General features: G+C 61.3%; 44 protein-coding genes and 1 pseudogene. 22 read left to right on the forward strand and 23 right to left on the reverse strand.

Annotated elements, in window-relative coordinates; genetic code table 11:
* Positions 1-247 precede the first annotated feature (247 nt).
* The 3 genes from TU79_RS23650 to TU79_RS26385 all read left to right on the forward strand — a co-directional run bounded on the left by TU79_RS23650 (position 248) and on the right by TU79_RS26385 (position 1,267).
* The gene (locus tag TU79_RS23650) at positions 248-793 is read left to right on the forward strand and encodes a hypothetical protein (protein ID WP_057010254.1); all 546 of its coding nucleotides are present in this window, start codon (positions 248-250) and stop codon (positions 791-793) included.
* A gap of 85 nt (positions 794-878) precedes the next feature.
* On the forward strand, positions 879-1,091 hold the full coding sequence (locus TU79_RS23655) for a hypothetical protein (RefSeq protein ID WP_057010255.1): 213 nt from the start codon (positions 879-881) through the stop codon (positions 1,089-1,091).
* An 11-nt stretch (positions 1,092-1,102) separates the two neighbouring features.
* Positions 1,103-1,267: a hypothetical protein gene (locus TU79_RS26385; protein WP_169793817.1), complete on the forward strand. Its 165-nt coding sequence runs from the start codon at positions 1,103-1,105 to the stop codon at positions 1,265-1,267.
* Here TU79_RS26385 and TU79_RS23660 read toward each other — a convergent pair.
* The 5 genes from TU79_RS23660 to TU79_RS23680 form a co-directional block, all read right to left on the reverse strand.
* Positions 1,258-2,610 (reverse strand): cation:proton antiporter, encoded by a 1,353-nt coding sequence (locus TU79_RS23660; protein ID WP_057010256.1) that lies wholly within the window; start codon positions 2,608-2,610, stop codon positions 1,258-1,260. The two genes, TU79_RS26385 and TU79_RS23660, sit on opposite strands and share 10 nt — an antisense overlap.
* Before the next feature lie 94 nt (positions 2,611-2,704).
* Positions 2,705-6,442, reverse strand: coding sequence for a DUF8038 domain-containing protein (locus TU79_RS23665; protein WP_057010257.1), 3,738 nt, complete (start codon positions 6,440-6,442; stop codon positions 2,705-2,707).
* Between the two features lie 157 nt (positions 6,443-6,599).
* On the reverse strand, positions 6,600-7,847 hold the full coding sequence (locus TU79_RS23670) for a GGDEF/EAL domain-containing response regulator (RefSeq protein WP_057010258.1): 1,248 nt from the start codon (positions 7,845-7,847) through the stop codon (positions 6,600-6,602).
* Positions 7,848-7,856: 9 nt separating this feature from the next.
* Entirely contained in the window at positions 7,857-8,240 is a 384-nt protein-coding gene (locus TU79_RS23675; protein ID WP_057010259.1) for a response regulator, read from the reverse strand.
* A complete protein-coding gene (locus tag TU79_RS23680) occupies positions 8,225-9,565 on the reverse strand; it encodes a sensor histidine kinase (protein ID WP_057010260.1) in 1,341 nt (446 codons plus the stop codon). Before TU79_RS23680 ends, TU79_RS23675 begins: the two co-directional genes overlap by 16 nt.
* 521 nt (positions 9,566-10,086) lie before the next feature.
* On the opposite strand from TU79_RS23680, the gene TU79_RS23685 reads away from it, so the two are divergent.
* Positions 10,087-11,070: a GlxA family transcriptional regulator gene (locus TU79_RS23685; RefSeq protein ID WP_057010261.1), complete on the forward strand. Its 984-nt coding sequence runs from the start codon at positions 10,087-10,089 to the stop codon at positions 11,068-11,070.
* Positions 11,071-11,107: 37 nt separating this feature from the next.
* A complete protein-coding gene (locus tag TU79_RS23690) occupies positions 11,108-12,016 on the forward strand; it encodes an ADP-ribosylglycohydrolase family protein (protein WP_057010291.1) in 909 nt (302 codons plus the stop codon).
* Between the two features lie 207 nt (positions 12,017-12,223).
* On the opposite strand, the gene TU79_RS23695 is transcribed toward TU79_RS23690, so the two are convergent.
* From TU79_RS23695 to TU79_RS23705, 3 genes are read right to left on the reverse strand one after another with little or no spacing between them, the layout of a single operon-like run.
* Positions 12,224-13,471 carry an NAD(P)/FAD-dependent oxidoreductase gene (locus tag TU79_RS23695; RefSeq protein WP_057010262.1) on the reverse strand — a complete coding sequence of 416 codons (1,248 nt, stop codon included), beginning with the start codon at positions 13,469-13,471 and terminating at the stop codon, positions 12,224-12,226.
* Positions 13,472-13,484: 13 nt separating this feature from the next.
* Positions 13,485-14,429 carry a dihydrodipicolinate synthase family protein gene (locus tag TU79_RS23700; protein ID WP_057010263.1) on the reverse strand — a complete coding sequence of 315 codons (945 nt, stop codon included), beginning with the start codon at positions 14,427-14,429 and terminating at the stop codon, positions 13,485-13,487.
* Between the two features lie 17 nt (positions 14,430-14,446).
* Complete coding sequence (locus tag TU79_RS23705; RefSeq protein ID WP_057010264.1) at positions 14,447-15,394, reverse strand: 4-hydroxyproline epimerase; 948 nt, start codon at positions 15,392-15,394, stop codon at positions 14,447-14,449.
* Positions 15,395-15,598: 204 nt separating this feature from the next.
* On the opposite strand from TU79_RS23705, the gene TU79_RS23710 reads away from it, so the two are divergent.
* Entirely contained in the window at positions 15,599-16,363 is a 765-nt protein-coding gene (locus TU79_RS23710) for an AraC family transcriptional regulator (RefSeq protein WP_057010292.1), read from the forward strand.
* Between the two features lie 20 nt (positions 16,364-16,383).
* On the opposite strand, the gene bamA is transcribed toward TU79_RS23710, so the two are convergent.
* A complete protein-coding gene (gene bamA / locus TU79_RS23715; RefSeq protein ID WP_057010265.1) occupies positions 16,384-18,750 on the reverse strand; it encodes an outer membrane protein assembly factor BamA in 2,367 nt (788 codons plus the stop codon).
* 154 nt (positions 18,751-18,904) lie between these two features.
* Here bamA and TU79_RS23720 point away from each other — a divergent pair, with 154 nt between their 5' ends.
* The 3 genes from TU79_RS23720 to TU79_RS23730 all read left to right on the forward strand — a co-directional run bounded on the left by TU79_RS23720 (position 18,905) and on the right by TU79_RS23730 (position 21,406).
* Complete coding sequence (locus TU79_RS23720; RefSeq protein WP_057010293.1) at positions 18,905-19,588, forward strand: response regulator transcription factor; 684 nt, start codon at positions 18,905-18,907, stop codon at positions 19,586-19,588.
* On the forward strand, positions 19,585-20,868 hold the full coding sequence (locus TU79_RS23725; protein ID WP_057010266.1) for a HAMP domain-containing sensor histidine kinase: 1,284 nt from the start codon (positions 19,585-19,587) through the stop codon (positions 20,866-20,868). The genes TU79_RS23720 and TU79_RS23725 overlap by 4 nt, the downstream gene beginning before the upstream one ends.
* Before the next feature lie 67 nt (positions 20,869-20,935).
* Positions 20,936-21,406, forward strand: a complete 471-nt coding sequence (locus TU79_RS23730; RefSeq protein WP_057010267.1) for a hypothetical protein — start codon at positions 20,936-20,938, stop codon at positions 21,404-21,406.
* A 6-nt stretch (positions 21,407-21,412) separates the two neighbouring features.
* On the opposite strand, the gene TU79_RS23735 is transcribed toward TU79_RS23730, so the two are convergent.
* On the reverse strand, positions 21,413-22,321 hold the full coding sequence (locus TU79_RS23735; protein WP_057010268.1) for a LysR family transcriptional regulator: 909 nt from the start codon (positions 22,319-22,321) through the stop codon (positions 21,413-21,415).
* A 107-nt stretch (positions 22,322-22,428) separates the two neighbouring features.
* Between TU79_RS23735 and TU79_RS23740 the strand changes: the two genes are divergently transcribed.
* The 3 genes from TU79_RS23740 (at position 22,429) to treS (ending at position 27,322) form a co-directional block, all read left to right on the forward strand.
* Complete coding sequence (locus TU79_RS23740; RefSeq protein ID WP_057010269.1) at positions 22,429-23,820, forward strand: MFS transporter; 1,392 nt, start codon at positions 22,429-22,431, stop codon at positions 23,818-23,820.
* Positions 23,817-25,091, forward strand: coding sequence for a glucarate dehydratase family protein (locus TU79_RS23745; RefSeq protein WP_057010270.1), 1,275 nt, complete (start codon positions 23,817-23,819; stop codon positions 25,089-25,091). Before TU79_RS23740 ends, TU79_RS23745 begins: the two co-directional genes overlap by 4 nt.
* Before the next feature lie 164 nt (positions 25,092-25,255).
* Complete coding sequence (treS, locus tag TU79_RS23750) at positions 25,256-27,322, forward strand: maltose alpha-D-glucosyltransferase (protein ID WP_057010271.1); 2,067 nt, start codon at positions 25,256-25,258, stop codon at positions 27,320-27,322.
* A gap of 28 nt (positions 27,323-27,350) precedes the next feature.
* On the opposite strand, the gene TU79_RS23755 is transcribed toward treS, so the two are convergent.
* Both TU79_RS23755 and ligD read right to left on the reverse strand, forming a co-directional pair.
* Positions 27,351-27,665 carry a hypothetical protein gene (locus TU79_RS23755; protein WP_057010272.1) on the reverse strand — a complete coding sequence of 105 codons (315 nt, stop codon included), beginning with the start codon at positions 27,663-27,665 and terminating at the stop codon, positions 27,351-27,353.
* 8 nt (positions 27,666-27,673) lie between these two features.
* Positions 27,674-31,042, reverse strand: a complete 3,369-nt coding sequence (gene ligD / locus TU79_RS23760) for a DNA ligase D (RefSeq protein ID WP_082638709.1) — start codon at positions 31,040-31,042, stop codon at positions 27,674-27,676.
* A 154-nt stretch (positions 31,043-31,196) separates the two neighbouring features.
* On the opposite strand from ligD, the gene TU79_RS26765 reads away from it, so the two are divergent.
* Positions 31,197-31,319, forward strand: a complete 123-nt coding sequence (locus tag TU79_RS26765; RefSeq protein ID WP_003230191.1) for a hypothetical protein — start codon at positions 31,197-31,199, stop codon at positions 31,317-31,319.
* 23 nt (positions 31,320-31,342) lie between these two features.
* Here the strand turns inward: TU79_RS26765 and TU79_RS23765 are convergent, their stop codons facing one another.
* The gene (locus TU79_RS23765; RefSeq protein ID WP_069665399.1) at positions 31,343-32,002 is read right to left on the reverse strand and encodes a glutathione S-transferase family protein; all 660 of its coding nucleotides are present in this window, start codon (positions 32,000-32,002) and stop codon (positions 31,343-31,345) included.
* Positions 32,003-32,376: 374 nt separating this feature from the next.
* Here TU79_RS23765 and TU79_RS23770 point away from each other — a divergent pair, with 374 nt between their 5' ends.
* Positions 32,377-33,105, forward strand: a complete 729-nt coding sequence (locus TU79_RS23770; RefSeq protein WP_057010273.1) for a hypothetical protein — start codon at positions 32,377-32,379, stop codon at positions 33,103-33,105.
* An 83-nt stretch (positions 33,106-33,188) separates the two neighbouring features.
* Complete coding sequence (locus TU79_RS23775) at positions 33,189-35,042, forward strand: ABC transporter ATP-binding protein (RefSeq protein WP_057010274.1); 1,854 nt, start codon at positions 33,189-33,191, stop codon at positions 35,040-35,042.
* A gap of 69 nt (positions 35,043-35,111) precedes the next feature.
* Here the strand turns inward: TU79_RS23775 and ppk2 are convergent, their stop codons facing one another.
* Positions 35,112-36,029, reverse strand: coding sequence for a polyphosphate kinase 2 (gene ppk2 / locus TU79_RS23780; protein ID WP_057010275.1), 918 nt, complete (start codon positions 36,027-36,029; stop codon positions 35,112-35,114).
* A 188-nt stretch (positions 36,030-36,217) separates the two neighbouring features.
* Between ppk2 and pstS the strand changes: the two genes are divergently transcribed.
* The 6 genes from pstS (at position 36,218) to TU79_RS23810 (ending at position 41,356) form a co-directional block, all read left to right on the forward strand.
* Positions 36,218-37,246 (forward strand): phosphate ABC transporter substrate-binding protein PstS, encoded by a 1,029-nt coding sequence (pstS, locus tag TU79_RS23785; protein ID WP_057010276.1) that lies wholly within the window; start codon positions 36,218-36,220, stop codon positions 37,244-37,246.
* Positions 37,247-37,315: 69 nt separating this feature from the next.
* Positions 37,316-38,284: a phosphate ABC transporter permease subunit PstC gene (gene pstC / locus TU79_RS23790; protein ID WP_057010277.1), complete on the forward strand. Its 969-nt coding sequence runs from the start codon at positions 37,316-37,318 to the stop codon at positions 38,282-38,284.
* The gene (pstA, locus tag TU79_RS23795) at positions 38,281-39,174 is read left to right on the forward strand and encodes a phosphate ABC transporter permease PstA (RefSeq protein WP_057010278.1); all 894 of its coding nucleotides are present in this window, start codon (positions 38,281-38,283) and stop codon (positions 39,172-39,174) included. Before pstC ends, pstA begins: the two co-directional genes overlap by 4 nt.
* A 76-nt stretch (positions 39,175-39,250) precedes the next feature.
* The gene (pstB, locus tag TU79_RS23800; protein ID WP_057010279.1) at positions 39,251-40,012 is read left to right on the forward strand and encodes a phosphate ABC transporter ATP-binding protein PstB; all 762 of its coding nucleotides are present in this window, start codon (positions 39,251-39,253) and stop codon (positions 40,010-40,012) included.
* Between the two features lie 97 nt (positions 40,013-40,109).
* Entirely contained in the window at positions 40,110-40,808 is a 699-nt protein-coding gene (locus tag TU79_RS23805) for a hypothetical protein (protein WP_057010280.1), read from the forward strand.
* Positions 40,808-41,356 (forward strand): hypothetical protein, encoded by a 549-nt coding sequence (locus TU79_RS23810; RefSeq protein WP_057010281.1) that lies wholly within the window; start codon positions 40,808-40,810, stop codon positions 41,354-41,356. The genes TU79_RS23805 and TU79_RS23810 overlap by 1 nt, the downstream gene beginning before the upstream one ends.
* Here the strand turns inward: TU79_RS23810 and TU79_RS23815 are convergent.
* The 9 genes and pseudogenes from TU79_RS23815 to TU79_RS23855 all read right to left on the reverse strand — a co-directional run bounded on the left by TU79_RS23815 (position 41,345) and on the right by TU79_RS23855 (position 49,975).
* Complete coding sequence (locus TU79_RS23815) at positions 41,345-42,427, reverse strand: protein-glutamate methylesterase/protein-glutamine glutaminase (RefSeq protein ID WP_057010282.1); 1,083 nt, start codon at positions 42,425-42,427, stop codon at positions 41,345-41,347. The genes TU79_RS23810 and TU79_RS23815 overlap by 12 nt on opposite strands.
* Positions 42,390-42,922 (reverse strand): annotated as a pseudogene (cheD, locus tag TU79_RS23820) (chemoreceptor glutamine deamidase CheD). Before cheD ends, TU79_RS23815 begins: the two are co-directional and overlap by 38 nt.
* Positions 42,919-43,728 (reverse strand): CheR family methyltransferase, encoded by an 810-nt coding sequence (locus TU79_RS23825; protein WP_057010284.1) that lies wholly within the window; start codon positions 43,726-43,728, stop codon positions 42,919-42,921. The pseudogene cheD and the gene TU79_RS23825 overlap by 4 nt, the downstream one beginning before the upstream one ends.
* 9 nt (positions 43,729-43,737) lie before the next feature.
* On the reverse strand, positions 43,738-44,277 hold the full coding sequence (locus TU79_RS23830; RefSeq protein ID WP_057010285.1) for a chemotaxis protein CheW: 540 nt from the start codon (positions 44,275-44,277) through the stop codon (positions 43,738-43,740).
* Between the two features lie 36 nt (positions 44,278-44,313).
* On the reverse strand, positions 44,314-45,969 hold the full coding sequence (locus TU79_RS23835) for a methyl-accepting chemotaxis protein (protein ID WP_057010286.1): 1,656 nt from the start codon (positions 45,967-45,969) through the stop codon (positions 44,314-44,316).
* 31 nt (positions 45,970-46,000) lie between these two features.
* Positions 46,001-48,034, reverse strand: coding sequence for a chemotaxis protein CheA (locus TU79_RS23840; protein WP_057010287.1), 2,034 nt, complete (start codon positions 48,032-48,034; stop codon positions 46,001-46,003).
* Positions 48,035-48,074: 40 nt separating this feature from the next.
* Complete coding sequence (locus TU79_RS23845; RefSeq protein WP_057010288.1) at positions 48,075-48,362, reverse strand: STAS domain-containing protein; 288 nt, start codon at positions 48,360-48,362, stop codon at positions 48,075-48,077.
* A 25-nt stretch (positions 48,363-48,387) separates the two neighbouring features.
* On the reverse strand, positions 48,388-48,756 hold the full coding sequence (locus TU79_RS23850; RefSeq protein ID WP_024076566.1) for a response regulator: 369 nt from the start codon (positions 48,754-48,756) through the stop codon (positions 48,388-48,390).
* Between the two features lie 10 nt (positions 48,757-48,766).
* Positions 48,767-49,975, reverse strand: a complete 1,209-nt coding sequence (locus tag TU79_RS23855; RefSeq protein WP_057010289.1) for a methyl-accepting chemotaxis protein — start codon at positions 49,973-49,975, stop codon at positions 48,767-48,769.
* A gap of 430 nt (positions 49,976-50,405) precedes the next feature.
* Here TU79_RS23855 and TU79_RS23860 point away from each other — a divergent pair, with 430 nt between their 5' ends.
* On the forward strand, positions 50,406-50,771 hold the full coding sequence (locus tag TU79_RS23860; protein WP_057010290.1) for a histone-like nucleoid-structuring protein, MvaT/MvaU family: 366 nt from the start codon (positions 50,406-50,408) through the stop codon (positions 50,769-50,771).
* Positions 50,772-50,942: the final 171 nt, after the last annotated feature.

Genomic DNA, 50,942 nt, shown 5'->3' on the forward strand with positions numbered 1-50,942 from the left:
TTGGGGGGCGGATTACTTGTGCCGAGGGGGCTTGCCCGGCGTTGGGGTGCGCAGCGCTCCCGCTTTTTTGGGCCCGCCACGCAGCCCAACGCGGGGCAAGCCCGCTCGCCACAGAAGCCCGTTCGCCACGATAGGGCGTTCCACATTACATTGCACACGCAGTGCTCTTTAATGGTGCGTAACTAACTTGAACTTCGCGCACGCTTGATTCTTCTAATCGGCATTCGACAATCTGCGGAGTACCGTCGTGCCAACCATCATCTCGCCCGATACCCCGGAATCGGCCCTGACCGACCACAGCGAGCACAACGCCAAGATCTTCGGTTCGCCCAAGGACCGGCTGGACTTCTACCGCCGAGAAATCCAGTACGAAACCAGCATCCTCGCCAACCGCACCGATGCCTACCTCACCGCGCAGTCATTCCTGGTGATCGCCTTCGTGTCCGGCATGGGCAACCTCAATCCGGAGTGGGGCAAGCTGTTTACCCTGGTGGTGCCGGTGTTTTTGGTGGCGCTGGGTATTTTGAGTTCGCTGAACGCGTGGCCCGGTATTCGCGCGGCGTATGAAATCATCGACCACTGGCACTATAAGCAGAGCGAACTGCTGCGCAGCGAGCCGGTGATGGGCATGGCCTACGATGAGTCGCCGCTGTTTTCCGAAATGGAGTCGTCCCACAAGGGCTATCGCAAGTCGCTGCTGTTCTCCATGCGTGCGCCGTGGCTGTTCATGGTGTTCTGGCTGGTGCTGGGCATTTATGCGTTTTATATCCAGATCGACAATCCGATCAGCTGAGCAATTGGACGGAACTTCGTCCGCAGGCGCGGCGCCTTAGCTTTACGCAGTACAGATTTCTCCCAGACCTGCGAAGAGGTGCCCCATGAATACCAGCAACGACCCGCAAACCAGCAACCGTAACGACCCGGCCATCGACGGTGGCGAGCCGGCCCCAGGCAGCGCTGTCAATGCGCCCAAGGATCCAGCGGCTGCCAGCGACCCCAAGGCAAAGGAGAACGACTTCAGCCCGGATTTCGAGCCCGAGCCTGAGCACAAACCTGAAACCGATGCCGATATCGATACTCAGGGCGGCTAGAGGAGAACGGCATGTCAAAAGAACTCGACCTGGAAGACGACCCCAACGATCCGGGCAACGAAGACCCGGGCTCGTTGATGGACGATGCCACCGCGCCGCTCAAGGATGATGCCACTGTGCCTCTCAACGATCTGGATGACGCGGCAGACGTCGGCAATACTGAGCGTCAGGACTGACCCTTCGCCCTGGCTCGTCGTTCATACCATGCCAGCATCGGCTGGGTACTCAGGCCATGAACGACGATGCTCAGGGCAATCACCGACACGGTAAGGTTCACGGCCACGGCGCTGCTGGTGCCGATCAGCCCATGGTTGAGGGCGTAGAACAGGTAGTAGATGCTGCCGATGCCGCGAATCCCGAACCAACCCATCAGGCCGCGTTGCTGGCGGTCGACCAGGCTGCCCCAGGGCATGGCGAATACGCTGACCGGGCGAATCACGCAAAACAGCAAGGCCGCAATCAACAGCGCGCGCCAGTCCCAATGGCTGACCAGCACGATGCCCAATACGGTCACCAGAAACACTTCCATCGAACGTTCCACCAGGCTGCCGAAGGAGAGCATGTCGCCCATCATCACGCCTGCGGCAATCTGCGTGTCGGCCAGCTCGCTGACGTCGCCTTGCAGGGCGTGCGCTGGCTCCACCTCCAGATGACCGACCACGGGCAGTGCCAGGTGCTCGGCGGGTGTCCTGGCGTTGCCGGTGGATTTGAATTCGGCCTGGCGCAGCCCGAGGCCGGCGGCGAACACCGACAGGAAACCGTAGCCGCCGATCGCTTCGGCGGCCACGTAGGCCAGTGCGATCAGCGCCAGGGTCAGGTAGTCATTGGGCGACAGGGTGCTGTCGTCGTGGGTGATGCGCAGCCACAAGGTGACGCGGCCGATGCCCCGGCCCATCCAGTAACCCACCAGTAACCCGGCCGGCACTGCCCAGATCAGGTTCTTCAGGACCCAGCCGCCGAGCCAGTCGCCATCGAAACCGCCATGCTGCATGAACAGCAGGCTGAAGATCACGAAGGGGAAGGCCGTGCCGTCGTTCAAACCGGCCTCGCCCGAGAGGCCAAAGCGCAGCGCGTCATAGTCCTGGGCGTTGTTGACCTGCACCAGGCCGGCCAGAACCGGGTCGGTGGGTGCCAGGATCGCCCCCACCAGCAGCGACACACCCCACGACAATTGCAGCAGGTAATGCAGCGCCAGGCAGGTGCCGAGGATGGTCAGCAGCATTACCGGCCCGGCCATGCCGAATGCGATGCGCCACAGCCGATGGCTGAGCGGCAGGCGCAGCTTGAGGCCGCTGACAAACAGCGAAAACAACACGGCGACTTCGGTCAGGTGTTCCATCCAGCGCGCGGAACCCTTGATGTCCAGGTGCAACAGGTCCACCCCCAACGGGCCAATCGCGACGCCCAGCAACAGGCACACCGCCGAGGTGGTCACCGGCATCCAGCGCAGGTAGGAGGAGGTGAGGGCGAGGGTGAGCAATACGGCGCCGAGTACGGCCAACCATAGAATAAATGTCATCGAGCATGTTCCGGGCCGTGGTGTATGCAGGTTGGAGGCTGCGCCCGGGTGCGGGTTCAAAGTGATTCCATTCACTTTGAGGGGAAGGACAGATTCAGGCAGCGTGGCGTCTGATGCTGGATTCCAGGGTGCTGGATGGGGTGAACACCATGTCGTAGCCACCGCCGTCATCCATGAAGCGTTGAATGCCGGCCTGTTGCTCCCGACCCAGCGTATAGACGTTGGCCTTGCCTACAGTGGCGGGCTGCAGCCGGGTGCCGCCCAATGCGTGGTCCAGTGCCAGAGAGTTGGAGTGGTAGAGATGCAATTGGCCGTCCGGGGCTTTTTGAATATAAGCAGCGTGCACGATTTTGTCCTTGTTATAGCCGCGTCGGCTGACAAAGGTAGCGACGCCTGACTCGGAAATGTCGGCCGCGTTAAAGCTGCTCTTCAAGGTGTCTGGGCGAATTTTCATCATGCGGTTATAGGTTTGGGATCCGCCATTGAGCACCTCGGGAATGATTTTGTTGAACGCCGTGTCAGTGATCTTTTTGTCGGCCTGGGCGGCGCGTAACGCTGTCGCGTAACAAATGTCCAGTTGGGTGTTCTTGTCCAGTTTTTTATACAACGTCTTCATGTTTCCGCTGAGTTCGCCGCTGGAAAGCACCTTGGCCTGAAAGTTCGACAGCGGCTGCCCGAAGGATTTTCGGTTGACGGGGTTGATGGCGTGCCATTGACCGGTCGCTTCATCCAATTTGGCAAGTGCGCCCACATCACTGGCGCCGTTGACCCCCTTGAGCGTGCCTTGGGCGATATTTGGTTTTTTCGCCAGTGCGGCCACATCAACTTTTGCCAACGCTGCCAATAGCTTTTCCGCACGGGAAACGCCCCGGCGAGCGAGGTTGATCGCCCCCCGGGCCAGGTCATCAAGACCGCTCAGAGGGTTGAGCGCGCCTACCGCCGCACGGCCGAGGATCTTGCCCGCATGGGCGATTCTGGACAATGCCGAGGCTCCAGCTGAGAGGGCTTTTGCGCCTTTGAAGGCAGCACCAAGGCCGACCGCGAAGCCGAAGATATCGAACGCCAGGTCAACGAAGCCTTCAAGCGTTTTGCCGTCGATAAAATGCTTGATCGCTGAGCGGAACGGGATCAGGTTGAGCGCAATCTCTTCAATGATGCGGTAAGTGGGCACTTGCGTTTCAAAGGTTGTCGCGCCTTTGGCGTAGCGTTTTACCGCAGGCAGCTCCATGTCTGCGATGACCGCCTCGGCAAGGTAGCGGGTTCTGTCACTGGCGTAGCTGTAGGGAGTACCGTGCTCACCCTTTTTTTCATCCGTCAGTCTGGATGGATACTCCCCACCAGGCGTTATGACGTCGTATCGCTTTCCTTTGGAGGGATGCCAACCGTTGGTGGGTTGGCGCTCCTTGTAGGCCATCTCTGGTCGTTTGGTGATGGTGCCCTTCAGTCGGTTGATGGCATAGGTCACCGAGGTTCCATTACGCACCGTTTCGACAAGGAGAGTGCCTTTTTCAACCGGGAGTGGATGATCGTTTCGCCAGTAGTCGATTTCCGTACGGACGGTTATTTTTCCAAACTCAAGATTCTGCCGGTCTTCCAGCGGCAGGTTTGAAACCAGGGTTTTTATTTGTGCCGCAGTCGTTCTCTTCACCGCGTTGGCGTAATCGGTAAATGCCGTTTCGAAAGGCTGGCGCGGGGAGGGCAAATCCTTGATTTTTGCCAGTACCGCCTTGATGTCGATCTCCTTTGACGAAGCATTCCAGGTGCCGGGAGTAACGTCGTCGCCAAGCGTTAGTGCAATCGAAATGGGTATGAATTTCAGCCAATACAACCCATCAGTTAAATTTCCATCCGGCGCGCGCCGCAGGAAGCGGCCATCGATAAACAGATCCAGTATCGAGTAGGGGCCCGGGAAGTCCTTGTTGGAGGGTTCGAGCTCAATACACTTTGCTTCGAGGAGTTTCGGGTTCATGTCCGGCAGCGCTTTTTTCAATTGCTCCAATGCAATGGCGCTGGTTGTCGGCATGTGTGGGATCTGCGTTTCAGCAGCTTCGCGCAGTTCGCGGATCTGCGTGTTGAATGCGTTACAGGCTTGGGTTAACGCGCCTTCGGTCATCGGATAGCCCAAGCCATTTGCGACAGCCCAGTCCTTGATCGCGTTTTGCTGGGCCGCGTACTCGATCTGACGCTCGTGATCGTTAAGCGGCGCTGCGCTGGCGTGTAGCATGACCTGCGCATAGCTCATCCCCGCGGTTGCTCCAGGTGCTTTCGCTTCGAGGCGGGCAACAGCCGTGGTAAAGCTGACCCAGCTATGAGCACCCACTTTCACTTGTTTGGGGATGTCGTTGACCAGAAACTGTGGCGCTCGGTTGGCCAGTTGCAGATGAGCCCTGATGGTTGCCGTCTCGGCGGATTCGGCGTTGCCGTTGGCGAGCAGGTATTCAGCCAGCTCCTTGACGATGATTGAGGGTGTCTTGCCGGCGTTTTGCGCGGTGACCAGCGGGAAGCCCTCGATATGGGGCTGCGGGGAGTGAATCGTCACGCCTTCGATGTCGGTGCTGCTCTCCAGGTTCAGGGCTGCCAGCAGCCAGTCGCTGGGGCTGCCCTTGATGGCGAGCCGCTCAAAAAAGGCTTGAAGCGCTTCGGCCAATGCCTTGCCCTTGGGGGACCTGAGCAAGTCATCGATCAGCCGCCGCGGATCGCGCAGCGGTTGCGGGGAAACAGGCCGGTCGCGCAGCAAATGAGTGAGAACGGAGTCATCGTGAAATACCCGCACAGTGCTGAGTCGAGCTGAATGGATAACCTGCGTGAGTTGACGCTGTCTGTCCTGCGCAAGGGGTTCCGGCCAGGCCAGTGCGCCCCCCAGGTTGCCATGGATGGGTGAGGTGAGGACAGGCGTGGCCAATGCTGTCGCCAGGTTCTCCAACTGCTCGTGATTCGTTGGAATGTCCCAGCCGTGGTCCTTGAGCAATTTCAACAGACTGACCTGGTTCGTTTTGCCGGTTCTATCCGGATAGTAGGAGGCGTGTTCAGAGAGATGAATGGGCTTCTTTAATTCGTCCTCGATCTGCCCGTCATAATCAATACCCTTTTGTAGGGTGTTTGCCAGGTGTTGCAGGCTGGCGGCGGCAGCGTGGCGGGTATGAATATCGGCAAGCACGGTTTTCTGCTCGTCGAGTGCATCTTCGCTGCGCGCAGTGATCAACGCCTGTCTGGTGTTCGGGTCAAGTGGTTTGAAATTCTGATCGCGCTCGATCTCCAGCGCGCGTTGTTGCTTTTGGAGCGGTTCCAGCGCCTGGGGCTCTTGATAAAAGCGGCCGACTATCCACCACGGCACCGGCTCGTCTGCCAGGGTTGCAGGCGGCGCAAACGCGGTGCCTATACCGAGCAAGCGCGCGACTTCCAAGACCGGCCCGCTGACTGCGCGCCAATGAGCATCGTCTTGCCCTGCCTTGTGCTGTTTGCCCTTGACCATAAAGGCGATCTCGCCCGTCTGTGGGTCGAGTGTGATCGAGGTGCGGTTGATACCGCGATCTTGAATCCACTGGCGCATATCGGTGGACTGAAACGCGTCACGTAGTTGGCCCCACCACTGGCCGAAGGTGGAGTGGGGAGGCACGTGGTGGATCGTCGGCGTGCTGCTGGTCTGGGCGGCCTCAAGGAGCGCATTGCGGTATTGCAGGGCCAATAAGCGGTCGCCGTCGGTGCGCGAAGTGCCAGGTTTGACTGGCGCTTGGGCGTCACGCTGCTGTCTGGAAAATGGTTGCCCGCAGGCGGGGGGAAGGGCGGGCAACGATTGATTGAATGCTGGGTTATGGTTGGAGAGTCCTTGCATAAAGAGCGCCTTTAGATTGAGTGTTATCAATCTTCTGTCGCCTCTGTCGCGTCATTGATTCCCTCGCCCGTCCCTGCGTGTGGTGACCTTGTATTTCGATTCAAATCTGTGTGTATTTCAGGCGGTCTCATTCGTGCTGCATTCGGGCTCCGTGGACTTACTTGATCCGGTCCAGCAACAACCGCTCCAGCGTTTCCACCGGCAACGGTCGGCTGAACAGATACCCCTGAATCTGGTCGCAGCCGGCCTCTTTCAGGAACGTCAACTGCGCCTGGGTTTCGACGCCCTCGGCGACCACCCGCAGGCTCAGGCTGTGGGCCAGTTCGATGATGGTGCGCGTGATCGCCGCATCCTGCGGGTTGGTGGTGACCTCACGGATGAACGCGATATCGATCTTCAACGTATCGATGGGAAACCGTCGCAGGTACGCCAGGCTTGAGTAGCCCGTGCCGAAGTCGTCGATGGAGATTTTCACGCCCATGGCGCGCAGGCGCTGCAGGGCGGCGATGGTGTGCTCGGTGTTTTCCATCAGCGAGCTTTCGGTGAGTTCCACCTCCAACCAGTGTGCTTCCACCGCGGTGGTGGCCAGGATGCGCTCGATATCGGCGATCAGGTCACCTTCGATCAATTGATGGCCGGACACGTTGACCGACACTTCCACCGCGCCAATGCCGTTGAGCTGCCACGTGGCGATCTGTTGGCAGACGCGCTCGATCACCCAGCGGCCCACCGGCACGATCAGGCCGAGGTCTTCCAGTACAGGTACGAACACGGCCGGTGAGACCGGGCCGTAGCCAGGCCGATCCCAACGCAACAACGCCTCCAGGGCACAGACTTCGCCGTTGGCCAGCTCGACCTTGGGTTGGTAGTGCAGGGCAAACTCATTGCGTTCAACCGCTGCACGCAGTGCATATTCCAGGTCTTGACGGGCGAGGTCGTGCACGTTCATCTGCGCACTTGGGCTGGTGTGTTTCAGCAACTGCTGTTCGAGCATCAGGCTGTGCTGTTTGAGCTGATCGCCGTAGGCCTTGAGCCGCAGCAGATTGCGTACCCGCAGCCACAATTCCAGGCGTTCCACCGGTTTGGTGATGAACTCCTCGGCGCCGCTTTCCAGGCCGCTGACCTTTGCCTCGGACTCGCTGAGCGCCGAGAGCATGATGATGGGGATATTCGCGGTGGCGGGATTGCCCTTGAGCTGGCTGGCCACCTCGTAGCCGTCCATGCCGGGCATCATGACGTCCAGTAACACCAGGTCAGGCGGGTTGCTGGCCACCAGGTGCAAGGCGTCTTCACCGCTGGCGGCGCTCAGGGTCAGGTAGCCCTCGTGGTGCAGCAGGGTTTCCAGGAGTTTGCGTATGTGAGCGTCGTCATCAACGATCAACAGCGTTGCGGGTGAGCTGGCCATGGAGAGGACTCATGCTAGAGGTGCAATGGACGGATTCAGCAGGGTGTCGATCACCTGGTACAGCTCCTTGTAGCGCAGGGGTTTGATCACATAGGCGTCGCAACCGGCCAGGCGGGTTTTTTCCCGGTCCTCTTTCATGGCCATGGCGGTGAGGGCAATCACCGGGATATGCGCGGTATGTGGGTCTTGCTTGAGCAAGCGTGTTGCTGCCAGGCCGTCCATGCCAGGCAGTTGAATGTCCATCAGAATCAGCGCCGGCTGTAGCTCGCGTGCCATGGTCAGGCCGCTTTCGGCGTCGGCGGCCCACACCACGCTGTGGCCGGCATTCACCAGCAGCAGGCGAGCCAGGCGCATGTTGGCTTCGTTGTCTTCGACGATCAGGATTGCGGCCATGTGGCCTCCAGATTTCGGTGCAGCGGCAGCCACACCACAAAACGTGCGCCGAGGCCTTCGCGGCTGGCCACGGCGACGCTGCCGCCATGCAGGTCGGTCAACTGCTTGACCATTGCCAGGCCAAGACCTGTGCCTTCGAATTTACGCGCCAGGCTGCTGTCGATCTGGCTGAAGGCCTTGAACAGCTTGCCCATGTCGTCCTCGGCAATACCGATACCGGTATCGCTGACGCTCAGTTCGAGGAACTGCGTGTGCGAGCCGGGCGGCAACGCAAAGTTGTGCACTGGCCAGTCGCCGGGCACCAGGCCGACTTGATCGCGGCTGACTTCGCGCACGGCCAGGGTTACCGAGCTGCCGTGCTCGCTGAATTTGACCGCGTTGGCCAGCAGGTTGTAGACGATCTGTTTGGTCTTGCGCAGGTCCAGCTCAAGCCAGCCGAAATCGTCCGGGCTGTCGAGTTTCAACTGGATACGCTGCAGCGCGGCTTTTTCGCGCACGATCAATAGACTGTTGGCCAGCAAGCCCGAGAGTTCAACGGCTTCCAGCTCCAGGTCCATCATTCCGGCTTCGACCTTGGACAGATCGAGAATGTCGTTGATCAGCGACAGCAAGTGCTGGCCGCTGGTGAAAATGTCGCCAATGTACTCGCGCTGGGTGTCGCTCATGTCGCCCACCAGCCCATCCTTGAGCGCTTCGGAAAAACCGATCACCGCGTTCAACGGCGTACGCAGTTCATGGGACATGGTGGCGAGGAATTCGGACTTCATGTGGCTGGCGTGTTCCAGCTCCAGGTTCTTTTCTTCGAGGGCGCGTTCGAAGCCCTTGCGCTCGGCTTCCTCCTGCTTGCGCGCGGTGTTGTCGGTGCCGATCAGCAGGTAGCCGATGATCATGTCACTGCGATTGCGCAACGCCGTGACCGAGACCATGGCCGACAGGCGACTGCCATCCTTGCGGATATACGTCAGCTCGTAGATGTCTTCGATCCCGCGCGAGGCTTTGAACACCAGCGCCTCGAAGCCCGGCGTGATGGGCGTGTCGAGCTCCAGGCTGAGCGCGGCGGCGCGGGTGATCAGCTCGACGGGGTCGGAAATATCGGCAGGTGTGATGCGGTTGACCACATCGGCGGCGGCATAGCCGAGCATGCGTTCGGCGCCGACGTTGAAGATCTGGATCACACCCTTTTCATCGGTGGCGATGCTGGAAAAATACGCGCTGTTGAAGATGGCATCCTGCAGCGCGCCGGTCTTGAGCAGGGTTTTCTGGCGTTTGAACTCGACGATCTTTTCGGCGCGCGATTGCGGCGGTGTGGGTGGCGGTGTGTCCATCGCTTGTGCGTTCCGTGCTATTGAGGCCCGACATCGAAAAGGCCGATGTCGCAGAGCATGCTCACAGAAGATCGCGTGGGGCGATGATGAGGAGATGAGGTCTTTGGACAATAGCAGAGATTATGGCTCTTTGATGGCAGAAAGCGCTCTGCCGGAATTTTGACCTCACACCGGCGATATCGTCGCCAGCAGGCCAATGCCAATCGTCAGTACCAAAAAGCCGAACAGGAAAAGTGCCATCTTGGTCATGGAGCCTCCGAGAAGTTGGATGACAGAAATGTCAGGTTGGCGCCATTGTCTGTCTGCAGTGGCTTTCAGTACAGAGGCAGGTGGCGAATAAAAAACCATATCAGATTGTCTGTTGTCGAGTGAGGCAGACGTAAGATGCGGGGCGCATGCTGACCCATCATCCGCGCGCGCCGGTTGAGACAGCCAGCCCATTTGCCCCTAAGATGACGCCCATGGGATCAACAATAAAAGTGGGCCACCCCTCGATGGAAAGACGTCAATTCAGCGGCGGCATGAAAGGCAAGAACCTGCGTTACCTCAACGAAAACCCCGGGCAGTTGGCGTCGGTCACTCGCGTCGGCTTTTTGTTGCTTGAACACTTCTCCCTGCCGGCGTTCACCCAGACGCTCGATACCCTGGTCACCGCCAACCTGCTGCGCCCTGAGCTGTTCGCCTCGCGCACCTTCGGCAGGGGTGAGGGCGAAGTCATCAGTGACCTGGGTCTGGTGATTCGCCCCGACGCCGTGCTTGAGGCGGCGGCGTTGCATGACATGGACCTGCTGGTGATATGCGGCGGCTTTCGCACCGAACTCAAGGCCAGCGAAGACTTTATCCATCTGCTGCGCAGCGCTGCGGAACAAGGCATCAGTCTCGCCGGGTTGTGGAACGGCTCCTGGTTCCTGGGGCGCGCCGGGTTGTTGCAGGGTTATCGCTGCGCCATCCATCCGGAGCACCGGCCGGCACTTGCGGAAGTGTCCAAGGCAGCCCAGGTCACCAGTGAGCCCTTCGTGATCGACCGCGATCGGCTCACCGCCTCCAGCCCGTCGGGCGCTTTTCATATGGCGCTGGACTGGATCAAGAGCCGGCATGGCAAGGCGCTGGTTGAAGGCATCGAAGACATTCTGGCCTTCGAGGAATCACGCTATCGGCGCATCAAACCGACCGAGAACGTCTGCGTCAGCGCGCCGTTGCGCGAAGTGGTCAAGTTGATGGACGCCAACCTTGAAGAGCCCCTCGAACTTGACCAGTTGGCCGTCTACGCCGGGCGCTCCCGGCGCCAGCTCGAACGGCTGTTCAAGGAACAACTGGGCACCACGCCGCAGCGCTATTACATGGAACTGCGCGTCACCGAGGCGCGACGGTTGTTGCAACACACCGAGTTGTCACAGGTGGACGTGCTGGTGGCGTGCGGGTTCGTGTCGCCGAGTCATTTCAGCAAGTGTTACAGCGCGTATTTCGGATATCGCCCCTCCAAGGAGAAGCGGTTGGTGAAGTAGCGTGTGTGTCGTTGAGGAATTAGCTCAGGGAGTAAGCATGGCTATAACGCTTTTGGATCGCTATCGTGGCAGTTTGCTCGGCTTGGCCTGTGGCGACGCAGTCGGGACGACGGTCGAATTCATGCCCCGAGGCTCATTCGCGCCCGTGGTTGATATGGTCGGCGGAGGGCCTTTCAAGCTCAAACCTGGCCAATGGACGGACGATACATCGATGGCGCTCTGCCTGGCGCAGAGCTTGTTGCAGAGTGGAGGGTTTGACGCGGCGGATCAGATGGCGCGTTACCTCAAATGGTGGGCGCATGGGGATTTGAGCTCCACAGGCGAGTGTTTTGATATTGGGATGACGGTTCGTCAAGCGTTGGCTGACTTCCAGAAAAATGGCAATCCATTTGCAGGCTCTACGGACCCCTATTCCGCAGGCAACGGCTCAATGATGCGCTTGGCGCCTGTGGTCCTGTTTTACTTTCCTGACCGTCAGCAGGTCCGCGCATTCACGGCAGACAGCTCTCGCACCACCCATGCGGCGCAGGAGGCGATTGAGTGTTGTCTGTTACTGGCCGAAGCGATCAGTAATGCATTGAGTGGGGCTGCTAAAGCTGATGTGCTTCGGTTTCCCAATCTCTCCCTGTCGGCACCGAAAGTGTCGGCTATCGCAGGCAGTGAATATCAAGCGAAGTCGAGTAACGACATTGTGGGTTCCGGTTATGCGGTGGCTTCCCTGGAGGCTGCGTTCTGGTGCTTCCATCACACCCATTGTTTCGCCGACGCGGTACTCGAAGCGGCAAATCTGGGCGATGACGCCGATACAACTGCTGCCATCGTTGGGCAATTGGCCGGCGCGCACTACGGAGTTCAAGGCATTCCTTCCGGATGGCTGGAGAAACTGTGGATGCGCGATGAGATTCAACACATTGCCGAGGCATTGTTCAGGGCTGCCGCCGCCTAGACTCAAAGCCCCTTAAGCAGGCCGAGACCTCTGTGGCGAGCGGGCTTGCCCCGCGTTGGGGTGCGAAGCGCCCCCAATCAAGCAAAACGCGGTGTACCTGATACTGCACGGGGCATGGTTTTGGGGCTGCTGCGCAGCCCAACGCGGGGCAAGCCCGCTCGCCACAGTTAGGCCCGCTTCCAGGATTTGATTCTGATTTTTAATCCCTCAGAACCGTGAAAGACGATACGACGCCCATTGCGGGACGTTCTGGTGTGACACCATTTGCCCAATCATCTGCGCTGTCACCGCAGCCTGGGTCAGCCCCAGATGCTGGTGACCGAACGCGAGCAGTACCTTGCCCCCACAGACTTGGTCAATGATCGGCAGCGAGTCTGGCAGGGAAGGCCGAAATCCCCTCCAGGGGCTGGCGTCGTGGCGGTTCAAGTCTTCGCGGAACAGGCCCTGGCTCAGGCGGTGCAGCTGCCAGGCGCGTTCCATGTTGGCAGGGCGGTCCAGTCCGGCGAATTCCACCGTGCCGGCCAGGCGCAGGCCGCCGCGCATGGGGGTCATGATGAACTTGCGTTCCAGCGAGGTGACCGCAAATGGCAGACGGCCTTGCTCGTGGGGCAGCATCAGGTGGTAGCCGCGCTCCGTGTCCAGTGGCACTTTTTTGCCGGTCAGGGCCGCCGTCAGTTTGGCGGAGTGGGCGCCGCAGGCAATCAGGACCTGCGGTGCGGTGAGAGTTCCCTGGTCGGTCGTCAGCGTGACGCCATCGCCTTCGACGCGTCCATTGAGCACCTTGCGCTGGATAAATCGCACGCCGCCGGCCTTGGCGGCATCAACCAGCGCGCGCACCACTGTGTAGGGATCGATAAAGTGCCCGGTGCCCGGAAAAAACAAACCGCCCTGGATGCGCTCACTCAACTGCGGCGCACCGGCGCGGACCGCATCGCCTGACCAGAAGGCCACTGGTACGTCCTGTTGTTGCATGCGCTGCTGCAAGGCATCGATGGCGTTTCGCGAATCGGCTCGCTCGAATACCAACAATGAGCCGTCGTTGCGTAGCAGTTGTGGCTGTCCGATGGACTCGAGCAGGCGGCGCCAGGCATCCAGGCTGCCTTCATTCAGGGCCCTAAGACCGGTCACCGTGCGTTGATAGCGCTCCGTCCGCAGGTTGAGCAGCAGCCGGGCGAACCAGGGCAGGGCGCGGGGCAGGTATTTCCAGTCCAAGCGCAGCGGGCCCGTGGGGTCCAGCAGCATGGCGGGCAGGCGTTTGAGGATCGCCAGATCGGCGATGGGAAAGACCTGCTCGGTCGCCAGGTGACCGGCGTTGCCGTAGGAAGCGCCCATGCCCGGCGCCTGCGCGTCGATCACCAGCACCTGGCGTCCTTGCCGCGAGAGTCGCAGAGCGCAGGCTACGCCGATGATGCCGGCACCGACGATGACGATGTCTGGCGGGGTCTGGTCGCACATGCCCTGTTCGCTCCTACATCGACGCCTCGGCCGACCAATTGGCGTACCAGTTGCGAAACAGTGTGTATTGCTGCTCGGCATAGCGCCGCTGGGCATCGCTGAGCGCATCGCTCTCGTTGAAGTGCAACGCGTAACCCGGGTCCCCATTGAGCACCATCAGGTGCTTGTAATACAGCACCAGGTCGCAGCCTTCATCGAAGGACGACAGCACCGCCAGTGCCGTTTCCAGCTCGCGGGCCAGGCGAGCGGCCTTGGCATCGCCCAGGGCGGCCTTCTGGCTCAGCGCCACCAGTTGCAGCACCTCTCGCGGCAAGGCATTGCCGACACCAGTGATGGCACCGACAGCGTTGCAATTGACGAAGCCATGCACCACCTGGGTGTCGACGCCGACCATCAGGGTCACGTTGTCGTCCTGGGACGTGATGTTTTCTGCGGCGTAGCGCAGGTCGGCAGCGCCGCCGAACTCCTTGAAACCAATCAGGTTCGGGTGCTGGCGGCGCAGCTCGAAGAACAGCTCGGCACGCGTTGCGAAGCCGTAGTAAGGGCTGTTGTAGATCACCGCCGGCAGGTTCGGCGCCGCATTGAGGATCGCGGCGAAGTGGGCCTTTTGCGCGGTAGCCGATGCCCCTCGGGAAAGTACGCGGGGAATCACCATCAGACCATGGGCGCCGACCTTGGCGGCATGCGCCGCGTGGGCCACGGCTTCACGGCTGTTCACCGCGCCAGTGCCGACGATGGTTGGCACACCCGCAGCCACCAGGCGCGCCACGCCCTCCTGGCGCTGGGCTTCGGTGAGCAGCGGCCAATCCCCCATCGAGCCGCAATACACCACGGCGCTCATGCCGATATCGATCAGCTCGCGGCCCTTGGCGACCAGCGCGTCGAAGTCGGGCGTGCGCGCCGGGGTGCAGGGCGTCATGAGGGCAGGAATGCAGCCGCTGAAGATGTTGTGGGTCATTGTCGCAACTCCTTGTGTCATACGGATTGGACAGGGGCGCAGATGCCCCAGGCAAAAGGGTCCTGCTCGTCGATCAGCAGCACGCTGTCGGCGGTCACGTAGGCGCGGCCGGTGATGAAGGGCCGCACCTGTTCGCCCTGCCATTCATAACGGCCTTCGAATTGGCTGCCGGTAATACCGGCCTGTAACCAGATGTCGCCTTCAGCGAGTTTGCCGTCTGCCGCCAGGCAGGCGAGCTTGGCGCTGGTGCCGGTGCCGCAGGGCGAGCGGTCGTAGGCCTTGCCCGGGCACATGACGAAGTTGCGGCTGTCGGCCTGGGCGTCATCGGCGAACAATTCGACATGGTCGATCAGCGCACCTTCCGCCCCGTGAATGCCCTGATCCTCGAGGGCCTTGAGCAGCGTCCAGGTGTAATCGCTGAGCGCGGCAACATGGCTCATGTGCAACGCCTGGCCGTGGTCAGACACCAGGAAAAACCAGTTGCCGCCCCAGGCGATATCGCCATGTACCAGGCCATGGCTAGGTACCTGCACCGCAACCTGTTTGCGGTAGCGCCAGGCGGGCACATTGCGCAGGGTAACGGTGCCGTCGGCGTGCAGCGTGGCGGTGACGCTCCCGACCGGCGTGTCGATGAGATGGTCGCCGGGGCTGATATGGCCGAGAAAATGCAATGAAGCCACCAGGCCGATGGTGCCGTGGCCGCACATGCCCAGGTAACCGGCGTTGTTGAAGAAGATCACCCCGCAGGTGGCACCTGGCGTCACCGGCTGGCAATACAACGCGCCCACCAGCACATCGTTGCCGCGCGGCTCCAGCAGGCAGGCGCGACGCCATTGATCATGGTGCGTGCGCAGGCTGTCGAGCTGCGCGGCGAGGGTGCTGCCGGCCAGTGCAGGAAAGCCGTTTAGAACCAGGCGGGTGGGTTCGCCGCCGGTGTGGGAGTCGATGACATGCAATCGTTTCATGGAGCGCTCCGTCAGTGCACGTTGCCGGGAGAAGGCATGGCAACGTCTTCTTGTGACTGGCCTAGCCTGAACGCGTTGGCCAGGCACCGATTGATGCTTTGCCCAGTGGTGGATGACGATTTCGGCACAATGACCACACTCGACAGCGCCGCAGGCATGGCGCAATCTGCTGGACGTCGACGTATGAGTGGGGCGGTCAAAGTCATGTTGCACAGCGCGTTTGCGGCCTTTCTCCAGGGCAGTCGCCCCCGCAGCATCGAACACGTGCTGTCCGGCGTGGCGCAACTGCTACCGCTGCTGGACGTGATCCCCAATGCGACGATCTTCATCAAGGACAGCGACGCCCGCTACGTGCTCGCCAACCGCACGCTGGTGCAGCGTTGTGGCCTCAGGCAGATGCAGTCGCTGTTGGGCAAGACCAGCGCCGAAGTGTTTCCCGCGCAACTGGGGCCCGGCTATACCGAGCAGGATCGGCGCGTGCTGCAGGCGGGCGTTGTGCTTGAAGACCAGTTGGAGTTGCACCTCTACGGCAGTCACGAGCCCGGCTGGTGCCTCACTCACAAATGGCCGCTGTACAACGATGTTGGCCAGATCATTGGCCTGGCGGGTATTTCGGTCGATCTGCAGTCGGCGAGTGATACCCACCCGGCCTACCAACGGCTGGCGGTGGTCGACGAATACATTCGCGTACATTTTCACCGCCGTATACGCCTTGTGGAACTGACGCGCATCGCCGGAATTTCCGTGGCGCAATTGGAGCGCTACTGCAAACGCGTGTTCCAGCTCACGCCCCGGCAGATGATCCAGAAGGTGCGGCTGGAGCATGCTCATCGACTGCTGCTGCATTCCGAACTGCCGATTACCGAGGTGGCGTTGCAGTGCGGGTACACCGATCACAGTGCATTTACCCGCCAGTTCAAATCTTCCACCGGGTTCACTCCGAGGCAGTATCGACAAACCTCGGCGTGAGATTTCAGCTGTGCGTGCACTCAGAAACTCTGGCCCAGAGAGAACTGGAAGATCTGCGTATCTGCATTTTCAGGGGTGCGAATCGGATAGGCCAGGTTGAAGCTCAATGGTCCCAAAGCGCTGTACCAGGTCACGCCGACTCCCACCGAGCTGGCCATCTGACCGAGTCCGATGGTGCCGCACCCCTGTGTAGTATTCACGAAGCACTTGTCCGCGTAGACGCTGCCCACGTCCCAGAACACTGAGGTGCGCAGGGATTTGGTGTCTTTGACGAAGGGGATGGGGAACAGGTATTCCATACCGCCCGTGATCAGGACGTTGCCGCCCAGCGTATCGCGGTCACGGTCGGTGTAGTACGCCTGACCCTGACGGGCGTAGGCTCCGGTCGCCGGAGTGCTGCGGGGCCCGAGGGTACCGCTTTTGAAGCCGCGCACTGAGCCTTCGCCGCCGGCGGTGTAGTTTTCATAAAAGGGCAGGCCATCGGTGGAACCGTAGCCGTTGGCATAACCGAGCTTGGTATGCAGGCGTAAGGCGGTGGTAGCGCTCAGCGGCACGAAAGTCTGTCCGGCATAGTCCAGCTTGTAGAAGCTCAAGTCGCTGCCGGGCACTGTCACCGTCATGTTCAGACTTTGCGAATGGCCGCGTGTGGCCAGGATGCCCTTGTTCAGGGTCGACTCCGACCAGCCAAGTTCAGCCTTGTAGTTGGTGAACGCCTGGCCCTCGCGGGCAATAAATTCATGGATTTCATCGGCGCTGTAGGTGCCCGGCTCGAGACTGTCGCGTTGTGCCGCAAGGCCAACACTCAAACGTGAAGTTTCGCTGATCGGGTAGCCGATTTTTGCCCCCACGCCAAAGCTGTTGAGCGCGTAATAGGAACGTCCATTGTCGTAGTAGTTGTTGTAATCGGTCTTGCTGTAAAACCCGTTGTAACCCAGGCTGACGCCGTCCCTGGTGAAGTAGGGGTCGGTAAAGCCAATGTTGTATTTGCTCTGATAAGTGGAGCGGGTCAATCCCAGGCTGGCGTAATTGCCGGTGCCCAGAAAGTTGCGCTGGCTGATCGATCCGCTCAGGATCAACCCGGCGCTCTGGGCGAACCCGACACTGGCGGTGATGGAGCCGGACGATTGCTCCTCCACGCTGTAGTTCACGTCCAACTGGTCGTCTGTGCCCGGCACTGGCGGCGTTTCGACATTGACCTCCTTGAAAAAACCCAGGCGTTCAAGGCGTACCTTGGACTGGTCGATGAGAAACGTGGATGCCCATCCTCCCTCCATCTGGCGCATTTCGCGGCGCAGCACCTGATCCTGGGTCTTGGTATTGCCGCGAAAATTGATGCGATTCACGTAGGCGCGCTTGCCGGGGTCGATGGCAAATACCAGGCTCACCGTGTGATCGTCTTCGTGCACCTGGGGTACGCCATTGACGTTGGCGAACGTGTAGCCTTCATTACCGAGGCGACGGGTGATCAGCTCCGCCGAGGTGGTCATCAGTTGTCGTGAAAACACCTGGCCCTTGCGCACCAGCAGCAGTGACTGCACCTGGTCTTCGGGGATTTTCAAATCACCGCTGAGTGTGACGTCGCGCACCCTGTAGCGACTGCCCTCGTGGATGTTGACCGTGATGTAAACGTGTTTTTTGTCTGGTGTGAGGGAGACCTGGGTCGAGCTGATATCCATGTTGATATAGCCACGATCCAGATAGTAGGAGCGAAGCCGCTCAAGGTCGCCGGAAAGCTTTTCGCGGGCGTATTTGTCGTCGTTCCTGAAAAACGACAGCCAGTTGCTGGTCTTCAGGGTGAATTGATCGGCCAGTTCTTCGTCGCTGAATACCGTGTTGCCGACCACGTTGATATGGCTGATGGCGGCCACGGCGCCTTCATCGACCGTGACCTTCAGCTCGACCCGGTTGCGTGGCAGGGTGACCACCTGCGCCTCGACCGCTGCCGAGTACCGGCCCTGGGCAACGTACTGGCGGGCCAGCTCGTTGCGCAGTCCCTCAAGGGTGGCGCGCTGAAACACTTCGCCTTCGCCCAGGCCAGCCTGTTTCATGCCTTTCAACAGATCGTCGGTTGCGATGGCTTTGTTGCCTTCAATCGTGATGCTGGAAACCGTCGGGCGCTCCACCACGTTGATGATCAGCACGTCGTTTTGCCGCGCCAGCTGAATGTCCTGAAACAATCCGGTCTTGAACAGTGCGCGCGTGGCTTGCGCCAACTGGCGGGCGTCCGCCTCGTCACCTATGTTTAGTGGCAGTGCCCCGAACACGCTGCCCGCCGAGACCCGTTGCAGCCCGTTGATACGGATATCCGAAATCGTCAGGGTTTGGGCCTGTAGCAATGAAATATCAAGCAATAGCGCAACCGTGCAAAGCAAGCGCGAAGAAATCATCAAAATCTTTCCAGAACACATCGACGGGGCAGCATAAAAGCGCGGTGGGTATGATGCGGTTAACCCAGTGTCAAGTTAGGTAAAGGTTGGATTGAGGTCATGACGATGGTCAGCGAAACCCGATAATGTGCGCACCCTGACCCGGGAGCTGGCGATGATTTCAGTACTGTTGGTTGATGACGATGAAGACCTCACCGAAATGCTCAGGCAGTACCTGGCGCGTGAAGGGTTTGACGCGACCGCCGTGCACACCGGCGAGGAGGGGGAGCAGCAGGCGCTGTCGGGGCGCTACAGCATCGTGGTGCTGGATGTGATGTTGCCGCAGTTGTCCGGGATAGAAGTGCTGCGGCGCATCCGCGCCGTCAGCCAGGTGCCGATCGTGCTGCTTACCGCCCGTGGCGACAATATTGACCGCATTGCCGGCCTGGAGCTGGGCGCGGACGACTATGTGCCCAAGCCCAGTTCCCCCGGAGAGCTGGTGGCGCGTCTGCGTGCCATCATGCGGCGGGTGCAGCCGGCGGATCGTCCGGCGGCGGACGTCATCCGCACTGGTGAGCTGGTGCTGTGGCCGGCCAGGCGCGAAGCCCGGTGGCAAGGCCGTGAGCTGGGTGTGACCAGCACCGAGTTCAGCCTGCTGGAGGAACTGGCCAGATGCGCGGGTCAGGTGGTGAACAAGACCGACCTGTCGCTCAATGCCCTGGGGTGCCCGCTCAAACGCTATGACCGGCGTATCGACGTGCATATCAGCAGCATTCGCCAGAAGCTGGGGCCGCGCAGCGATGGCAAGGCCTGGATCCAGAGCGTGCGCGGTCTCGGCTACCAGTTGATCGCCGAATGATGAAGCCCAGCCGGCTGTTCTGGAAGCTGTTCCTGGCGTTCTGGCTGGCGACGAGCCTGACCTTTTTTGCCGGGGTCGGGGTGCATGAGGTGGAAACGCTGGAGCCGAACGATCCCCACTTAAAAGTCATCCTGGCCAGTGAGGTCGCGCTGCTGCGGCAGTTCGGTGTCGAGTCCGGGGCCGAACTGCTGGCGACCTGGCGACGCCCGCCCGATCAGGCAATCGGCGTGTATGACACTGCCGGGCAACTGCTGGCCGGCTCCGCTGTGCGGTCGCCAGCCTATGAGCAGACCGTGATCAGCAAGGAAGGTCTCATCCTGTCGCTGCGCTCCACCCATCCGATCAGCTATGAGCACGGCGGCTTCGGCCTGCAGGTGCCGCTGATCATCGGCACCTTGATGAGCGCACTGTTCAGCGGGTTTCTGGCCTACTATCTGGCGTGGCCCCTGGCCAGCTTGCGCCGCGCGATGGGCGAGGTGGCCCAGGGGCGTTTCGATGTTCGCGTCAAACCGATGATGGGCAAGCGTCGCGACGAAATTGTCGACCTGGCCGGCGAATGCGACCGCATGGCCAACCAGCTCAAGCTGCTGGTACAAGCCCAGCAACGATTGCTTCACGATATTTCCCATGAGCTGCGTTCACCGCTGACGCGCATGCGCGCGGCCATCGGGCTGCTGCGCCAGGACAGCGAGCGTGTGGGCATGCTTGAGCGCATCGAGCGCGAGTCCGAGCGTATGGATGCCCTGATCGAAGCGCTGCTGACGCTGGCGCGCCTGCAAGGGCGGCCCGAGAGCATTCAGCGCGAACCGTTCGACATCAGCGAATTACTGGCGATGATCGTCGAAGATGCGCAATTCGAGGCGGCCATCAAAGGTTGTCGAGTGGAGCTGCAAGGCGGCCCGCCGTTTATTGCCTGCGTCAATGGCGAGCTGATGTACCGCTGCTTCGAGAACGTGATACGCAACGCCGTGCGCTACACCCGGCCGCAGACGTCGGTGCGGGTATCCACCCGGCTCAGTGCCGATGCGGAGCAACTGTGCGTGCGCATCACCGATCAGGGGCCGGGCGTGGACGAGGCCCGACTGCAGAGCATCTTTGAACCGTTCGAACGCGGTAGCGGCGACGCCTGCGTCGGCTTTGGCCTGGGTTTGGCGATTGCCTGCAGTGCCCTGGACATGCACCAGGGCAGTATCGTGGCGCGCAATGAGCAGGAGGGTGGGTTGACCGTGGAAATCAGCCTGCCCAGGGCAAGGTCTTTACGCGAAATTACACTCGCTTGACGGCTCTGTACTTGCCAGCTCATTAGACTCTGCGCTCGGCAAAGCCATTGGTTGAGTAGAGGCAGCGATGTTTCAGGTGCATAAAAAGGGGTTCGTTTCAGGGCGGAAAATGATCGACGGGCTGGTGCCCTATGACTTCTTTTGCGAAGACAATCCGACGATCAATCTATTTGTATTTACCGGCGCGGCCGGAGAAGGCGAAGCCATCGAAGCGCCGACACTGTGGGGATTTACCCGCCTGGAGCGGTTTGAGGCGATGGCCAGTGCATTGTTGGCGAACAAACGCGACGACGGCTGGTTTCAAAGTGTCAATGTGCTCACCGGCCCCGTCCAGAACGGCACCCTGGGGGTGAAGTTCCAGCGCGTGCGTAAAATTATCAAGCACGCCGGCCCGGCAGTGCCTTCGGCGCGCAAAGTGGATTATGAAATTCACACCGACGACGGCGACATCTACTTCACCCGACAACCGCTGTCGGCCGGCCTTGCGCAAACCGTCATTTACGCGGTGGACAATGCCGGGGAGCTGCCACCCGCCTGATCACGATCAGTGGCCACTTTCCCAGCCGCCATGCACCGCCTTGCGAATAGCCTCAAGCAGCATGGCGAACGCCGGATTGTCATTGTGTTCGCGCCAGATCAGGTGCAGTTCGCTTTGCACGCCTTCGCCAAGATCGATTTCGCGAAAGACCACGTTCCTGAACACCACACTGCTGGCGCAACGGGGCACCAGGGCCAGGCCCATGCCGGCGTTGACCAGCGCCAGAATGGTCAGGGAAGAACCCAGCCATTGCACGTATTCGGGCGCCACGCGGGCTGAGCGCAGCATGCCCGTAAGCAGCTCGTTAAATGGCGGATAGGCCGAGTGGGCATACATCAGGAAGGGCTGGGCATCCAGGTCCTGCACCGAGACGTGCTCGGCCTGGGCCAGTGGATGCCGACAATGCACAGCCAGTACGAAGGGTTCGCGCACCAGGCATTCGGTGGCGTAGCCGGGCTCCAGCAGGGGCGCGCGCACGATACCCAGGTCGATGCGGCGCGCGCGCAGGGCTTCATGCTGCTGGTAGGTGTTCATCTCCGCCAGATCAATGCGCACATGGGGCTGCTTGAGCCGTGCTTCGGCGATGACCTTGGGCAAAAACTCATACACCGCGCTGCCCACGAAGCTGATGTTTACCGTGCCGATATCCCCTTCGGCAAAGCGCCGCGCGGTCACGGCGGCCTGCTGGGCGCGCTCGAGCAGGTTCTGCGCTTCGACGAAAAAAGCCCGGCCTGCGGCGGTGAGCGTGACGCTGCGGGTGGTGCGGGTGAACAACTCCACTCCGAGGTGATGCTCCAGCAACTGGATCTGCCGGCTCAGCGGCGGCTGGGTCATGTTCAACCGCTCCGCAGCACGCCGAAAGTTGAGTTCGGTAGCCACCGTGGTGAAGCAGCGCAATTGAGTCAGCTCAAACATTGATCTAATCCAGGTATCAATCGAATGCCAAGTTAGATTAGACGGGATCAATATTCGGCGTCCATCATCCCTGCGTCCCTAAAAAAATAAATCAACGGGAGTCGCCCTTGAATACCGTCCAGAGTTCGCCCGACCCAACCGTGCTCGCCCGTGCGGCGGCCAAGGTCAAGCGCCATGTCCTCCCGCTGTTTGTGGTGATGTTTATCGTCAACTACATCGACCGGGTCAATATTGGCTTTGTACGCAGCCATCTGGAAACCGACCTGGGCATTGGCGCTGCGGCCTATGGCCTGGGCGCGGGTTTGTTCTTCATCGGCTACGCGCTGTTCGAAGTGCCGTCCAATCTGCTGTTACAACGTTACGGCGCCCGCGCCTGGTTGACCCGCATCATGTTCACCTGGGGCGCGGCGGCCATGGCCATGGCCTTTGTGCAGGGCGAGACGAGTTTCTATGTGCTGCGCTTTATTCTCGGCGCCGCCGAAGCCGGGTTTTTTCCGGGCATTATCTACTACTTCACCCAGTGGCTACCGGCCAGCGAGCGCGGCAAGGCCATGGCGATTTTCCTCAGCGGTTCGGCCATTGCCTCGGTGATTTCCGGCCCGGTGTCAGGCGCGCTGCTGAGTGTCAGCGGCCTGAGCCTGCATGGCTGGCAGTGGATGTTCCTGATTGAAGGTTTCGCCTCGATCGTGCTCTGCGGGTTTGTGTGGTTCTGGCTGCAGTCCCATCCCCGTCAGGCCAGCTGGCTCAGCGAGGAAGAAAAGCAGGCGCTGGTGAGTGCCATTGCGCTTGAGCAACTGGCGCGTGAGGCGGCGCAGGTCAGCCGGCCGTCGATGTTCACGTTGCTGGCCGATAAACAGATCGCGTTGTTCTGCTTTATCTACTTCTCCATTGCCCTGACCATTTACGGCGCGACCTTCTGGCTGCCGAGCATGATCAAGCAGATGGGCAGCCTCGGCGACTTTCAGGTCGGTCTGTTCAACTCGATTCCGTGGTTGATTTCCATCGTCGCCATGTACGGCTTTGCCGCCCTGGCCAGCAAGTGGAAACACCAGCAGGCCTGGGTGTCGCTGATGCTGGTGATTGCTGCCTTCGGCATGTTCATGTCCACCACCGGCGGGCCGGTGTTTGCGTTTGTCGCCATCTGTTTTGCCGCGATTGGTTTCAAGGCGGCCTCGGCGCTGTTCTGGCCGATTCCCCAGGGCTACCTGGATGCGCGTATCGCTGCGGCGGTGATCGCCTTGATCAACTCGGTCGGCAACCTGGGCGGATTTGTCGCGCCAACCACCTTTGGCTTTCTCGAGCAGACCACCGGCTCCATCCAGGGCGGGCTGTATGGCCTGGCGGCGACCTCGCTGATAGCGGCGGTGGTGGTGTTTTTTGCCCGCACCGCGCCACGCAGCGGCGTACCCGCCAGCACGGTGCCCGTCGAACCGGTCGTCAGCCAGCCTCGCGATTCTCATCACACCTTGCGTTCAGGCCAACAGGGAGCTATCTCTTGAAAATCATCCGCGTCAGTGTCACCCCGATTGCCTTCCGCGATCCACCACTGCTGAACGCCAGCGGTATTCATGAGCCCTTCGCATTGCGCTCGATCATCGAGATCGAAAGCGACACCGGCTATATCGGGCTGGGTGAGAGTTATGGCGATGCACCGGCGCTGGCGATTCAGCAGCAGGTCGCGCCACAGCTCATCGGCCTTGATCCGTTCCAGCTCAACCAGCTGCGCGCCATCGTGCAGACCACCGTGGCCGCGCAAAAGACCACCAGCCTGCCCGGCGCCGAGCTGGCGCCGGGCTCCCATGCCAGCAAGGCGGTGAGCAATGCCTACTCGGCCTTTGAGGTGGCCTTCCTCGACCTGCAGGCCCACGCGTTGAATGTGCCGCTGGTTGACTTGCTGGGCGGGGCGATCCGCGACCGGATCCCCTTCAGCGCCTACCTGTTTTTCAAATACGCCCAGCACATCGATTCGCCCTACAAGCCCGACAGTTGGGGCGAGGCGCTGAGCGCGCAACAGATCGTTGCCCAGGCGCGCCGGATGATCGAAAGCCATGGGTTCAAAAGCATCAAGCTCAAGGCCGGCGCCCTGGACCCCGAACACGAAGTGGCCTGCATCAAGGCCCTGAAAGAGGCGTTCCCGGGGGTTCCGCTGCGCATCGACCCGAATGGCAACTGGTCGCTGGCAACCTCGGTGCGCATGGCACAACTGCTCGGCGATGACCTGCAATATTACGAAGACCCGACGCCAGGCCTGGACGGCATGGCCGAATTGCACGCACGCACCGGGCTGCCCCTGGCCACCAATATGGTGGTCACCGACTTCGACGAATTTCGCCGCAGCGTGGCGCTCAACAGCGTGCAGATCGTGCTGGCCGACCACCATTATTGGGGTGGCCTGCGCGATACCCAGGTGCTGGCCAAAATGTGTGACACCTTTGGCCTGGGCGTGTCGATGCATTCCAACTCGCACCTGGGCATCAGCCTGATGGCCATGGCCCATGTTGCTGCGGCGGTGCCCAATCTTGATTACGCCTGCGACACCCATTACCCGTGGCAGGAACCGGACGAGGAGGTGATCAAGGGCGGCAAGGTGCCGATTGTCGACGGTTGCGTGACCATCACCCGCGCACCGGGGCTGGGGCTCGAACTGGACCACGATCAATTGGCCAAGCTCCATGACCAGTACTTGAGTTGCGGCATTCGCCAGCGTGACGACGTGAAACAGATGCAGCGCTATCAGCCTGAGTGGACGAGCGTGAAACCACGGTTTTAAAAGGGTCGCTTGCTTTGCCCGGTCGCACCGTTTCGGTGCCGCCGGGTTTTTTTTGCGCGCCTGTGCGCAGAATCCCGGGTGTCAGGGGATCGCGATGCAACGAATGGGCGCCGTTGCCCCTCCTATGTTTACGAATAACCTTTCACGAGACAGGTAGTAGGCTTATGACGGCGGCAGACAAGGATCATGTGAATTGGCTGGTACAACAATCGATGCTGAACGCGGCGCGTCAGCGTGCCCGGCTGTATTCCGGGCAGGGCCGGTTGTGGCAGCAGCCTTACGCGCAGACGCGGCCGCGTGATGCTTCCGCCTTGTCGTCGGTGTGGTTCACCGCGTACCCGGCCTCGATCGTCACCCGCGAAGACGGCACCGTGCTGGAGGCCCTCGGCGATGAAGCGCTGTGGCATGCGCTGTCGAAAATCGGCATTCAGGGCATTCACAACGGCCCGCTGAAAAAGTCCGGTGGTCTGTCCGGCACCCGTCATACGCCCACCATCGATGGCAATTTCGACCGCATCAGTTTCGACATTGACCCGCAGCTGGGCACCGAGGCGCAGTTGCAGGCGCTGACGCGCATGGCCGCCGCGCACAACGCGGTGATCATCGACGACGTGATCCCGTCGCACACCGGCAAGGGCGCTGATTTTCGTCTGGCCGAGATGGCCTATGAGGACTATCCGGGGCTCTACCACATGGTGGAAATCCGCGAAGAAGACTGGCCCCTGCTGCCCGACGTCGCCGAAGGGCGTGATGCGCAGAACCTCAGCCCGTTGCAGGTGGATGCCCTGCGCGACAAGCACTACATCGTTGGCCAACTGCAACGGGTGATCTTCTTCGAGCCCGGTGTGAAGGAAACCGACTGGAGCGCCACGCCGGTGGTCCTGGGCGTCGACGGCAAACCACGGCGCTGGGTGTACCTGCATTATTTCAAGGAAGGCCAGCCGTCGCTCAACTGGCTTGACCCTTCATTCGCCGCGCAGCAAATGATCATCGGCGACGCCCTGCACGCGATCGACGTGATGGGCGCGAAGATCCTGCGCCTGGATGCCAACGGCTTCCTCGGTGTCGAGCGCAAGCTGGACGGCACCGCCTGGTCGGAAAGCCATCCGCTGTCGATCACCGGCAACCAGTTGCTCGGCGGCGCGATTCGCAAGGCCGGCGGTTTCAGCTTCCAGGAATTGAACCTCACGGTGGACGACATCGCCTCGATGTCCCACGGCGGGGCGGACCTGTCCTACGACTTCATCACCCGGCCGGCCTACCAGCACGCCTTGCTGATGGGCGATGCGGAATTCCTGCGCCTGATGCTGCGCCAGATGCACAGTTTGGGCATTGACCCGGGCTCGCTGATTCACGCGCTGCAAAACCACGATGAACTGACCCTGGAACTGGTGCACTTCTGGACCCTGCACGCCCACGACAGCTTCCTGTACCAGGGCCAGACCTTCCCCGGCAACATCCTGCGCGAGCACATCCGCGAGCAGATGTATGAGCGCCTGACCGGCGAGCATGCGCCGTACAACCTCAAGTTCGTCACCAACGGGGTGTCGTGCACCACGGCCAGCATCATCACGGCGGCGCTGGGCATTCGTGACCTGGACGCGATCACGCCGGCCGATATTCAGCAAATTCGCCAGATCCATTTGCTGCTGGTGATGTACAACGCCATGCAGCCTGGCGTGTTTGCGTTGTCCGGCTGGGACCTGGTGGGCGCGTTGCCGTTGGCGGCCGATGAGGTGGCCCACCTGATGCAGGACGGCGATACCCGCTGGATCCACCGTGGCGCCTACGACCTGGTGGACCTGAACCCCGAGGCCGAACTGTCGGCCGGGCAGATGCCACGCTCCAAATCCCTGTACGGCAGTTTGACCCGTCAGTTGCAGGACCCGGAGTCGTTCGCCTCCCAGCTGCAAAAAATCCTCGGCGTGCGCCGCGCCTATGATATTGCCGCGAGCCGCCAGATCCTGGTACCGGACGTCGAACACCCGGGCTTGCTGGTGATGGTCCACGAACTGCCGGCCGGCAAGGGCACGCAGATTACCGCGCTGAACTTCGGCGCCACGCCGATCACGGAAACCCTGCACCTGCCCAATATTGCGCCTGGGCCGGTAGTGGACATCATCAATGAGCGAGTCGAGGGCGATTTGACGGAAGAGGGTGAGTTCACCATCACGCTGGATGCCTACGAAGGGCTGGCGCTGCGGGTGGTGAGCAACACACCGATGCTGTGATGAGAGTGCCTGGGGTGCCACTGGGACCTCAGGCAGTCAGCGATGCATGCCACTGTGAATAGGGCGTGTTGCCGACCTTGTGCCGGTTCAAGTCCGGTGCTCCGTCATCCCACCATACCGGGCCGCGTTCGCCCAGCGCGACCTTGGCCGTCTGCACGTTTGCCCTCGCAACCTTCAACGCGACCGAATCACCCGAGGCCTTGGCGGCTTTCACTTCGCGCCTCGCGGCCATCAATTGGTTGACCAGCTCCTGCCTGACGTCGTCAGGCAATGACGGGTTGCTGCACCGCCACAACGTGCCCTTGACCACGAAGTAGCGACCGTCCGGTGTGCTCGGATACACCTGTGCGCTCACTTCAAACCGATGCGTTTACGCATCTGGGCCGTGATGGTTTGTCGGGTTCCCGGCAGATCGGCCCACGGGTCGGTGTCCAGTTCGCCCAGGCGCTCATGCAGATTACGCACGGTCCACTGGTTGGCGCCCTTGAGGTCTTTCAACTCCTCCTTGAAGATCGGCACCGACACCGGCAAGCCCTCACGGCTGCGCGCTGCGTAAGCGCAGATGGTGGTGGCGCCCAGGCCATTGCGCAGGTAGTCGATGAAAATCCGCCCCACCCGGTTTTTCGGCCCGGAGACCGCCGAGAACCGGTCCGGCAGCAAGTTGGCAATATGCTTGACCACCGCGTGGCTGAAGCTTTTGACCGCATCCCAGTCCGCCTTCGGCGTCAGCGGCACGACAATGTGAATACCCTTGCCGCCGCTGGTCTTGAGAAAGGACTTGAGCCCCAGTTCGTCCAGTACCGTCAAGGTCAATTGAGTGGCCTCGATCATGCTTTTCCAGGGCAGTGCCGGGTCCGGGTCCAGGTCAAGAATGAAGCGGTCGGGTTTTTGCAGGTTTTTTGACACGGCATTCCAGGTGTGCAGCTCGAGGGTGTTCATCTGCACCGCGCCCACCAGTGCTTCGAGGTTGTTGATCAGCATCACCGGTTGGCCGGTTTCTTCCTTGCCGATGATCTCGAGGCCGGGAATCGCCAGGTGTTCTGCGTTTTTTTGAAAAAACAGCTCGCCATCAATGCCATCCGGCGCACGCACCAGGGCGACAGGCCGGTTGAGCAGCTGCGGCAGGATCCATTCGCTGACGCCGATGTAATAGTCCGCCAGGTCCCGTTTGGTCGTGCCGCTGGCGGGATCGATCACGCGTTGAGGGTGGGTGAGCCTGAGTGTGGTAGAACCGTTTTTGTCGGATGCAGTCTTGGTCATCGCCTTGGTCTTCCTGGCGGTTTTGGGTTTGACGGCGGGGGCAGGGCGCTCTTCGGTAATCGACTTGGCGGGCTTGTCGTTGCGCAGCCCGTGAAACACCGCCTGCCTGACGGAGCCGTCCCGGGTGATTTCGGCGAAGGCGACTTCCGCGAGCAGCGCGGGCTTGAGCCAGTGCACGCCCTTGGCCTCGAACCCCGTTGGCGGGTTGACCACCACGGGTTTCTTGACCTCAAGCGGGGTCAGTTGCGCGAAGAGCGCCGCCAATGTGGCCTGGTTGAAGCCGGTACCGACTTTGCCCGCGTAGCGCAGTTCGCCGCTGTCGTCATCATGCAACCCCAGCAACAGTGCGCCGAACTTGCTGCGCGAGCCCTTGGGTTCGGTATAACCGACGATGACGAACTCCTGGCGCCGCTTGCATTTGAGTTTGATCCAGTCGCCGCTGCGCCGTGACTGGTACGCACTGCCCACGCGCTTGCCGATCAGACCTTCCATGTGCATGTCGCAGGCGCTGTTGAGCAGTGCCTCGGGCGTTTCGGCGAAGTCCGCCGAATACTTGAGTACCTCGTCGTCGCTGCGCTCCAGCACCTTGGCCAGGGCGCCTCGACGTTGCTCCAGCGGCACCTTGCGCAGGTCCATGCCGTTGAGAAAGGGCAGGTCGAACAGGTAGTAAACGATGTTGCCGCTGCGCGCCTGCTCGAACGCATTTTGCAAGGCCTGGAAATCCGGCACGCCCTGTTCATTGGCCACCACCACTTCGCCATCGAGCCAGGCAGACGTCAGGCCAAGGCTGGCAATCGCTTCGGCCTGGCGCGGCAGCTTATGCGTCCAGTCGTTGCCGTTGCGCGTGAATAATTGCACCTTGGCGTCTTCCACCCGAGCCAGGATGCGGTAGCCGTCGAACTTGATTTCATAGCGCCAGTCACCCTCAGGCGCAGAATCCACCAACGTGGCCAGTTCAGGCTTGAGGCTTTGCGGCAGCGCGGACGCAACGGCATTCTCCAGCTTTTTTGCGCGTGTGGGCCTGGCGCGCTTGGCGGGGTCCTTGTCGACGGGTCTGGCCTGCGCCGCCTTGGGCTTTTTCGGCACGATGGTGCGCTCGCTGAGCACACTGTGGGGCTCGGCATCGACCACGTCGTAATCGCTTTCGGGGCGAGCGAATTCGTCCTGATGCTTGATCAGAAACCATTGCTCCTGCTTGCCCGGCATATGCGTCTTGACCAGGTTCCACACGCCACCCAGCTTTTCGCCCTGCAGCTCGAATTTGAGGCGGCCTTTGGCGTAGGCTTGCGCCGGGTCAGACAGCGGCTTCCAGATGCCGCGGTCCCACACGATGACGTCGCCAGCGCCGTAATGGCCCTCGGGAATACTGCCTTCAAAGGTCGCATAGTCCAGCGGGTGATCTTCGACGTGCACGGCCAGGCGCTTGTTTTTCGGGTCCAGCGAGGGGCCCTTGGGCACGGCCCAGCTTTTGAGGGTGCCGTCGAGTTCGAGGCGAAAGTCGTAATGCAGGCGGCTAGCGTCGTGCTTTTGAATGCAGAACTGCAGGGCGTTCGGTTCCATGTGTTTCTTGCCCCTGGATGCGCTGCCTGCGGGCTCCGAGGTCGCGTCAAAATCACGTTTGTGGTGGTACTGCTCCAGGGCTTTGTTCGTCTGCGGCTTTTTCTTTGCGCGGCTTTTGCGCGATGACAGCTCGATCCAGGTGGGCGCATGATCACTGGCGTGTTCCTCGCCGCGCACCCAGGCGTCCACACCGGCGTTTTTGAGATACGGGGCGAGTACCGGGTTGAGCAACAGATGGTCGATACGCAGGCCGGAATTTTTTTGCCAGTGTTGCCGGAAGTAATCCCAGAACGTGTAGACCCGCTCCTCGGGATACAGGTGGCGCACCGAGTCGATCCAGCCCTGGTCCAGCAACCGTTGATAGCACTCGCGGCTCTGCGGCTGGAGCAGGGCATCCTTGAGCCATGAACGGGTGTTGTAGATATCGAAGTCGGTGGGCACCACGTTGAAATCCCCCGCCAGCACCACCGGGTGTTCGCTCGATTGCAGCGTGCGGGCATGCTTGATCAGGTGCTCGAACCACTTGAGCTTGTACTCGAACTTGGGGCCCGGCTGCGGGTTGCCGTTGGGCAGGTACAGGCAACCGACCACCATGCCATGCACCGCGGCTTCGAGGTAGCGCGACTGCGAGTCGTCCTCCGCGCCGGGCAAGCCTTTGTGGATCAGCAGCGGTTCGGCGTCGCGGGCGAGAATCGCCACGCCATTCCACGCGGCCTGCCCATGGTGCAGGCAACCATAGCCGGCCGCCTCCAGTTCGGCAGCGGGGAAGGCTTTGTCCTGAGCCTTGAGTTCCTGCAGGCAGACAATGTCCGGCCGCTCTTTCTTCAGCCACTGCAACAGGTTAGGCAACCGCGCGCCGATGCCGTTGACGTTGAATGTGGCGATTCTGAGGTTCTGCATGGCCTCGATCCTTCAATGTTCTCGGTGCTTTCTTATCCGAGTGGTGAAGAACGGAGCGAGTTCTAAATTTGTTGCAGGGCAGGGCACCCCGCATCCCGGTTGAACTGCCAGCGGCTTGGGCTGCCGAAACACAGACCACCCAGAGGACACTGCGATGACTGAAGAAAAGAAGAAGCAACCGGAACAGGAACAGCAGACACCCGCGCATTCCACCGAGCAGGAGCGTGAGCGTTTGAAGGACTTCAACAAGGACGGCATTCCGCCAGGGGCCTGCTGACCTGTACCTGTGCTATCGGTTTTTTATGTGAAGGTATTTATATCGATACCCTCGGTGGCCAACGCCCGTTGCACGGCAGGCCTTTCGATAATTGACTGAATACGTTGAGTCCAGCGGGGGAAATGCAGGCTCATGTCTATATCGAGCCACTTTCCCCACATCCAGAAAACCAGCAGCACTGGATGAACAATGTTGTAAGCCGCGCCATCAGCGCGCGCTGCAAGGCGCTGCTCGATAAACCGGTAGCTTTCCATCACAGTGCTGCGGCCTTTTTCAATGACCGCAGGAAATAAACGTTTATCGTCGACAAACCGTTGCGGCCGCCAGACTTGGCCATACCCAAGGCCGTGCACGGTTCCTGATAACCAATTCAGCCACTCCAGAGTTCGTGCCGACTCATCTGGCGTGTCCGCGATAAAGCGCGCCGGTGAAGACTGGTTTGCCAGATAGAACAAAATCGCAGGCAGTTCGGTTAGCACGCCCGTTTGTTCACCTATGGAACCGTCCAGGCAGAGCAGAGCGGGTACTCGGCCTTTCGGGTTGATATTCAAATATTGCGCAGTGTGTGTGCCGATGCCTTTCACTGCCGAGCGCAACTGCAGCTCGAACGGCACGCCCAGTTCCTCAAGAAGAATATGGGCCGCAAGTGAGCAGGCACCGGGTGAGTAATAGAGAAGGTACATACAGGCCTCGTAAACGCGTGTGGGTGGCTTTTATTGATGCGGTCAATACCGTTCAGATTGTGAGAAATGACCAGGTCCGACAACCACCTATTGCCTCTTGTGGCGAGCGGGCTTGCCCCGCGTTGGGCTGCGCAGCAGCCCCAAAACCCGTCACCGCGCAGTGCCTGAGACAGCGCATTCATCTTTATCGGGGCTGCTGCGCAGCCCAACGCGGGGCAAGCCCGCTCGCCACAAAAGCCCTGGCGGCCGATGTTCGACACCAAAGTCGACATCATCGTCGCGTTTCTTGCAACCGGTTCACTTCAGCAGACGCTAAAGCCCGGCCCATCGTCGTCGATAAAGTCTATGAGCCCCACCAATCAAGGACTGATGAAATGACTCCTCCCGTTAGCGCCGCCTATACCCCGCCAGCCAACACCAGCCTCATGCCTTCCGGCCAGACGCTCGTGGTGCAGCCACTGACAGACGCTGCAAAAGAAGCGCTGGCAACCGCCTCCCCGGCGGCCGTCTACCATCCCAGTCCGAGTGGACCAGCAGGCACCACGGCGAAGCCCCCTGAGGTTTTCGACACCTGGATCGGTCGCTCCCAATCGCGGGAATTCCCTCGACTCGTTGAGATCGCCTCCGGGGCGCTGAGCACGCTGAAGGCGTCCTTCAAGGTGTTCGAGTCGACGCTGGCGGTCACCGCTCCCGACCTGGCCGCAAAAGAGTATGGCTTCACCGTGGAGGCGGACGGCAGCCTGAAAGTGCGCGATACGGCCAGCCAGCTCAGCCGCACGGATACCCGGCGGCTGACGGAACTGCTCAATCAATCCCTCGCTTTGAAAACCGCAGCCGTGGCCTACCGCAACGCCGCCATCGACACGGTGGACGCCGATTCGGTGCAAGCAGGCCTGGGCTTTTACAGCCTGACCAACGAAAACTTCGCCAGGACCATTGATCTGGCGCCGCTGTTAAGGCAGTTCGATCCATCGGATTTGAAAAGGATCGAGGACCGGCTTTTTATCACCCAACTGTCCTACAGAGGCGAGCGGGCGACAGCCGAGACGGAGGATGCAATGTACGAGCGGCGCGCGGCGCAGCGGTTCAGCGTGCAGGTTTGATCCCCGCGAGCCCGCACACTGATCCCCCCAAAGCAATCGTTAACTGGCAGAATCCCCCCAACTTGATTGCTTTGGAGACCACCATGCTTCGTGCGTTTGAACGAAGGCTCGACCCATTCCCCCCTGATGAAGTCCCCCCGCCACCGGACGGTCTGGCGCGCTTTTTGTGGGCCTGCACCCGCGGCGCGCGTGGCTATATTCTGGCGTTTGCGCTGCTGAGCGCCGCTGTGTCGATCTACGAAGCCTGGCTGTTTTCCTTCCTCGGCCAGGTCGTTGATCTGCTGTCGACCTGGCAGGCCGGCGGTGATGCGGCCGCGCAGGAAAGTCGTGTGCTGTGGGGCATGGGCATCGTGATGGTGCTGAGTGTCGGCCTGGTGGCGTTGCGCACGATGGTGCAGCACCAGATTTTGGCGATCAACCTGCCGTTGCGGCTGCGTTGGGACTTCCACCGGTTGATGCTGCGGCAAAGCCTTTCGTTCTTTTCCGATGAGTTTTCCGGGCGGGTCACCACCAAGGTGATGCAGACGGCGCTGGCGGTGCGCGACGTGCTGTTCACCCTGATCGAAATCCTGCCCGGCATCGGCGTGTATTTCATCGCGATCATCGCGCTGGCCGGCGGCTTCGCGCTCAAGCTGATGCTGCCGTTTATTGCCTGGATCCTGTTGTTCGGGCTGGCCATGCTCTACTTCGTGCCCCGTCTGGGCAAAGTGGGGCAGGAGCAGGCCAACGCCCGCTCGTCGATGACCGGCCGTATTTCCGACGCTTACACCAACATCACCACCGTGAAGCTGTTCTCCCATTCCAACCGCGAGGCGCACTTCGCGCGTGCGGCCATGGAAGATTTCAAGCAGACCGGTTTTCGCCAGATGCGCCTGGTGAGCCAGTTCGAGATTGTCAACCAGGCCCTGGTGGTGGCCTTGATCATGGCCGCTGGAGGCTATGCGCTGTGGCTCTGGCACCAGGGCGAGATCGGCGCGGGCGCCGTGGCCGCGATCACCGCCATGGCGTTGCGCATCAATGGCATGTCCCACTGGATCATGTGGCAGATGACCTCGCTGTTCGAGAGCATCGGCACCGTGCAGGATGGCATGGGCACCCTCACTCGCGGCGCCAAGGTGCAGGACGCGCAGGACGCGGGTGAGCTGGTCACCTCCGGCGGCGCCGTCACCTTCGACAACGTGAGTTTCAACTACAACGGCGAGCGCCAGGTGCTCGATGGCCTGAGCCTGGACATTCGCCCGGGCGAAAAAATCGGCCTGGTCGGACGCTCCGGCGCCGGCAAGTCCACGCTGATCAACCTGCTGCTGCGCTTTTATGACGTCGACAGCGGGGAGATCCGCATTGACGGGCAAAACATCGCGCAGGTGACCCAGGACAGCCTGCGCAGCGCCATCGGCATGGTCACCCAGGATACGTCGCTGCTGCACCGCTCCATTCGCGACAACATCGCCTACGGTCGTCCCGATGCGAGCGACGCGCAAATCCGCATGGCGGCGGCCAATGCCCAGGCCGATGAGTTCATCAGCCGATTGAGTGACCGCCAGGGCCACACCGGCTACGACACGCTCGTTGGCGAGCGTGGCATCAAGTTGTCCGGCGGCCAGCGCCAGCGCGTCGCGATTGCCCGGGTGATGCTCAAGAACGCGCCGATCCTGCTGCTTGACGAGGCGACCAGCGCGCTGGACTCGGAAGTCGAAGTGGCCATCCAGGAAAGCCTCGATGAAATGATGCAGGGCAAGACCGTGATCGCCATCGCCCATCGGCTGTCGACGATTGCCGCCATGGATCGACTGATCGTCATGGATGACGGGCGCATCCTCGAACAGGGCACCCACTCCGAGCTGCTCGCGAAGAACGGCATCTATGCGCGGCTGTGGCACCACCAGAGTGGTGGTTTTTTGGGCGAGGATCGCGGCGTGGCCGAGGTGATGGAATAAAACCGGGAAGGGCAAACCGACTCGCTGCGGGCGAGTCGGGATCACGCAATGGCGGGCACCTGACCGCTGTCAGTAAACCTGCGGGATGACGATTTCCGGCGGCGTGGGGCTGCGCAGGTAATCCTCTTGCCTGACGCGCTCGGGCAGCTCGATCATTGGCACTTCGACTTCTTCATAGGGCATCTGCTTGAGCAAATGGTGGATGCAGTTGAGCCTGGCCTTTTTCTTGTTGTCCGCCTGCACCACCCACCAGGGCGCTTCAGGGATATGGGTGCGTTCCAGCATGATTTCCTTGGCCTTGGTATAGGCCTCCCAGCGCCGGCGGGATTCCAGGTCCATAGGGCTCAGTTTCCATTGTTTGAGCGGATCGTGAATGCGGCTGAGAAAGCGCAGGTGCTGTTCCTGATCGGAAATCGAGAACCAGTATTTGATCAACTGGATACCGGAACGCGCGAGCATGCGTTCGAACTCCGGCACGGTGCGAAAGAACTCTTCGTACTGCGCCTCGTTGCAAAACCCCATGACCTGCTCGACGCCGGCGCGGTTGTACCAACTGCGATCGAACAGCACGATTTCGCCCGCCGCCGGCAGGTGTGAGACGTAGCGCTGGAAGTACCACTGCGTACGTTCGCGGTCGTTCGGCGCGGGCAGGGCGGCAACTCGGCAGACCCTCGGGTTGAGCCGCTGCGTGATGCGTTTGATGACGCCGCCCTTGCCGGCGGCATCGCGGCCTTCGAACAGGATCACCACCTTGGCGCCGGTCTTGACCACCCAGCTTTGCAGTTTCACCAGCTCGCCCTGCAGGCGGAACAGTTCGCTGAAATAAACCCTGCGTTCGGCCTTTTCGGGGCTTTCCTCGATGTGCTCATCCAGCAGTGCATTGAGGTCGTGGCCGTCTTCGGTCAATTCCAGTTCCAGCTCTTCGTCACTGTGATCGAGCAACTCACGGCGGATGCGCTGGATCAAGGCGTCGTCTGTTGCAGACATGGGAGACACTCGCGTGGGGGAGGAGGATCGAGTGTTAGTCGCATCTTGTTACGAAGTAATGACACGAAAATAAGCGTTTGACGCTGCAAAAAGGGACAAAAAGCCGCCTGCCATTCATTTTTCATAAAAACGTAACAAAGCTGCTGCAAAGTCCCGGGAGCCCGAAAATACAACACGGAGTTCCTTGAATGAAAAGCTTGATGAAGTCAGCTGCACTCGCCGTCGCGGTCTCGCTAAGTGCCACTTCGGTGTTTGCTGCCGAAAGCATCCGCCTGACTGGTTCCGGTGCCAGTTTCCCGGCGCCGATCTATCTCACCTGGTTCAAGGATTTCAGCAAGAAAAGCGCGGGCGTGACAGTGGACTACCAATCCAAGGGGAGCGGGGCGGGCGTACAGGATTTCCTCAACAAAACCGTGGACTTCGCCGCCAGTGACTCGGCCATGAAGGACGAAGACATCGCCAAGGTCGCCGAAGGTGTGCAATTGCTGCCGATGACCGCCGGCGAAATCGTGCTGGCCTATAACCTGCCGGGCAACCCCAAAGGTCTGAAGCTGCCACGCGATGTGTACTCCGACATCTTCCTGGGCAAGATCACCAAATGGAACGATCCCAAGATCGTCGCCGCCAACCCGGACCTGAAACTCAGCGATACGCCGATCACCGTGGTGGTACGTGCGGACTCCAGCGGCACCACCGCCGTGTTCACCAAGCACCTGGCGGCCATCAACCCTGCGTTCAAGGACGCGTTGGGTGAAGGCAACACCGTCAACTGGCCGGCCACCGACAAGTTCATCAAGTCGCCCAAGAACGATGGCGTGACCGCCACCGTACGTCAGACCCCGGGCGCGATTGGCTACATCGAATACGGCTTCGCCAAACTGGCCAAGGTCGACTTCGCCCAGTTGCAGAACAAGGCCGGCCACTACGTGGTGCCGAACGCCGAAAGCGGTGCAGAAGCACTGGCCGCAGTAAAAATGCCGGAAAGCCTGGTGGCCTGGCTGCCGGACCCGGATGGCGCCAAGTCCTACCCGATCACTTCCTACACCTGGATGATCTTCCGCAAGGACAACGGCAACCCGGCCAAAGCCAAGGCCATGCGTGAAATGGTTGAGTACAGCCTCACCGAAGGGCAGAAAATCGCTGACTCGATGGGCTACATCCCGCTGCCGGCTTCGGTGGTTGAACAGGTTCGCAAAGCTTCAGCCAACATCCAGTAAGGCTTGCCAGCTCCCTCCCGGCGCAGGCACTGCGCCGGGAGCGCGTCCTCCCTGTTTCGGAAGCAACCCATGAACTCACCTTTTGTCGTACCGGTTAACCCGGACTCTGCGTGTCAGCCACCGTCCACCAAGGATTTCGTGGTTGACCGCACCTTCCGCGCGCTTGCACGCATCGGCGTGGTGCTGGTGCTGGCGCTGGTTTTCGCGCTGGTGTTCGAAGTAGGACGCAAGGCGCTTCCCGGCATGGAAAAGCACGGCTTTGACGTGCTGCTGGGCAGCGTCTGGGATGTCAATCAGGGCAAATACGGTATTTTGCCGGCGATCTGGGGCACGCTGTACAGCGCCTTCATCGCGTTGCTGATTGCCGGCGTGTTCGGCGTCAGCATGGCAATCTTTCTCACCCAGGATTTCCTCCCGGCCAAACTGGCTGCGGTGTTTCGTACCATCGTCGAACTGCTCGCGGCCATTCCCAGCGTGGTGTATGGCCTGTGGGGCATCTACGTGGTCATCCCGGCCATCCGGCCGCTGACCGCATGGCTGAACACGGAGCTTGGCTGGATTCCTTTTTTCGGCACCTCCTTGAGCGGTCCGGGCCTGCTCCCGGCCGCGCTGGTGCTGGCCATCATGATCCTGCCGACCATTGCCGCCGTGTCCCAGGACGCGCTCACCGGCGTGCCGATGAAAACCAAACAGGCGGCCTACGGCATGGGCACCACGCACTGGGAAGCGATTCTCAAGGTGATGGTGCCGTCGGCGGCCACCGGTATCTTCGGCTCGCTGGTGCTGGGCCTGGGCCGCGCTCTGGGTGAAACCATGGCCCTGGCGATGCTGGTGGGCAACGCGAACAATATTTCACTGTCGCTGTTCGCCCCGGCCAACACCCTGGCGGCCTTGCTGGCGCTGAACTTTCCCGAAGCCGGGCCGAACGAGATTGAGGTGTTGATGTACGCAGCGCTGGTGCTGATGTTCATCACGCTGCTGGTCAACGTGGCAGGCTCGATGCTCATGCTCTACGCCCAACGGGGGACCAGGCAATGACCAACCTCACCACACCCGACATCGCGCTGCCCAGCCTGCAGCGCCGCTTCGAAGGCCGCGCCCTGCGCAGCCTGGTGTTGACCACGCTGGTCTGGCTGGGCGCGTTGCTGGCCAGCGTGCCGCTGATCTCCGTGCTGTATATGCTGATTACCCGGGGCGGGGCGCGCCTGAGCCTTGAACTGTTCACCGAGCTGCCGCCCACCGGCTTCGAGACCGGCGGCGGTTTCGGCAACGCCATGGCCGGCACCCTGGTGATGGTCGGTATCGCGGCGGCCATCGCCGTGCCGGTCGGCATCCTCGCGGCGGTGTTCCTCGCCGAGCTGGGGCCCGACAGCAAGTTGGCGAGCGCGGCGCGCTTTGCTGCCAAAATGCTCACCGGCCTGCCGTCGATCCTGGCCGGCGTGTTTGCCTACGCCCTGGTGGTGATGACCACTGGCACCTACTCAGCCCCGGCAGGGGGCGTGGCGCTGGCCGTGCTGATGTTGCCGATCGTGGTGCTGACGGCCGAAGAGTCGATGAGAATGGTGCCCAAGATCATGAAGGACGCCGCGTACGGCATGGGCTGCACCCGTTCCCAGGTGATCTGGAAAATCGTTCTGCCCACCGGCATGCCGGCGATCCTCACCGGTGTGATGCTGGCCGTGGCGCGCGCCGCGGGCGAAACCGCGCCCCTGTTGTTTACCGCGCTGTTCAGCAACTACTGGATCTACCACGACGGCAACCTGGCCGTCATGAACCCGACAGCCTCGTTGGCCGTGCTGATCTACAACTTTTCCGGCATGCCCTTCGACAACCAGCTCGAACTCGCCTGGGCGGCCTCGCTGGTGCTGGTGATGATCGTGCTGGTGGTGAATATCGTGAGCCGGATTTTCGGCAAACCCAAGTATTAAGAGCGGGAGCACCTGAATTTTGAACGTATCAACTGCGCAAATTGCTGCTCCGTTTGTGACCGACTCGCCTGTGGTCATGGACTGCAAGCTGGACAAGATTTTCTACGGCAACTTCATGGCGGTGCGTGACAGCCACGTGCCGATCGAAAAAAACAAGATCACCGGCTTCATCGGGCCGTCCGGCTGCGGCAAAAGCACCGTGCTGCGCAGCCTCAACCGCATGAATGACCTGGTCAAGGGCTTTCGCTTCGAGGGCCATGTGCATTTTCTCGGCCAGGACGTCTATGGCAAGGGCGTCGACCCGGTGGTGGTGCGTCGCTACATCGGCATGGTGTTCCAGCAGCCGAACCCGTTCTCGATGAGCATCTTCGACAACGTCGCCTTCGGCCTTCGTTTGAACCGCTACAAGGGCGACCTGGGCGACCGCGTCAAGCATGCGCTGCAGGGCGCGGCGCTGTGGGACGAGGTCAAGGACAAGCTCAAGGTCAGCGGCCTGTCGCTCTCCGGCGGCCAGCAGCAACGGCTGTGCATCGCCCGCGCCATCGCCACCGAACCTGAAGTGCTGCTGCTGGACGAACCGTGCTCGGCCCTCGACCCGATTGCCACCCGCCGCGTGGAGGAACTGATGGTCGAGCTGAAGAAGGACTACACCATCGCGCTGGTGACCCACAACATGCAGCAGGCAATCCGTGTTGCGGACACCACCGCGTTTTTCTCGGTGGATATTTCCCAGGGCACGCGCACCGGCTATCTGGTGGAGATGGGCGCCACCGCGCAGATCTTCGGCACACCCCGTGAGCAAATGACCGAAGACTACATCAGCGGCAAGTTCAGCTGAGCATCTGCGCCTCATCAACACCGCATACCTGCATACGCCAAATGGAATTGGCGGGCATTCGGTAGATTTTCCTGCCTCGCGTCTCCAAGGAGTTTCAATGTCTGCAACGCATCGCCTGGATTTATCGGCCATTGAGCGCGCACTGCGTGAAGTGCAGGATCGCTTCGCCGAACTGAGCCGGCACTTCACCGAGCCGCGCGACCCCCTGACTGACGAAGTGCTGCACAATGTGCTTGAAGGCTATGCGTTGATTGACGACTATGTCGCACGCGGCGTCGACCTGTTCGATCTGCACCAACTGAACCTGATGCTGGAGATCAACGCCGTGGTGCTGTGCGGCAAGGACCCGGCGCGCCGGCTGGAATACGCGCAGCACCTGGCGGCGACCGAGGAACACTTCTTCAACAACGTTGAAGGCGGGATCAAGGACCTGTTCAATTGGTATTGTGCGTATCGCAGCGAGTCGGTCTGGAAGCGTGCGGCCGGTGTCTATGTGCGCATTCTCAGCAAGCCGCAGCTGTTCATTGAAGGCAACAACCGCAGCGGTTCGCTTATTGTCAGCTATTTGCTCATGCGCGCAGGGCTACCGCCCTTCGTGCTGACGCTGGAGAACGCCGAGGGCTATTTCAATCCGTCCTCGGTGATCCGCAACTCTGCAAAACATGGAGTCAAGGCGTTGTACGAATTGCCCAAGATCAAGAAAAAATACGCCGCTTTCCTGGAACACCAGGCGCCTGCACCAGGCAAGTTTTTCCTGGGCGAGGGCCCCCGGCCGCTGCATCAGGGAGGTCACTGATGCGCACCTTTCCACGCATGCGTATTTCCTTCGATATCGACGACACCCTGGCCTGCCAGGCTCATCACTGTGCGGCGGAAACCAGCCGACTGCCGGCCTGCGTGCATCGATGGCTGGGCGAGCCGCTGCGGATGGGCACCCGTGCGCTGATCCGCGAGTTGCGTCGCCAGGGCTGCAGTGTCTGGGTCTATACCTCGTCCGGCCGCACGCCTTCCTACATTCGCCGCTGGCTGTTGCTCTACGGCATCCATGTCGACGGTGTGGTCAACAGTGCGTTGCACAACCGCGCCCTGGCGGTGCGCGGCCTGTCGAATACACCGTCGAAGTACCCGCCGGCATTCGATATCGACCTGCATGTCGATGACTCCGAAGGTGTGCGCATTGAGGGCGAGGATCACGGGTTTCGCGTGGTCGTGGTTGACCCGCAGGATGCCCGCTGGGCGCACAAGGTTCTGCACGCCGCTGCCCAGGTGCACGGGCAGCTCGTCTGGCAGCAGTTGATCAGACACCCGCAGCGCGGCCGCCAGCGCATCCGCTCACTTGTATAAAATCGCCTGATGAATGTCCTGCAGCGCCATGATGCGTTGCGCGGCATTGAGTTTGATCGCCTCCTTGGGCATGCCGAACACCACGCAACTGGCCTCGTCCTGAGCCACCGTGGCGGCGCCGGCGTCGAGCATTTCCTTCAAGCCCCGCGCGCCGTCGTCGCCCATGCCGGTCATGATGATGCCGGTGGCGTTCTTGCCGGCAAACCGCGCCACCGAGCGAAACAGCACATCCACTGACGGGCGATGGCGGTTGACCAGCGGGCCGTCGATCACCTGCGCGTGGTAGTAGGCGCCGCTGCGGGTCACCATCAGGTGCTTGCCACCGGGGGCGATCAGCGCCAGGCCCGGCAGGATGCGGTCGTTGTTGCGTGCCTCGCGCACTTCGATCTGGCACACACTGTTGAGCCGTTCGGCAAAGGACGCGGTGAATTTTTCCGGCATGTGCTGCACGATCACCATCCCCGGGCACACCCTCGGCAGCGCCGTCAGCACGGCCTCCAGCGCCTGGGTGCCGCCAGTGGAGGTGCCGATGGCAACGATGCGTTCGGTAGTCTGGGCCATGGCATGGCCATTGGCGGCGGGCAGGATCGCGTCGGCGCTGAGCTTGCTGGGCGGAGCGGGCGCGGCGGCTGGCCTGACGGCGCGTTTGCCGAGGTTCTTGACGTTGGAGTTGGCCGCCGCGCGGATCGCCGCCACCAGTTCGGCGGCCGAGTCGATCAGGAAGTTCTTCAGCCCGGTGGTGGGCTTGGTGATGATTTCCACGGCGCCGGCCGACAGCGCCTGCAACGAGGTTTCCGCGCCTTTCTGGGTCAGCGAGGAGCAGATCACCACCGGCGTCGGGCGCTCGCTCATGATTTTGCGCAGAAACGTGATGCCGTCCATGCGCGGCATTTCCACGTCCAGCACGATGACGTCCGGCCATTCGCGGGCGAGCTTGTCCATGGCGAAAATCGGGTCGGACGCCGCGCCCATCACATGGATGTCCGGCGTGTCGTTGAGGATCGCCAGCAGCACCTGACGCACCACGGCCGAGTCATCGACCAGCAGCACGCTGATTTTTTTGGTAGGCATTTATTGGAGTGTTCCCATTGGTTGGTGCCGGACCCAGACGTTGCCGTTCCACAGGTCGAACACAATCGTGCGATAGCCGGTGCTGCCCATGTCCTGCGCGGTCAGGCGCAGGTGATGGCGCTCGGTCAGGGCCAGCGCTGCGCGGATGTTCAGGCTGGCCACGTCCTGCTCCGGCAGGCGGCGCTGCTGTTCGGGGAACATCTCGCCGCCGCCGAACAGCTTGACCTGATAGTCCTGCGCCCGCGTGCCGTTGACGTGGGCATGACGCAGCAGCAGCTCAAGCGCCTCGTCGCCGTACTTGCCGTCCAGCGGCTGGCCCTTGCGCAGGCGCGCCGGCAGCATGAAATGGCACATGCCGCCGATGCGCCGTTGCGGGTGCCAGAAGGTGAACGCCACGCAGGAGCCGAGCAGGGTGCGCAGGCGCATTGGCCGCGTCGCAAAGCTCACCTGGCCTGGCGCCAACACCACGTCGGGCGCATCGACGGGCTTTTTCATGGCTTGCAGTAAATCGACGGCGCCACCAGTTTCAACGTGTCGTTGACGCCGTTGAGGCTTTCCGAGTGGCTGATGATGAAATGCCCGCCAGGCCTGAGCAGCGGCAACAGGCGCGCGACCACCTGGCTCTTGGTCTGCTGATCGAAATAGATCATCACGTTGCGCAGGAAGATCACGTCGAACTCGCCCAGGCCGGGCAGCGGCTCGTTGAGGTTGACCTGCACGAAATTGACCCGGCTGCGCAAACGCTTGTCGATCAGGAAGGTGCCCTCCTGGCGCCCGATGCCCTTGAGGCAGTATTTGCTCAACAGCGGCTGGGGCAGGGTGCCCGCGCGCTCCATCGCGTAATGCCCGCTGCGTGCCTTGGCCAGCACCTGGGTGCTGATGTCCGAGCCGATCACTTCCCACGGCGTGGTGCCCAGGCCTTCGGCCAGGGTCATCGCCAGGCTGTAGGGTTCTTCGCCGGAGGAACTGGCCGCGCTCCACACGCGAAACAGCTTGCCCGGCGCTGCTCTGGGCAGCACCTGCTGGCGCAGAAAATCAAAATGCTTGGGCTCACGGAAAAAATAGGTTTCGTTGGTGGTGAGCAAATCCAGCGCGACCTGCAGTTCGCCCTTGCGCTGGTCGCTCATGATCAGCTTGAAGTACTCCCCATAGCTCTCCAGCTCGTAATGCTTGAGGCGTTTGAACAGGCGTCCGGCCACCAGCGCCTTTTTTGCCGGCGACAGGTTGATGCCGGCCGCGCGGTACAGCCAGGACTGGAACTGACCGAACTCGCGGTCATCAAGCGACGAGGTATCTGGCATGACCGGGCCTCAACGCGCGTCGGCATCGAGTGCCGGCGCCTGGCCAGCCTCGGCGAGGCTGGACATCTCGTCGATGGACAGCACCTTGTCCACCTCCAGCACGATCACGAACTTGCCTTCGACCTTGGCCATGCCGCTGATGAAATCGGCGCGAATACGCGCGCCGAAGCTGGGCGGAGGCTCGATTTGCGCGGCCGGGATTTCCTGCACCGCCGACACAGTGTCCACCAGCAGCCCGATGTCCTGGGGCTGACCGTCTTCGGTACGGGCCTCAATGATGACCACGCAGGAGCGCCGGGTGATGGCCGAGTTCTGCCGGCCAAAGCGCGCCGACAGGTCCACCACCGGCACCACGGCGCCGCGCAGGTTGATCACGCCACGCACGAACGCGGGCATCATCGGCACCACCGTCAGGCTGCCGTATTCGATAATTTCCTTGATGCCCAGAATGCCGATGGCGAACATCTCGCCGCCGAGCATGAAGGTCAGGTATTGCGCATCCTCGTCGACCGCAACCGCGGTATGACGGGAAGGGGTTACTGCGCCCATGTGATTCTCCCTGTGAGCCCGTAGCGTCGCGTGCGATCAGAAACGGGTGAATTCCGATTCGTCGGGGGCACTGGCCATGTTGTAGGCAAATGCCTTGCGCGGTGCCGGCGCGGCCTGGCGCGGCGGCTGGCGGTTGGTCTTGTTGCCGGTGTGCACCGCGCTGTTTTGCACCGTGGCCCTGGGCGACGCATCGAGCACGAAGAAGCTCATGGCCTGTTGCAGCTGTTCGGCCTGGCTGCTCATTTCTTCGGCGGTGGCGGCCAGCTCCTCGCTGCTCGAGGCGTTCTGCTGCGTCACCTGGTTGAGCTGGGTCATCGCCGTGTTGATCTGCGCGACGCCGGCGGCCTGCTCCTCGGAGGCGGCGCTGATTTCCTGCACCAGGTCGGAGGTCTTGTTGATCGACGGCACCATTTCGCCGAGCAGCTTGCCGGCGGTTTCGGCCATCTCCACGCTGCTGGAGGACAACTCGCCGATTTCCTGCGCGGCCACCTGGCTGCGTTCCGCCAGCTTGCGCACTTCGGCGGCCACCACCGCGAAGCCCTTGCCATGCTCGCCGGCCCGGGCCGCCTCGATGGCCGCGTTAAGGGCCAGCAGGTTGGTCTGGTAGGCGATGTCATCGATGATGCTGATGCGCTGGGCGATTTTCTTCATCGCCACCACGGTCTGCTGCACCGATTCACCGCCTTCGGTGGCTTCCTTGGCAGCCTTGCTGGCCATGCCGTCGGTGACCTTGGCGTTCTCGGTGTTCTGGTTGATGCTGGCACTCATCTGCTCCACCGACGCGCTGGTTTCCTCGACGCTGGCGGCCTGCTCGCTGGTGGCCTGGCTCATCGATTGCGCGGTGGCGCTGACCTGTTCCGAGGCGCTGGCGAGGTTATCGGCGGCGTTGCGCACTTCGCCGATGATATGCGCCAGTTTGCCGACCATGTTGCGCATGGCATTGAGCACCATGCCGGTTTCATCCTTGGCGCCGGGTTCGATCTGCGCGTTGAGGTTGCCATCGGCCAGTTGTTCGGCGGCAGTCGCTGCCTGTCGCAACGGGCGCGAGATGATCCGCGCGATGAACAGCGCCAGGCCCAGGCCAATCAGCAGCGCCGCGACCAATGCAGCAATGATCGACAGGCGCGCGCTTTCATACAACGCCGTGCCTTTGTCACCCGCGACCGTGGCGCCGGTGTCATTGAGCTCGACCATTTTTTGCAGGTTGGTGACTGCCTCTTCAAAGCGCAGCTTGGACTCGCCCTTGAGCAGTGCCCGCGCCGCTGTTTCCTGGTTCTGCCGGGACAGCTCCAGCAATTGCTTGCTGCTGGCCAGGTAAGCATCCCAACTGGTGTTCACGCTGTTGAAAAACTGACGATCCTCATCGCTGACGATCAGCTTTTCGTAGGTGCCCATACGGGTTTCGAGTTGCTGGTTCGCTTCGGCGGCCTCTCGTTCCATCTGTGCCTTTTCCTCGGCGGTCTCGGCGCTGAGATGGCGGTATTCCTTCAAACGATAGTTGGCGGCATAAAAACGCATGCCGGCCGCTGCGCGCACCGATGGCAACCAGTTGCTCTTGATGTCCTGAGCGGCCTGATTGACGGCACCCAGCTGCATGATGGCGAAAACGCCCATGCCCGCCGTCAGCGCGAGGACCAGCAGGAACGAGCTGATCAGCTTGGTGGAAATTTTTAGATCGTAGAACCATTTCATCGGGGGCAACCTCCATGGAATTGCAAATACATCAGCGAACAACGACCGAGGGCGACTGAGGCGCCTGGGCCGTACGGGCTTCCAGTTGTACGATTTGGCTGAGCAGGGCGGGCACGTCCAGAATCAACGCCACGGCACCGCTGCCCAGGATGGTTGAGCCGCTGATGCCGCGCAGTGCGCCAAACAGCTTGCCCAGGGGTTTGATCACGGTCTGGAACTCGCCCAGCAGGTCGTCCACCACCAGCCCGGCCTTGTGCTCGGCGTAACGCACCACCACCACATTCTGGCGCCGCGCCGGCGGGCCTTCGTGGCTGAAGTGCTCACGCAGGTCCACCAGCGGCAACACCTCGCCGCGCAGGTCCAGATAACCCTGGTCGCGGCTCGACTGGCGCTGGTGTTCGTCCAGCTCGATGCATTCCTGCACCATGTCCAGTGGAATCACGTAGGTGGACTGATCGATCCCGACCAGAAAACCGTTGATGATCGCCAGGGTCAGCGGCAGGCGAATACGCACCACCGTGCCCTGGCCGGGGCGACTGTCCAGATCGACGGTGCCGCGCAGCAACGTAATGTTGCGCTTGACCACGTCCATGCCGACGCCACGACCGGACAGGTTGGTGACCGCCTCGGCGGTGGAAAACCCGGCCTCGAAGATCAGGTTGTAAATCTCCTGATCGGTGAGTTGCGCGCCGCTGGCGACCAGCCCGCGCTCCTGGGCTTTTTCGAGGATGCGCTCGCGGTTGAGCCCGGCACCGTCGTCGGCGATTTCGATGACGATGCTGCCGGAGTCGTGGTAGGCATTCAGGCTCAGGTGGCCCTTGCTCGGTTTGCCCGCCGCGCGCCGCGCTGCGGCATTTTCGATGCCGTGGTCCATGGCATTGCGCAGCAGGTGCATCAGCGGGTCGCCGATCTTTTCCACCACCGTTTTGTCCAGTTCGGTTTCCGCGCCACTGATGAGCAGGTCGATGTCCTTGCCCAGTTCCTGGCTGACGTCGCGCACCACGCGGCGAAAGCGGTTGAAGGTATCGCCGATGGGGATCATGCGCAGGTGCAGGGCGCCATCGAGGATCTCTTCCACCAGCCCGGATACAGTGGACGTGGCTTCCTGCAACGGATCGTTGTTGCACGAACGCGCCAGCAGGCTGGCGCCGGCGCTGGCGATCACCAGTTCGCCGACCAGGTTGATCAGCTCATCGAGTTTGTCGGCGTTGACCCGCACATAGTTGCCATCGCGGGGTTTTGCCTCGCTGTTCGTCGCCACGCGCTGAGGGGCCGGCGCCAGGTGCTCCGGTTGCGCCACCAGTTCGGTGCCGCTGGGCGGTTCCTCAGCCGGTGTGTCGTCGATGGCGCTGATGTGCACGTCACAGTCGTCGCGCACGAAATCGAAGACTTCGTTGAGCGTGGCGTGGCTGGCCGCCGAACGCAGGTCGATCTCAAAGCCCAGGTAGCAGCTTTCCGCGTCCCAACTGTCCAGCGGCGGAAGGCGGTCGGTCAGGGTGGTGACCTGCAGTATCTGGCCCAGGGTGTCGAGGTAGCGCAGAAAGGACAGCGGGTCCATGCCGTTACGGAACACGTCCACGCCAAAACGCAGGGAAATGTGCCACAGCATCTCACCTTGCCCGCTGTTGACCACGGCAGTCATCGGCACGTCAGGCATCGCGGGCTCTGCGCCCTGATAGGCACTCAGCGCCTGGCGCAGCGCCGCTTCGCGCGCCAGCGCCGGTGCTTGCAGCGCTTCACCTCGGCTGGCCACCACGTCGATCAACTCAAGCATGTGATCGCCGGATTTGAGCAGCACCGCGATCAACGCGGCGTCGACTGCCACACTGGCATCGCGCAGTCGGTCGAGCACGTCTTCGACGATATGGGTAAAGCTCACGATCGGCTCCAGGCCGAACAGGCCGGCGGAGCCCTTGATGGTGTGTGCGGCGCGGAACACCGCGCCGATCGCATCCTGATCGCCAGGTTCGCTTTCCAGTTGCAGCAGGGATTGCTCCATGGCCTGCAACAGTTCGCGTGCTTCGACGATAAAAGTCTGTTGTGCCTGATCGAGGTTAATACTCACCTGGACACTCCTTGTTGTGCATTGAACGGAGAGGCGGGCGCTAGAAGGCGACGCCGCCACACAACGTGAAGGTTTGCTCGACCGCCTGGCTTTGGCCGGCGAGGCTCAGGGCCGTGCCGCGGTGCTCGGCTTCGCGGTGGAGCACCGCGAGCAATTGCAGGCCGGCGCCGTCCATCTCGGTGACCTGGGACAGGTCGAGCGCCAGGCGCGGCGCCGCGCCCAGTTGCGGCAGCAGCGCGGCGGCCAGCTCGGCCACGGTGTAGATCGTCAGTTCACCGTCGATGCCCACGCAGGTGGTGTCGTCAACGGTTTCGCAGGTAATCGGCATGGGAGGCCCTCCATGGCGCCAGTGGTCAGGGGAGGATCAGTTTGGACACCGCCGCCAGCATCTGCGCCGGCTGGAACGGCTTGACCACCCAGGCTTTGGCACCCGCCGCCTGGCCTTCGGCCTTTTTCGATTCCTGGGACTCGGTGGTCAGCATGATGATCGGCGTGAACTTGTAGTTGGCCAGCTTCTTGACCTCCTTGACGAAGGTGATGCCGTCCATGTTCGGCATGTTCACGTCACTGATGATCAAGTGGACCTTCTGCCCGGTGAGCTTGCCCAACGCATCCCGGCCGTCGCAGGCCTCGATCACGTCGTAACCGGCGCTTTTCAAGGCAATGCCGACCACCTGTCGCACGCTGCTGGAGTCGTCGACCACTAATACATTCTTCGCCATGGTGTGCTCCTTAAAAGAAGGTGATGTCTTGAGAATTCTGTGACGCGGCCGCTTCGCCATGGTGGGTGCGGCGTTGTTCGTCGGTGGCGTAGGTGGCCTCCATGCTCGCCAGCCATTGGCGCGCATCGACGACCAGCACCTGGTCCGGCGATTGACTGGCCTGCAACAGGTGTTCGTGCAGGGCGTGCATGTTGTCGCGCACGTGGCTGAGGATCTGGCTGACCCGGTCCTGGAACTGCAGGTTGACCAGCACCTCGGTCATCTCGTCGCGAATGCCGTAGCTTTCCTGCTTGAGCAGGTCGGCGGAGTCGGCCAGGCGCCCGGTGATGTTCTGGAAGCGCTCGAGCACCTGCTGGATGCTCTGCTCGGACGCGGCAACGGAGTGGCTGTCCTGGTCGGCGCTGCTGGAGGCTGCCTGCACCAGTTGGGTGATGGCGTTGTTAATGATGTCGACCTTGGCCGACATCTGCTGGCCGGTCTCGCTGGATTTGCTCGACAGACTGCGCACCGCATCGGCTACCACCGCAAAGCCGCGACCGGCTTCTCCGGCGCGTGCGGCCTCGATGGCGGCGTTGAGCGCCAGCAGGTTGGTCTGCGCGGCAATGGCCGCGACATCGGCGGCCATGGTGCGCAGTTCGCCGGTATAGGCCGTGAGGCTGCGCACCTGAGTCAGGGTCTGGTCACGGCTGGTTTGGGTGGCCTTGAGCGAATCGATGACCTGGCTCAACTCGCTGTCGCTGCTGGCCAGCTCCTTGAGCGCGCCGTCGGCGGCCTGCCCATCCAGCTCGCCAGCGGCGTGCTGCGAGGCCTGCACGGTGTCCTGCAAACGCGCGGAAATCCCGGTGAAGCGATTGGCCAGGCTCACAATGGCGTCTTCGGTCTGCTGCCGTGAACTCTCCACCTGCTTGGCCCAGATCGGCATGGCGCCGAGCAGGATCTCATCGAGTTGCGCGCGTGAGTCCACACCCTGCTGGCCGGTCTGCGCCGCTGAAGCGTCTGCCAGCGTTACAGCGCGTTGCACCGCGTCACCCTGGGCGCGTGCGCTCCACGCGCAGACAGCGAGGCTGATCAACAGCAGCACGGTGCAGGCCACAAGGTTGGCCGGGGTGGTGGACTGCGACAGTATCCAGATGACAGCGGGGATGACCGGGATGAAAGCGAACCAACGAAAACGCGGATGACCGGCAAGGGCAGTACGGCTGGGTTGACTCAGGGGCATGAGTTCGGTCCTTGAACAGCGTTGCGGATGTAAACGACATAGGGGTTATCTGCGCAGTGCGTCACAACTTTAGGCACCGCGTGTGCCTTCCGTCTGGTTTGTGAACGTGGTGTGACCGGTCAGTGTCGAAAAATTTCACTGTGGCGAGCGGGCTTGCCCCGCGTTGGGCTGCGCAGCAGACCCAAAACCATGCTCTGCATAGTGTCAGGTAGACCGAGAGATTCTTAATTGGGGGCGCTTCGCGCCCCAACGCGGGGCAAGCCCGCTCGCCACAACAAGCACGTTCGCCACAGCAAGCCCGCTTGCCACAATAAGTCAGCTCGCCGGAAATAAACGCTGTTGCTGCGCGCTACATTCGATTGATACTTCTGCCTTGTTCAAGTGTCCATTTGAATGTGCCGCACAATTATTCACTCTCCAGGAAATGCCCATGTCCAAGCTCGCCGAATTCCGCCAACTCGAAAAACATCTCGCTGAACAACTTCAAGCGCTGGAGAACTTAAAAGGCGATGCCGGCCTTAAGAAAGAAATTGAATTCGAAACCAAGCTTCGCGATTTGCTCGCCAAGTACAGCTACAGCCTCAAGGATGTGATCAACCTGCTGGATCCGCAAAGCAGCCGACGTGCTCCGGTGGCTGCGCCCAAGGCTGGCACACGCAAAGCCCGCCAAGTGAAGGTCTACAAGAATCCGCACACGGGGGAGACGATTGAAACCAAGGGTGGCAATCACAAAGGCTTGAAAGAGTGGAAAGCCGAACATGGCGCCGACACCGTCGAGTCCTGGCTGACCAAGTAATACTCAAGTGTGCCAAGGGGGCCTTCCGTAGGCCCCTTTTTTTCGGTTCTTCACGGAATCCCGGGAAAGACAGAAACAAGAACGCCGATTTGATTGATGATGTTCGTGCGAGCAAACACATCTACCAAACCGGCGTTCTTATGCACGATATTAATACTTTCCTTCCTTTTT

It is taken from the genome of Pseudomonas trivialis, from assembly GCF_001439805.1.
In the GTDB taxonomy this organism is placed as follows: Bacteria; Pseudomonadota; Gammaproteobacteria; order Pseudomonadales; family Pseudomonadaceae; genus Aquipseudomonas; species Aquipseudomonas trivialis.

Coding starts and splice junctions, on each gene's coding strand:
- TU79_RS23655 (WP_057010255.1), top strand. CDS start 879: ATGAATACCAGCAACGACCCGCAAACCAGCAACCGTAACGACCCGGCC.
- TU79_RS26385 (WP_169793817.1), top strand. CDS start 1,103: ATGTCAAAAGAACTCGACCTGGAAGACGACCCCAACGATCCGGGCAAC.
- TU79_RS23660 (WP_057010256.1), bottom strand. CDS start 2,610: ATGACATTTATTCTATGGTTGGCCGTACTCGGCGCCGTATTGCTCACC.
- TU79_RS23665 (WP_057010257.1), bottom strand. CDS start 6,442: ATGCAAGGACTCTCCAACCATAACCCAGCATTCAATCAATCGTTGCCC.
- TU79_RS23670 (WP_057010258.1), bottom strand. CDS start 7,847: ATGGCCAGCTCACCCGCAACGCTGTTGATCGTTGATGACGACGCTCAC.
- TU79_RS23675 (WP_057010259.1), bottom strand. CDS start 8,240: ATGGCCGCAATCCTGATCGTCGAAGACAACGAAGCCAACATGCGCCTG.
- TU79_RS23680 (WP_057010260.1), bottom strand. CDS start 9,565: ATGGACACACCGCCACCCACACCGCCGCAATCGCGCGCCGAAAAGATC.
- TU79_RS23685 (WP_057010261.1), top strand. CDS start 10,087: ATGAAAGGCAAGAACCTGCGTTACCTCAACGAAAACCCCGGGCAGTTG.
- TU79_RS23690 (WP_057010291.1), top strand. CDS start 11,108: ATGGCTATAACGCTTTTGGATCGCTATCGTGGCAGTTTGCTCGGCTTG.
- TU79_RS23695 (WP_057010262.1), bottom strand. CDS start 13,471: ATGTGCGACCAGACCCCGCCAGACATCGTCATCGTCGGTGCCGGCATC.
- TU79_RS23700 (WP_057010263.1), bottom strand. CDS start 14,429: ATGACCCACAACATCTTCAGCGGCTGCATTCCTGCCCTCATGACGCCC.
- TU79_RS23705 (WP_057010264.1), bottom strand. CDS start 15,394: ATGAAACGATTGCATGTCATCGACTCCCACACCGGCGGCGAACCCACC.
- TU79_RS23710 (WP_057010292.1), top strand. CDS start 15,599: ATGTTGCACAGCGCGTTTGCGGCCTTTCTCCAGGGCAGTCGCCCCCGC.
- bamA (WP_057010265.1), bottom strand. CDS start 18,750: ATGATTTCTTCGCGCTTGCTTTGCACGGTTGCGCTATTGCTTGATATT.
- TU79_RS23720 (WP_057010293.1), top strand. CDS start 18,905: ATGATTTCAGTACTGTTGGTTGATGACGATGAAGACCTCACCGAAATG.
- TU79_RS23725 (WP_057010266.1), top strand. CDS start 19,585: ATGATGAAGCCCAGCCGGCTGTTCTGGAAGCTGTTCCTGGCGTTCTGG.
- TU79_RS23730 (WP_057010267.1), top strand. CDS start 20,936: ATGTTTCAGGTGCATAAAAAGGGGTTCGTTTCAGGGCGGAAAATGATC.
- TU79_RS23735 (WP_057010268.1), bottom strand. CDS start 22,321: ATGTTTGAGCTGACTCAATTGCGCTGCTTCACCACGGTGGCTACCGAA.
- treS (WP_057010271.1), top strand. CDS start 25,256: ATGACGGCGGCAGACAAGGATCATGTGAATTGGCTGGTACAACAATCG.
- ligD (WP_082638709.1), bottom strand. CDS start 31,042: ATGCAGAACCTCAGAATCGCCACATTCAACGTCAACGGCATCGGCGCG.
- TU79_RS26765 (WP_003230191.1), top strand. CDS start 31,197: ATGACTGAAGAAAAGAAGAAGCAACCGGAACAGGAACAGCAGACACCC.
- TU79_RS23765 (WP_069665399.1), bottom strand. CDS start 32,002: ATGTACCTTCTCTATTACTCACCCGGTGCCTGCTCACTTGCGGCCCAT.
- TU79_RS23770 (WP_057010273.1), top strand. CDS start 32,377: ATGACTCCTCCCGTTAGCGCCGCCTATACCCCGCCAGCCAACACCAGC.
- TU79_RS23775 (WP_057010274.1), top strand. CDS start 33,189: ATGCTTCGTGCGTTTGAACGAAGGCTCGACCCATTCCCCCCTGATGAA.
- ppk2 (WP_057010275.1), bottom strand. CDS start 36,029: ATGTCTGCAACAGACGACGCCTTGATCCAGCGCATCCGCCGTGAGTTG.
- pstS (WP_057010276.1), top strand. CDS start 36,218: ATGAAAAGCTTGATGAAGTCAGCTGCACTCGCCGTCGCGGTCTCGCTA.
- pstC (WP_057010277.1), top strand. CDS start 37,316: ATGAACTCACCTTTTGTCGTACCGGTTAACCCGGACTCTGCGTGTCAG.
- pstA (WP_057010278.1), top strand. CDS start 38,281: ATGACCAACCTCACCACACCCGACATCGCGCTGCCCAGCCTGCAGCGC.
- pstB (WP_057010279.1), top strand. CDS start 39,251: ATGGACTGCAAGCTGGACAAGATTTTCTACGGCAACTTCATGGCGGTG.
- TU79_RS23805 (WP_057010280.1), top strand. CDS start 40,110: ATGTCTGCAACGCATCGCCTGGATTTATCGGCCATTGAGCGCGCACTG.
- TU79_RS23810 (WP_057010281.1), top strand. CDS start 40,808: ATGCGCACCTTTCCACGCATGCGTATTTCCTTCGATATCGACGACACC.
- TU79_RS23815 (WP_057010282.1), bottom strand. CDS start 42,427: ATGCCTACCAAAAAAATCAGCGTGCTGCTGGTCGATGACTCGGCCGTG.
- TU79_RS23825 (WP_057010284.1), bottom strand. CDS start 43,728: ATGCCAGATACCTCGTCGCTTGATGACCGCGAGTTCGGTCAGTTCCAG.
- TU79_RS23830 (WP_057010285.1), bottom strand. CDS start 44,277: ATGGGCGCAGTAACCCCTTCCCGTCATACCGCGGTTGCGGTCGACGAG.
- TU79_RS23835 (WP_057010286.1), bottom strand. CDS start 45,969: ATGAAATGGTTCTACGATCTAAAAATTTCCACCAAGCTGATCAGCTCG.
- TU79_RS23845 (WP_057010288.1), bottom strand. CDS start 48,362: ATGCCGATTACCTGCGAAACCGTTGACGACACCACCTGCGTGGGCATC.
- TU79_RS23850 (WP_024076566.1), bottom strand. CDS start 48,756: ATGGCGAAGAATGTATTAGTGGTCGACGACTCCAGCAGCGTGCGACAG.
- TU79_RS23855 (WP_057010289.1), bottom strand. CDS start 49,975: ATGCCCCTGAGTCAACCCAGCCGTACTGCCCTTGCCGGTCATCCGCGT.
- TU79_RS23860 (WP_057010290.1), top strand. CDS start 50,406: ATGTCCAAGCTCGCCGAATTCCGCCAACTCGAAAAACATCTCGCTGAA.